52 protein-coding genes (1 of these 52 running past the window's edge) are annotated in these 57,671 nt (G+C 40.7%); 24 read left to right on the plus strand and 28 right to left on the minus strand.

Annotated elements, in window-relative coordinates:
* Nucleotides 1–657: 657 nt before the first annotated feature.
* Nucleotides 658–2,229: an alkaline phosphatase D family protein gene (locus U2718_RS23760; protein ID WP_341993381.1), complete on the minus strand. Its 1,572-nt coding sequence runs from the start codon at nt 2,227–2,229 to the stop codon at nt 658–660.
* Nucleotides 2,230–2,370: 141 nt separating this feature from the next.
* Nucleotides 2,371–3,783, minus strand: a complete 1,413-nt coding sequence (locus U2718_RS23765; RefSeq protein WP_341993383.1) for an alkaline phosphatase PhoX — start codon at nt 3,781–3,783, stop codon at nt 2,371–2,373.
* A 1,058-nt stretch (nt 3,784–4,841) separates the two neighbouring features.
* On the opposite strand from U2718_RS23765, the gene U2718_RS23770 reads away from it, so the two are divergent.
* The 9 genes from U2718_RS23770 (at nt 4,842) to U2718_RS23810 (ending at nt 14,258) form a co-directional block, all read left to right on the plus strand.
* Nucleotides 4,842–5,384: a hypothetical protein gene (locus U2718_RS23770; protein WP_341993492.1), complete on the plus strand. Its 543-nt coding sequence runs from the start codon at nt 4,842–4,844 to the stop codon at nt 5,382–5,384.
* A gap of 38 nt (nt 5,385–5,422) precedes the next feature.
* The gene (locus tag U2718_RS23775) at nt 5,423–5,794 is read left to right on the plus strand and encodes a hypothetical protein (RefSeq protein WP_289790057.1); all 372 of its coding nucleotides are present in this window, start codon (nt 5,423–5,425) and stop codon (nt 5,792–5,794) included.
* Nucleotides 5,748–8,492 carry a hypothetical protein gene (locus U2718_RS23780; protein WP_341993384.1) on the plus strand — a complete coding sequence of 915 codons (2,745 nt, stop codon included), beginning with the start codon at nt 5,748–5,750 and terminating at the stop codon, nt 8,490–8,492. The genes U2718_RS23775 and U2718_RS23780 overlap by 47 nt, the downstream gene beginning before the upstream one ends.
* 37 nt (nt 8,493–8,529) lie before the next feature.
* Complete coding sequence (locus tag U2718_RS23785) at nt 8,530–9,333, plus strand: hypothetical protein (RefSeq protein WP_341993385.1); 804 nt, start codon at nt 8,530–8,532, stop codon at nt 9,331–9,333.
* A gap of 68 nt (nt 9,334–9,401) precedes the next feature.
* A complete protein-coding gene (locus U2718_RS23790) occupies nt 9,402–10,451 on the plus strand; it encodes a hypothetical protein (RefSeq protein WP_341993386.1) in 1,050 nt (349 codons plus the stop codon).
* A gap of 23 nt (nt 10,452–10,474) precedes the next feature.
* On the plus strand, nt 10,475–11,299 hold the full coding sequence (locus U2718_RS23795) for a hypothetical protein (RefSeq protein ID WP_341993387.1): 825 nt from the start codon (nt 10,475–10,477) through the stop codon (nt 11,297–11,299).
* Nucleotides 11,300–11,345: 46 nt separating this feature from the next.
* On the plus strand, nt 11,346–12,020 hold the full coding sequence (locus U2718_RS23800; protein ID WP_341993388.1) for a hypothetical protein: 675 nt from the start codon (nt 11,346–11,348) through the stop codon (nt 12,018–12,020).
* Nucleotides 12,021–12,039: 19 nt separating this feature from the next.
* Nucleotides 12,040–13,659, plus strand: a complete 1,620-nt coding sequence (locus U2718_RS23805) for a TrbI/VirB10 family protein (protein ID WP_341993389.1) — start codon at nt 12,040–12,042, stop codon at nt 13,657–13,659.
* An 11-nt stretch (nt 13,660–13,670) separates the two neighbouring features.
* Nucleotides 13,671–14,258: a hypothetical protein gene (locus U2718_RS23810; RefSeq protein ID WP_341993390.1), complete on the plus strand. Its 588-nt coding sequence runs from the start codon at nt 13,671–13,673 to the stop codon at nt 14,256–14,258.
* A 1-nt stretch (nt 14,259) separates the two neighbouring features.
* On the opposite strand, the gene lnt is transcribed toward U2718_RS23810, so the two are convergent.
* The 4 genes from lnt to U2718_RS23830 all read right to left on the minus strand — a co-directional run bounded on the left by lnt (nt 14,260) and on the right by U2718_RS23830 (nt 19,580).
* The gene (gene lnt, locus U2718_RS23815; RefSeq protein WP_341993391.1) at nt 14,260–15,966 is read right to left on the minus strand and encodes an apolipoprotein N-acyltransferase; all 1,707 of its coding nucleotides are present in this window, start codon (nt 15,964–15,966) and stop codon (nt 14,260–14,262) included.
* 40 nt (nt 15,967–16,006) lie between these two features.
* The gene (gene gyrA, locus U2718_RS23820; protein ID WP_341993392.1) at nt 16,007–18,589 is read right to left on the minus strand and encodes a DNA topoisomerase (ATP-hydrolyzing) subunit A; all 2,583 of its coding nucleotides are present in this window, start codon (nt 18,587–18,589) and stop codon (nt 16,007–16,009) included.
* Between the two features lie 388 nt (nt 18,590–18,977).
* Nucleotides 18,978–19,295, minus strand: a complete 318-nt coding sequence (locus U2718_RS23825) for a hypothetical protein (RefSeq protein WP_411813359.1) — start codon at nt 19,293–19,295, stop codon at nt 18,978–18,980.
* A 12-nt stretch (nt 19,296–19,307) separates the two neighbouring features.
* Nucleotides 19,308–19,580, minus strand: coding sequence for a transglutaminase family protein (locus U2718_RS23830; RefSeq protein ID WP_341993394.1), 273 nt, complete (start codon nt 19,578–19,580; stop codon nt 19,308–19,310).
* A gap of 121 nt (nt 19,581–19,701) precedes the next feature.
* On the opposite strand from U2718_RS23830, the gene U2718_RS23835 reads away from it, so the two are divergent.
* The 3 genes from U2718_RS23835 (at nt 19,702) to U2718_RS23845 (ending at nt 24,433) form a co-directional block, all read left to right on the plus strand.
* A complete protein-coding gene (locus tag U2718_RS23835) occupies nt 19,702–19,920 on the plus strand; it encodes a hypothetical protein (RefSeq protein ID WP_341993395.1) in 219 nt (72 codons plus the stop codon).
* Between the two features lie 128 nt (nt 19,921–20,048).
* Nucleotides 20,049–21,020: a ribonuclease Z gene (locus tag U2718_RS23840; protein ID WP_341993396.1), complete on the plus strand. Its 972-nt coding sequence runs from the start codon at nt 20,049–20,051 to the stop codon at nt 21,018–21,020.
* A 1,073-nt stretch (nt 21,021–22,093) separates the two neighbouring features.
* Nucleotides 22,094–24,433 carry a GumC family protein gene (locus tag U2718_RS23845; RefSeq protein WP_341993397.1) on the plus strand — a complete coding sequence of 780 codons (2,340 nt, stop codon included), beginning with the start codon at nt 22,094–22,096 and terminating at the stop codon, nt 24,431–24,433.
* 1 nt (nt 24,434) lies between these two features.
* Here the strand turns inward: U2718_RS23845 and U2718_RS23850 are convergent, their stop codons facing one another.
* Nucleotides 24,435–25,163, minus strand: coding sequence for an ABC transporter ATP-binding protein (locus U2718_RS23850; protein WP_341993398.1), 729 nt, complete (start codon nt 25,161–25,163; stop codon nt 24,435–24,437).
* Between the two features lie 84 nt (nt 25,164–25,247).
* Nucleotides 25,248–25,475, minus strand: a complete 228-nt coding sequence (locus U2718_RS23855) for an indolepyruvate ferredoxin oxidoreductase subunit alpha (RefSeq protein WP_016874972.1) — start codon at nt 25,473–25,475, stop codon at nt 25,248–25,250.
* Nucleotides 25,476–25,965: 490 nt separating this feature from the next.
* Here U2718_RS23855 and uvrA point away from each other — a divergent pair, with 490 nt between their 5' ends.
* On the plus strand, nt 25,966–28,869 hold the full coding sequence (uvrA, locus tag U2718_RS23860) for an excinuclease ABC subunit UvrA (protein ID WP_341993399.1): 2,904 nt from the start codon (nt 25,966–25,968) through the stop codon (nt 28,867–28,869).
* Between the two features lie 229 nt (nt 28,870–29,098).
* Here uvrA and U2718_RS23865 read toward each other — a convergent pair whose 3' ends face one another.
* Both U2718_RS23865 and U2718_RS23870 read right to left on the minus strand, forming a co-directional pair.
* On the minus strand, nt 29,099–29,242 hold the full coding sequence (locus tag U2718_RS23865) for a hypothetical protein (RefSeq protein ID WP_341993400.1): 144 nt from the start codon (nt 29,240–29,242) through the stop codon (nt 29,099–29,101).
* Between the two features lie 551 nt (nt 29,243–29,793).
* Nucleotides 29,794–30,336 (minus strand): GNAT family N-acetyltransferase, encoded by a 543-nt coding sequence (locus U2718_RS23870; RefSeq protein WP_341993401.1) that lies wholly within the window; start codon nt 30,334–30,336, stop codon nt 29,794–29,796.
* A 748-nt stretch (nt 30,337–31,084) separates the two neighbouring features.
* On the opposite strand from U2718_RS23870, the gene U2718_RS23875 reads away from it, so the two are divergent.
* The gene (locus U2718_RS23875) at nt 31,085–31,300 is read left to right on the plus strand and encodes a hypothetical protein (protein ID WP_341993402.1); all 216 of its coding nucleotides are present in this window, start codon (nt 31,085–31,087) and stop codon (nt 31,298–31,300) included.
* An 83-nt stretch (nt 31,301–31,383) separates the two neighbouring features.
* On the opposite strand, the gene U2718_RS23880 is transcribed toward U2718_RS23875, so the two are convergent.
* The 6 genes from U2718_RS23880 to petC all read right to left on the minus strand — a co-directional run bounded on the left by U2718_RS23880 (nt 31,384) and on the right by petC (nt 35,397).
* Nucleotides 31,384–32,403, minus strand: coding sequence for an aldo/keto reductase (locus U2718_RS23880; RefSeq protein WP_341993403.1), 1,020 nt, complete (start codon nt 32,401–32,403; stop codon nt 31,384–31,386).
* Nucleotides 32,404–32,413: 10 nt separating this feature from the next.
* Nucleotides 32,414–32,749: a cytochrome c6 PetJ gene (gene petJ, locus U2718_RS23885; protein ID WP_341993404.1), complete on the minus strand. Its 336-nt coding sequence runs from the start codon at nt 32,747–32,749 to the stop codon at nt 32,414–32,416.
* 85 nt (nt 32,750–32,834) lie between these two features.
* Entirely contained in the window at nt 32,835–33,302 is a 468-nt protein-coding gene (locus U2718_RS23890; RefSeq protein WP_341993405.1) for a type II toxin-antitoxin system YhaV family toxin, read from the minus strand.
* Complete coding sequence (locus tag U2718_RS23895; protein ID WP_341993406.1) at nt 33,299–33,622, minus strand: hypothetical protein; 324 nt, start codon at nt 33,620–33,622, stop codon at nt 33,299–33,301. The genes U2718_RS23890 and U2718_RS23895 overlap by 4 nt, the downstream gene beginning before the upstream one ends.
* Nucleotides 33,623–33,742: 120 nt before the next feature.
* On the minus strand, nt 33,743–34,744 hold the full coding sequence (gene petA, locus U2718_RS23900; RefSeq protein WP_341993407.1) for a cytochrome f: 1,002 nt from the start codon (nt 34,742–34,744) through the stop codon (nt 33,743–33,745).
* Between the two features lie 113 nt (nt 34,745–34,857).
* Nucleotides 34,858–35,397: a cytochrome b6-f complex iron-sulfur subunit gene (gene petC / locus U2718_RS23905; protein WP_341993408.1), complete on the minus strand. Its 540-nt coding sequence runs from the start codon at nt 35,395–35,397 to the stop codon at nt 34,858–34,860.
* 235 nt (nt 35,398–35,632) lie between these two features.
* Between petC and U2718_RS23910 the strand changes: the two genes are divergently transcribed.
* The 7 genes from U2718_RS23910 (at nt 35,633) to U2718_RS23940 (ending at nt 41,747) form a co-directional block, all read left to right on the plus strand.
* Complete coding sequence (locus U2718_RS23910) at nt 35,633–35,941, plus strand: DUF3067 family protein (RefSeq protein ID WP_341993409.1); 309 nt, start codon at nt 35,633–35,635, stop codon at nt 35,939–35,941.
* Between the two features lie 713 nt (nt 35,942–36,654).
* Nucleotides 36,655–37,257 (plus strand): hypothetical protein, encoded by a 603-nt coding sequence (locus U2718_RS23915; protein WP_341993410.1) that lies wholly within the window; start codon nt 36,655–36,657, stop codon nt 37,255–37,257.
* Nucleotides 37,258–37,393: 136 nt separating this feature from the next.
* On the plus strand, nt 37,394–39,202 hold the full coding sequence (locus tag U2718_RS23920; protein WP_341993411.1) for an OmpA family protein: 1,809 nt from the start codon (nt 37,394–37,396) through the stop codon (nt 39,200–39,202).
* 13 nt (nt 39,203–39,215) lie between these two features.
* Nucleotides 39,216–39,713, plus strand: coding sequence for a Rab family GTPase (locus U2718_RS23925; protein ID WP_341993413.1), 498 nt, complete (start codon nt 39,216–39,218; stop codon nt 39,711–39,713).
* Nucleotides 39,714–40,115 carry a hypothetical protein gene (locus U2718_RS23930; protein ID WP_341993414.1) on the plus strand — a complete coding sequence of 134 codons (402 nt, stop codon included), beginning with the start codon at nt 39,714–39,716 and terminating at the stop codon, nt 40,113–40,115.
* A 39-nt stretch (nt 40,116–40,154) separates the two neighbouring features.
* Entirely contained in the window at nt 40,155–41,270 is a 1,116-nt protein-coding gene (locus U2718_RS23935; RefSeq protein ID WP_341993415.1) for a sensor histidine kinase, read from the plus strand.
* A 282-nt stretch (nt 41,271–41,552) separates the two neighbouring features.
* Complete coding sequence (locus U2718_RS23940) at nt 41,553–41,747, plus strand: heavy-metal-associated domain-containing protein (protein WP_341993416.1); 195 nt, start codon at nt 41,553–41,555, stop codon at nt 41,745–41,747.
* A 214-nt stretch (nt 41,748–41,961) separates the two neighbouring features.
* Here the strand turns inward: U2718_RS23940 and U2718_RS23945 are convergent, their stop codons facing one another.
* From U2718_RS23945 to U2718_RS23955, 3 genes are all read right to left on the minus strand, one after another.
* Nucleotides 41,962–42,174 (minus strand): chlorophyll a/b-binding protein, encoded by a 213-nt coding sequence (locus tag U2718_RS23945; RefSeq protein ID WP_341993417.1) that lies wholly within the window; start codon nt 42,172–42,174, stop codon nt 41,962–41,964.
* A 43-nt stretch (nt 42,175–42,217) separates the two neighbouring features.
* Entirely contained in the window at nt 42,218–42,430 is a 213-nt protein-coding gene (locus U2718_RS23950; protein ID WP_289790027.1) for a chlorophyll a/b-binding protein, read from the minus strand.
* A 108-nt stretch (nt 42,431–42,538) separates the two neighbouring features.
* A complete protein-coding gene (locus U2718_RS23955) occupies nt 42,539–42,742 on the minus strand; it encodes a chlorophyll a/b-binding protein (RefSeq protein WP_341993493.1) in 204 nt (67 codons plus the stop codon).
* A 504-nt stretch (nt 42,743–43,246) separates the two neighbouring features.
* Between U2718_RS23955 and U2718_RS23960 the strand changes: the two genes are divergently transcribed.
* Nucleotides 43,247–46,384, plus strand: a complete 3,138-nt coding sequence (locus U2718_RS23960) for an MFS transporter (protein WP_341993418.1) — start codon at nt 43,247–43,249, stop codon at nt 46,382–46,384.
* A gap of 88 nt (nt 46,385–46,472) precedes the next feature.
* Here U2718_RS23960 and U2718_RS23965 read toward each other — a convergent pair whose 3' ends face one another.
* From U2718_RS23965 to U2718_RS24000, 8 genes are all read right to left on the minus strand, one after another.
* Nucleotides 46,473–47,807, minus strand: coding sequence for a Rieske 2Fe-2S domain-containing protein (locus U2718_RS23965; protein ID WP_341993419.1), 1,335 nt, complete (start codon nt 47,805–47,807; stop codon nt 46,473–46,475).
* A 326-nt stretch (nt 47,808–48,133) separates the two neighbouring features.
* Nucleotides 48,134–49,009: a peptidase gene (locus tag U2718_RS23970; protein ID WP_341993420.1), complete on the minus strand. Its 876-nt coding sequence runs from the start codon at nt 49,007–49,009 to the stop codon at nt 48,134–48,136.
* 17 nt (nt 49,010–49,026) lie between these two features.
* Nucleotides 49,027–49,260 carry a preprotein translocase subunit SecG gene (secG, locus tag U2718_RS23975; protein ID WP_016875079.1) on the minus strand — a complete coding sequence of 78 codons (234 nt, stop codon included), beginning with the start codon at nt 49,258–49,260 and terminating at the stop codon, nt 49,027–49,029.
* An 89-nt stretch (nt 49,261–49,349) separates the two neighbouring features.
* Nucleotides 49,350–50,948, minus strand: a complete 1,599-nt coding sequence (gene gpmI / locus U2718_RS23980) for a 2,3-bisphosphoglycerate-independent phosphoglycerate mutase (protein WP_341993421.1) — start codon at nt 50,946–50,948, stop codon at nt 49,350–49,352.
* A 226-nt stretch (nt 50,949–51,174) separates the two neighbouring features.
* The gene (locus U2718_RS23985) at nt 51,175–52,869 is read right to left on the minus strand and encodes an ABC-F family ATP-binding cassette domain-containing protein (RefSeq protein WP_341993422.1); all 1,695 of its coding nucleotides are present in this window, start codon (nt 52,867–52,869) and stop codon (nt 51,175–51,177) included.
* 145 nt (nt 52,870–53,014) lie between these two features.
* Nucleotides 53,015–53,800: an Rpn family recombination-promoting nuclease/putative transposase gene (locus U2718_RS23990; protein WP_341993423.1), complete on the minus strand. Its 786-nt coding sequence runs from the start codon at nt 53,798–53,800 to the stop codon at nt 53,015–53,017.
* Between the two features lie 57 nt (nt 53,801–53,857).
* Complete coding sequence (locus U2718_RS23995) at nt 53,858–54,070, minus strand: DUF6887 family protein (RefSeq protein ID WP_411813360.1); 213 nt, start codon at nt 54,068–54,070, stop codon at nt 53,858–53,860.
* Complete coding sequence (locus U2718_RS24000; RefSeq protein WP_341993425.1) at nt 54,067–54,240, minus strand: DUF6888 family protein; 174 nt, start codon at nt 54,238–54,240, stop codon at nt 54,067–54,069. The genes U2718_RS23995 and U2718_RS24000 overlap by 4 nt, the downstream gene beginning before the upstream one ends.
* A gap of 108 nt (nt 54,241–54,348) precedes the next feature.
* On the opposite strand from U2718_RS24000, the gene U2718_RS24005 reads away from it, so the two are divergent.
* A complete protein-coding gene (locus tag U2718_RS24005) occupies nt 54,349–54,981 on the plus strand; it encodes a hypothetical protein (RefSeq protein ID WP_341993426.1) in 633 nt (210 codons plus the stop codon).
* Nucleotides 54,982–54,999: 18 nt separating this feature from the next.
* On the opposite strand, the gene U2718_RS24010 is transcribed toward U2718_RS24005, so the two are convergent.
* Nucleotides 55,000–55,794 carry a DUF2993 domain-containing protein gene (locus U2718_RS24010; protein ID WP_341993494.1) on the minus strand — a complete coding sequence of 265 codons (795 nt, stop codon included), beginning with the start codon at nt 55,792–55,794 and terminating at the stop codon, nt 55,000–55,002.
* Between the two features lie 472 nt (nt 55,795–56,266).
* Here U2718_RS24010 and U2718_RS24015 point away from each other — a divergent pair, with 472 nt between their 5' ends.
* Nucleotides 56,267–57,671, plus strand: the 5' portion of a protein-coding gene (locus U2718_RS24015) for an efflux RND transporter periplasmic adaptor subunit (RefSeq protein ID WP_341993427.1). It continues 140 nt past the right edge of the window; 1,405 of the gene's 1,545 nt are visible here — the first part of the coding sequence; it begins with the start codon at nt 56,267–56,269; its stop codon lies beyond the right edge, outside the window.

Here is a 57,671-nt window from a genome sequence, read left to right on the forward strand (position 1 = left end):
AAAATAATTACATCAGTAGTAGTAATAGTAAATAGAACTTATGTACAACTCATGGAAAAATAGAATCACAGAGGCACAGAGTGCACCGAGGAATAAGAGTTAGAGAGAAATAGCGATCGCCTAAAATCAACGGAACCGGAGATTAGTGACTGGGGATTGGGAAGAGGACACGGGAACGTGGAGAATTGTGATTCACGTTCTTGCCCCTTGTCTTCTTGTCTCTCCTCCCCCATGTCCTCTTCTTCGTTCCTAGTCCCTAGTGTACCCAGTTGAAAAATAAGAAAAACTGAGGGAGTCTATTCTTTCCCTCAGTTAGCAGGTAGAGGATTTTTTCTTTCTTAGTTAAGTAGAGACAATTCAACTTAAACTGCCAGTCTTTTCTCTTCTGCCCTCTGCCACGGCAGTTGACGCCACTTGACGCCAGTCGCTACAACGCGCTGGCTCCTTTATGCCGGGAAACCCTTACTTACAGAAGCCGCCTACTCTCCGAGAAGCCAGGCTACGCCAGTCGCCTGTGGAGGAGCCACTCCGTTGGGCGGCTAGTGCCGACTTGTAGGCGCCGAAGGCGACTTCCCGTAGGGTAGGATGTGGCGTTGGAAACCCTACCAAGAGCGCTGGCTCACCACCGCACTGCCTCCTCTGCCTTCTGCCTTCTGCTTACTTTTCTGGATTCAATACCTTCTTGTACAAAACCTTGCCAGTGATATCGTGAATGTAAACTGTTAATTCACCTTGAGCATTCACTGCCACGGAACCGAAAGAATGAATGTTTGGCGATGGCGAATTTTGAGGAAGCTTTGGTGTTTGCGTGCCTGGAGCTTGAATAAATTCATACTTGGGGCCAAAGCTAGGATCGAGATCGTTAGGGCCAAAAGCTCCAGCATGGATAGGCCCAATTACAAATTCCCAGAAAGGATGGAAGTCCTGAAAGAATGCTCTTGCTGGTTCATAAGAGATTGCTGCCGGATAGTGTACGTCTGCTGTAATGAAGACGACATTCTTGATACCCTGAGATTTGATAAATTGCAGCAATTGACTAAGTTGGACTTCACGACCTAAGACTTCTGGTAGTCCCTGGCTCCAAGCATCGCGATCGCTTTCTCCTCCTGTGACTATAGACAGGGGATCGTGCGATGAAATTACCTTCCAGGTAGCTTGGGAACTTTTCAGACTTTGTTTGAGCCACTCAAACTGTTCTTGGCCTAGCATTTCTAGACCATTGGGATTGCTATTATCAGGATTTGGCCCTCTATAGGATCGCTCATCTAGTAGAAACAGATCTATATGCTTACCGTATTGATATCGGCGATAAATCTTATCTCCCCGAATTGGATTATATTCAAATAATGCTTGCTTGGCTGTTGCTGCCAGAACATCAGCAGACAATCCATTGTAAGGTGCTTCTGTTAAAATCTCGCCTGGATACCAGTTATTGACCGCTTCATGATCGTCCCACTGAGAATAGATGGGAGTTTCTGCTAGAAAACGTCGGAACTTTTCGTCTCCCAAGTTATATTTCCAGTTTTCCCGAAATTCTTCTATAGTAACTGCTTTAAAATCTTTTGTTGGATTGTTTATCCACTTTCCACCACCTACTTCTGCTGGGATTTCTTTTTCAGATGGAATTTCATTATCAGCATAGATAATGTCTCCAGCAAAGATAGCAAAGTCAGGCTTGAATTTTCGCATTACATCGAAGATGACGTATCCTCCCTGAATAACATCACCATCATAGGCAGTAATCTCTAAATTAGGATTGCGGCCCCAGCCTTGTCCAGCTAAATCTGCTCCCCAAACAAAACGAACAGGACGTGCTTGTTCTGGAGCAGGTGCAGTGCGAAAACTACCAGTTCCACCTGAGCGAAGTCTAAACAAATTGTATTCCCAAAACACCTGGTAATAGTAGGTTTGATGCGGGCGCAGTCCTGTAATATTGACCTTGCCAGTGTAGTCTGTTGCTGTACTTACTACAGAACCCGTGATAATTTGCTCCGCTGTTTGGAAAGTAGGTGATTTAGAAATTTTAACCACAAGACGAGCATCCTTGTGGTCATCATTCCGCGCCCAGATGACAGCACTGGTGTCAGTCACATCTCCTGACTGAACTGGATCACTTTGCCCAGAAGAGAATCTAGCAAAAACTGGTTCAAGCCATTTAGATCCTAGAATGAAGCTGGCACTAATCGTACTCAGAGCCAAAAATAAACGCCTATTTAACCGAGTTTTCATATTCTTCCTCCAGATCATAAGGGTTCTAGATGACGAGAACTCTAGTAGTTAGCTATGAATTCATGCGATCGCATCAAAGCGTCTAAATTGTCTCTGAACTTTCGTTAGTATTCTCGCCAGCTTTCCGAAATTAAAAGTTATTCAACTAGAGCGATGACGTTCCCAAGGGCCCCAGATAGCACACGTGATACCGGGATTATAAATATTCACAAAAAACGTTCTACCATCTGGTGAGAAGCAGCCACCAGCAAACTCAGCATCAGAAATAACATTCTTTGCAAACTGATAGAGTTCACCCTTTTTGTTAACTCCTACAACATATTGAACACCGCCACCGTCTTCACACAAAAAGATGTCTCCAAAGGGAGTAACTGTAACATTGTCTGGTTCATCTAGCAGTTCTCCACTAGAATCTGCCTCGACATACAATGTCAGTTTTTCTTTGCGAGGATCGTAAATCCAAACCTGACCATTACCCCTACCATTAGTGGCATCAACAGCCGGAGTACCAGCTTGGGTAGCAACGAAGTAGATCACATCGTTACCATACCAAGCTCCTTCACCCCGGAAAAAAATTGCTGCTCCTTCAGACTGAGCTTCTTTGCGAACCGTATCAGTTTCTGGATCGGGCTGATCAATCTTGACCCACTCTACATCGAAAGTTTGACCAACCTTGATTTTTCCCACCTCGCCACCAAAGTTGGGGTTGTTGGTTGTATTTAAGGCGAAGTTCTCTGCACCCTTAATCTTTAAAGCCCACAGAGTACCACCTTCAGCCAATTTACCATTGACGTTAGGCACAAACCGATAGAAGCAGCTATCGGTACGGTCTTCTGTCTCATAGACATAGCCAGTTTTGGGGTCTACCGCAATGGCTTCATGACTAAAACGTCCCATATCTTTGAGGGGGACTGGAGTCACCAAACCGCTGTTAGCATTTGCAATCACTTCAAAGTTATAGCCATGCTTGGTGTCGTCTTTGAGAACGTTGGTACTGACAGAGAAAGTTTCTTCACAGCTAATCCAGCTACCCCAAGGAGTTGGCCCTCCTGCACAGTTACGAATTGTGCCGGCAAGAGAAGCAAAGTCCTTAATGACTTCGCGGTTAGATCCAATCACCAGCGTGGTGGTTCCACCTTGAGCACCTGCCGAATATCTTGGTGAGCCAGAAACTGGATATGGAGAAGAGGTACCTGCTTCATGGTTCCGAACCAAGATTGTTGTATTCCGAGATCCCGGAAATGCAGCCATACCATCGTGCCTTTCTGGAACGAGGGAGCCATCACTCATGGTTTGACCAGTAATAGAGAAAGCACGGTAGTTAAAGCCAGGAGGAAGCTCCAGCAGAGGTTTTTGGCTTAAATCACCCACATAGGTATTTGTGAGTTCATAGGCATTTAAAGGTAGTTTCGGTTCTAGTTGCCCAAAGCCACTACCCCTTGCGGCTTGACCGCGAGCAACTCTTGCGTAAAAGGCTTCTAGAGGAGAAACCATTGTGACACTAGCAGCGGAGACACCAGCTAGGGTTAAAAATTTACGTCGCGAAAAAGACACGTACTTTTATCCTATTCACTTCACTTAGTTCCACCAGAACCTATCAATCTACGGTTAACTTCAGGTGAAGAGGCAGTTAAATAAAAACTATTTCTTGAGATATTTATTTGTTTTCTCTGAGAATGACCTTTTTATAAAAAGATATCTATTTATATTTCTTAAAAACTAAATAATAAGCGTAATATCATCCCATTTATTCCATATTACTCATCATCTAATTGTCTATAACCCTTTTTGCTCTAAGTTCTTTATTGATAAATTTGTCAAACCCTTAATCTGATAAAATACGGCAGGACTAAGAAATCAGAAATTAAATTACAGAAATAAAATAGGTATAAAGATTCTGCTTTGAGATAAAGATTTGTACCTTAATCACTCAAAAACTATGTAAAACTAAGGATTATATGTAACATCACACTTGTACCAATGAGATGAAAAGTATTTAGTTTTAATTTTTACAATTCATAAATTACTTATTATTTAACTAAATTTGGTGCAGAGGTTCAGAATTCTGTTAAACTGTCATGAGCGATTCTTGATCTAGTCAAGAATGTAGCAGTAATATAGATTGCTTGATTGCAGTCTACATCCTTATAACTTGACTTTGGTTACATACTTGCTAGAAAATTTTCTTTGTAAACATAGAGTCAATAAAACCAATATATTGTCATCAATAGTGAAGTTTATGACCACTTGCAATTGAAATCTCAAAAAAATATTATTACATTTACACTCAATTGGTGTAAAAAAGTAGCGTTACAACAAATAATAGCTAGTGTGAAAATATATACAGTTTGTATAAAATAACAGTTTTATCAAAAACTTATTTAATAAAAAGCAATATCTCTTAGAGACTGAGCTAGATATGATATGTAATATGTTTTACTCTTAGTTCTATAAAATTAATTATTAACTTGTGTTAAATTATGATACATTAGCCAACTAAACTAAGTGGGAATAAACTATAAGGAATTTTACAAATGTCTCGGCGTTCTTCCTGTCAAACAAGCTTGTTATGGTCTATAACTAACAAGGTAACGAAAGTATCTTACAGCTTGATGAACATACTAGAGTATTTGTGGCGTAGCCTGTTAACAATGGCACCATTTTTAATTGCTTGTGCAGTATTTTTGGGTACTATCTGTTTGAAAAGCCCCATCCTGCTGTTTTGTTTGCTGTTTGGCAGCTTGATCGTAGTGGTGATGCAGCAAATCGGTCAGCAAGTGAATTTACCGAAGCGTCATCTAATCTTGTTACAAATATTCGCAGCAGCAACGATCTTGTGTGCATTCTGGTTAGATTATTTTGCAGATCCAGCACAAGCACAGTTTTTTAGGAAAGCTGAAGATTTTTTTAAAAATAATTTAACACAAGCAGCGACAGCAGATAGCAACACTCAAGCAGCAGTTAGTTTAATATTTAATGTTTTACGCGCTCTTTACTTACTTTATATAGCTGTTTCTCTAATTGGTGTGATTAACGCAGTTCGTAAAGATGAAGATTGGCAAAGTGTAGCTCGAACTCCCTTATTGGTAGTAGTCGCTGTCACCATTGCTGATGTACTCACAGGCTTTGTCATCGGTGATAGCAGCACTAATTGAACATCTTAATTAAAAGATGAAAAACCTGGATTTGTGTTATGTCTCAAGAGCCAGAAAAAGAATTTAGACCTGTAAATCAAATTTTAGGAACTCAACCTTCATTAGGGCCTATACCAGCCGACCAAGTTTTGCCTTGGACGATAATAGCTTTAACATCCTACTTTATCATCAATGGGGTTTTCGGCGGTTTTTTTACGGATGAGTTTAAAAAATGGCTTTGGACATTATTAATTGCTGCTTGGGGGATGGCAACTTGGTGGATATTAACAGGTGGTAGGAGTTGGCGCTTTTTAAGTAAATTTATTGGAGTACCCACTTGGACTAGAGGCTTTGCTCGTTATCAAAGCTTGCTGGAAGTTAACCATGAAACAAAAAATCGGAAAAAGAAGCGTCGGTATCGCCGGAAGTGAAACTAGATTAACACCGTTTGAAGATGCTTTACACTTAGCAACAATGCTACGTGTCTCGCTCAACGGGCGTGATGTTGGCGCTTACATTTTGACAAAAGGAACCCAAAAAGATAGGTTCTGCTTCGTTTTTGGATTTGACTGTCGAGGTATCCATACTACTTTAAGACCAGAACAAATCAACACTATTTTTAATAATATTGAAGCTGGTTTAAAAGATATTCCAAACGGCGAAAGAATGACGTTACATTTGGGGTCTTTTAGTTCAGATAGACAGCGACAAAAAGAGCTAGCTGCCTTAGTAAAAAATACAGGCTCACCAGATATAAAATATCTATTGATGTCAGAACGAGCAAGAGCACAAGAGTTAACTCGTTCTGGCGTTCGCAAGCCAAAATTTCTGCGGATTTATGTAACTTACACTATTGAACCAGACACCACAAACACAGATGATTGGATCGAGAAAATGTTGGCTAAAGGTGAACTGTGGTGGTCAAAATTTAAAGGTGATTTTGCAGAGGTTGAAAACCAACGAATCGAAACAATTGTTGCCAATGCATATAAAAATGGCTTTTGTCGTTGGGAGCAACTTTTATCTAACAAAATGGGATTGGATATTAAGCCTTTGGGTGCAGAAGAACTATGGGGGGAAGTCTGGAAGAGATTTAATGATACGCAGCCAATAGAAATCCCACAATTAATGACTTTAGATGAGAATGGGCTGCATGAACAAGTTTATTCAGATTTAGCCAGTACTAAGTTACTCGTAGAAAATATCCACAGTACGACTTTGTTAGTGGAGTCTAGTGTACCTCGTGCCGATCGCCGTTGGATCAACGTTAATGACAACTATGTTGGAGCGTTGACATTTTTGGAAAAGCCCGGTGGTTGGCTAAATAAATCTAGCCAGTTGCGCTATTTGTGGGAACTGTTAGCAAGAGAAAGTGTAGTAGATACAGAAATTTTTTGTCAGCTGACTGCGGCGAATCCAGCGATAGTGAAAACCACCTTGCAACGAGTACTGAAGCAGTCTAATGTCACAGCTTTGTTGGCGCAAGAGAAAAGTAAAACTATAGATGTTGGTGCTCAATTGAAGCTGAAAAAATCAGTAGCAGCACAAGAGCAAATATATGAGGGAGCAGTACCTATTTATGCGGGTATTGTCATTTTGGTACATCGCCCTACCGTAGAGAAATTAGATGAAGCGACAAGATATATTGAAAACTGTTTTCAACGCCCAGCAAGTGTAATTCGGGAAACAGAGTATGCCTGGAAAATTTGGTTGCAAACTCTGCCGATTGTTTGGGAAGGTTTGTTAGCAAAACCTTTCAACCGTCGCCAGTTGTATTTAACAAGTGAAGTGCCGGGATTAATGCCTTTGGTACTAACTAGAGAAGGCGATCGCCAAGGGTTTGAGTTAATTGCCGAAGAAGGCGGAACACCCATCCACCTGGATTTATTTAATCAGCATAAAAATTTAGCACTGTTTGCAACCACTCGTGCTGGTAAATCGGTATTGGTATCGGGGATTTTAACTCAGGCTTTGGCACATAAAATTCCTGTCGTGGCGTTGGACTTTCCTAAACCTGATGGCACATCTACCTTCACTGACTATACAGAGTTTATGGAAGGCAATGGAGCCTATTTTGATATTTCTAAACAATCGAATAACTTGTTTGAGCAGCCAGATTTGCGCTTTTTAAGTCCAGAACAACAGCGCGATCGGATGCTCGATTATGTCTCTTTCCTCGAATCTGCCTTGATGACAATGGTTTTAGGCTCATCGAGTCAAAATCAACTGCTCTCTCAAACCGTGCGATCGCTTCTCAATTTAGCTTTAGGAGCTTTCTTTACCAATGACAGCATCAAAGAGCGATATCGAGAAGCCATAACAGGAGGATTTGGTAGTCTCGCTTGGCAAAGAACTCCTACTTTACAAGATTTCCTTTATTTCTGCTCCTCAGAGCATTTGCAGTTGGAATCTATCGGAGGTAGAGTTGAGGATGCCTTAAATCAAATTCAGCTACGCTTGCGATTTTGGCTTTCTAGCCGAGTAGGTAAAGCTATTTCTGCTCCCTCAAGCTTTCCAACCGATGCCCAACTTTTAGTATTTGCTCTGCGCAACCTCTCAGATAACGAAGATGCTGCGGTGCTATCCTTAAGTGCTTATTCAGCAGCACTGCGACGCGCATTAAGCAGCCCAGCTTCCATATTCTTCATCGATGAAGCACCAATTTTATTTGAATTTGACCAAATTTCTGACTTAGTCGGTAGAATTTGTGCTAACGGTGCAAAAGCTGGAATTAGAGTCATATTATCAGCACAAGACCCTGATACAATCGCCAGATCTAAAGCAGCATCCAAAATTTTACAGAACTTAACTACACGTTTAATCGGCCGTATTCAACCAGTTGCAGTCGATAGTTTTGAAGAAATTTTAAAATATCCCCGCGAAATTATTGCTCGCAATGCTTCAGAAAGTTTTTTTCCCCGCAAAGAAGGGATTTACAGCCAATGGTTATTAGATGATAACGGTATTTACACATTCTGCCGCTATTATCCAGGTTATGAACAATTAGCAGTAGTTGCTAATAATCCCCAAGAACAAACTGCACGTCAAAAAGCCATGCTGCAATACAGCGATAAATATGAGGCAATTTCTAAGTTTGCACGTCAGTTAATTGCTTCGCTACGTGGTTAATGGAGAAAATTGTTTACCTCATGAAGGTAGAAATATTATGCGCAAAACAACTTTTCTAACTATTTCTTTCACATTTTTAGTCGTTTTACCAGCAACGGCACAACTGGGGGCAGTTTGGACTGATTTTCAATCTTACGCTGGAGATTTACAAAGCTATTTAACAAACAATCTTACAGACACATTAAAACCGATAGAACCAGAAGCTCAAAGTGCTATCAACAATGCCACAGGAGTATTAAATGTACCTAATCCGATCACGGCAGGAAAAAATGTTCGCGATGGCATGGTTTGGTACTATATTTCAGACAAGTTTGATAATAATGCGACTGTCAGAGCAAATTTAGCTAGTAATGAAGTGAATCGCTTAATTACTCGTGGTGCAGTAGCTAGCGTTATGGGTGAAGAAGGGCAAATCAGGTTAAAAACAAAATTAGAAGAAACAGAAAGAACTCTTAAAGAGATTGACGATTTTTCTGAGGAAACTGACAAAATAAGTGAAGACTTTCTCCAACAAGCAAGAAGTATTGCTACTTCTATTGCTAATACTAATCCTCTCGGTCAAATATCAGCGCTTCTTGGTCTCAATCAATCTACACTACAACAGCAAAGTATCAGAATTCAACGTGATCAATTAAAAATAACAGGTGAAAATCTAGGACAAACAATGCAGATGAATCAATTTTTGCAATACTCTAACTTAAACTTAGCTAATATTTCTCAACAAATGGAAGAAGCAAACCGTGCTCGCAGAGTAGACACATCCACAGAAGCAGCACGGCTGTTGCGAAATGCTTCTCAAGTCGATTTATTTGGGCGATCGCAAGAAAATGAAGCTCAATAAAATGTATGATTAACCATCAATTATAAAATTTTTTTGTCACCAGATACAATCAAGCCAGTGGATGAAAAATGCAGCTTGATAATTTAAGTTTTTTGGCCCAAGTTGGTATCAATGATATTCTCGATAATGGTGTTACTACTGCTCAAAGTATAACCGAGAGTTGGGATCAGCAATGGATTGATTTACTACAAAACAACAATGGTGAAAATTTGTATGCAGCGCTGACAAATTTAGGTATATTTTTTGCTGTAGGAACTCTACTGTTTTTTATGGTGCAATGGCTAAGAGATGTAATCCACGAGGATTATTCTCGTCCTATCTCGGCTTTGATTTGGCCTTTTATAGTAGTCATTCTATTAACCAATACAGGAAATGGCAGTGTATTGGCAAATCTAACACTGGGAGTGCGAAATTTCCTCAATACAGTCAATCAACAAGTTGTGACTACAGCAGATGCCAATCAAAATTACCAGCAAGCATTGAATATGGGTGTAGCCGAAGAAGTAGCTGGTTCTGCACTGCGTCCTTGCCAATCATTAACAGGTGAACAACAAAATCAATGCCTGATCAGAGCTAGGGAAAAAACTGAAATTCTTTGGCAGGAGTATAGAAATTTATATGGAGATAAAAATTGGATTAATAGATTAGAAAATAAGGTAAATCAGATTGCTTACGGTACGGGAAGTATATCAGAAAATACGTTTAATTCCTTACTGGGTTCTAACATCCAAACTAGTATCAAAAACTTTTTAGTTTCCTTACAATATGCATTTCAAAATTTAATTGAAGCTACGATGTTGCTAATAGCAGCTTTAGGGCCTTTGGCTGTAGGTGGTTCTTTATTACCGATTGCAGGAAAACCAATTTTTGCTTGGTTGACAGGGTTTTTGTCGCTGGCAATTGCCAAGATTTCATTTAACATCATTGCCGTACTAACAGCTACAGTGATTGTAAATGGGCCTGGAGAAAATGCGAGTGCTGATCCCGACTTAATGTGGTTCATGATTTTTATGGGAATTTTGGCACCAGTTTTATCTTTGCTTTTAGCTGGTGCGGGGGGATTTGCAGTATTTAATGCAGTCAGTAACACGACTTCCTGGACAAGGGAGAGGATATAAGTAGTAGCAGGAGAGATTGGTAGATGGTGCGTTTATTACAAAAACAACAACGAACAGTCAGTCTTTTGACAACCTTTGCGATCGCTACCTTCAGTTTGCATGCATTGGCTTTGTTTTTTTTGATCTGGCAAGGTTTAACCATTCGCCAACTCAGCTTGAGAAAATCCCCTTCCTTCGTACAATTAGTAGATGGTCAACCAGTAGCTGCGGTAGATGATACCGAAAGAGATCCAGAAGCAATTCGCCAATTTATCAGTAGGACGATTACATCTATGTTCAACTGGTCGGGAACACTTCCAGTACAAAATATAGAAGACGTAACAAAACCCAAACCAGATTTGGGAATACTAATTAAAACATCACAAGGCAACAGTCAAAGAGTTACCACCAGTAGTTGGATAGCCAGTTTTGCTCTCTCAGAAGATTTTCGCAAAGGTTTTTTAAGCGAAATAGCAGCGATGACACCACCAGAAGTCTTTGCCAGGAATTCTCAGCAAGCCATGTCCGCACAGATAAATATTAAACGGGTTTATCCTCCCCAAAAAATAGCGGATGGAAAATGGCGAGTTGGGATAGTCGCCGATCTAATTCAACAAAAAAGAGCAGATAATAGAAAAATCATCACTCCATTTAATAAAGATTTACTTGTTCGTGCAGTAGATTATTTTGCTTATCCCCTGGACAGTAATAGCAGTGTTCTCCAAAAAGCAATTTATGGCGTGCGTACTGAGAGGCTAGAGATTTATGAAATGCGAAACTTATGTTTGCTGGACGACTATAGCAATCTTACTTCCGAACAATCACAGGCATGTGTAAATAACCAAAATACAGAAAACTTTACAAGATAACATTTCGGTTAATTGAATCTATATAAATTTATCGAGTTATTTATTAATGCAGTTACTAAAACGAGAAAATAACCAGAAAAGTATTTTGCCACTGTTTGCTGTTGGAACTTTTGGTTTACATATTTTGACCTTACTATTACTCATGTTCCACGGCTCGCTGTTGCAGCAGTTAAGTCGGCGCTTAACACCTCAAAGCTTAGTACAACTTGCCGACGGACAAGCAATTACAGTCGATCCAAATCAAAATTTAGAGCGTTATTCAGAAACAATTCGGCGCTTTGTAGGTCAAAGCATGACCTTAATGTTAACCTGGTCAAAGCAACAACCACCAGAAACAGTATGGGAAATTAGTTCTGAATTATTAGCTGCTGATGCCAAACAAAAAATTCAGTCAGAAATTGTCAATTTAAATTCAGGTAACCAATTTGAAAATAGAGGTGCTGAGAGTGTACTGATTGTGCAACGAATTTCTCAACCAACTAAAATTGCTGATGGAAAATGGAAAGTAGAGATGTTAGCGAATCAAGTAATTTTTAGTAATTCTGACAGACTAGGAAAATCAATTCCCTTTAATAAGCAAATTTTAGTCCAATCAACAGAAACGCAAACCACTTCGCTCCCAGATTTACCACTTCCTTGGCACCTAGCAACTTATCGTCTTGGCGAAGCTAGACTAGAAATTTACAATGTCTGTGACATCAAAGCTCAAAATTGTTCTTGAATCCAAGTGCACTTGACTTATGACTCGATATTCAATCCCCTCAGACACTCACTCAGAAAATCTCGTTACTTCCAACACCGAAAATTATCAATCAGAAATAGATTTGTCTGATTGGGAATTACGCATGGCAAGATTGGTTGGTTTTGAAGAAGAACTTCCTGCTCGCGATCGCGAACAATTAGAAGATTCAGTTAACCTACAGCCAAATCCTCCTACTCCCGTCAAACCAGCACAAGCCGCTCCTACCGAGCAACCCATCTCATCCAATCCTTTTGCTAAGTTGGCCTTAGTAGGAACTGCTACCTTTGTTTTAGTGCTATTTGCTGGTATATTCTTAACCCAGCTAATGAATGGTAGTACTAAAAAACCAATCAAAAATAATATTGTTGCCCCCCAAACGCGATCGCTACCCACAACAGAATCTCGCCTACAACAACTAGAAGGAGAAGTAGATACTCTCAAAACCAAATTAGCCCTTGCCGAACAAGCACAGGCAGTCAAGTTAGCACAACAACAACTCAGAAATGCCAAACCAGCATCAGCAACACCAGTAGCAGCTCAACCAACTCCCAGAGCTAGACAGAGCACAGCATTGCAAAGAACCCCAACACCCGAACGAACAGTTTACGTCACTAGGGTAGTAGAACGCCCTGTTCCAATACCGCAAACCCCACAACAACCAGTGATTCCCCAATTACCACCATCCCCACCCCCAGTGGTGAATACGCAAGCCACCCCAACACCTACACCAGATCCGCTTCAAGAATGGGCAAGGTTAGCAAAATTAGGTAGCTACGGTCAAGTGTTAGTTGCTGCTAAACCGAATAGCTTTAATACTAATACTGTTCAAGATGATACTCCAGAACCTGTAGCAAATACTAGAAGACAGCAGCCGAGAATAAATCCCAGAACCGAGCCAACAGAAGAACCAGAAACTAGAGAAGAACCAAAAACTCCTGTAGTAAATCAAGCCTCATCGGGAAGCTCGAAATCTATTCCAGTAGGAACTAGTGCGAAAGCCGTTTTAGCAACAGGTGTATTTGGAGAAACTTCCAGATCGGCAAATAACAGCAGGAACCAAAGCAGAAAAAACGTATTTGTAGTGCGTTTGAAAGAGCCATTAAAAGCAGCCGATGGTTCTGTTGTATTGCCTGCAAAAACTGAGTTATTAACTGAAATTCGTTCTCTTTCTGATCAAGGATTGTTGCAGCTAAATGTAGTTAAAGCAATTATTCAAAATAATGGCAACCTCACAGAGAGAAGCTTACCAGAAAGTGCCATGCTGATTAATGGTTCTCAAGGTAAACCTCTAGTTGCTAATCAATTCTCCAAAAAAGGATCTCTTATGGGCAGGGATGCCGGACAATTTGTTTTGGGAGGCATTGGTAAAGCGGCAGAATTATTTAATCGTACAGAATCAGAAGTGATCACAACTCCCACAGGCACAGTTGTTTCTAACAGAAATCCCCGCCGTAACCTTTGGGCTGGAGTCTTAGAAGGCGGTGTGAGAACAGTAGTTCCCCAAATTACCCAGCGCAATCAACAGGCAATATCCCAAATGATGCAACGTACTAATGTTTGGTTTTTACCCGCCGGCACAGAAGTTGAAGTTTACATCAATCAAACCATGCAGCTATAAAATCTGCCGCCATGAAATATAAGATCAACTTCATAGCTCGTATTCCAGGTAGCTCTTACTTTCTACATTTAGCTTCCCTGAGTTTCTCGGCAGCAATCTTACTACTGGCAAGTCGTGCTTTAGCTAATAACGCCGTTCTGCGTTCTATGTTTTCCTGTCAAGCACAGGGTTTAGGAGGAGCAGTGCCTACAATCACTGTTTCCTATCAGCAAGGAACAAATTTAAGCTTTATTCCTGCTAGAGAAGTAATTAAAAAAGTTTGGTTAAACGACCCAACACAAGTAATTATGGATTTTGATGGGCCGATGTGTATGCAGTTTGGTTCGCAACCCAACGCTAATATAGGAGACTGCAAGAATTCAGGAGCAAATGTCATTCAACTCAGACGCATTAAAAAACTAAAAATTCCTGGTATCCCTAGCGCTGAAAATACACTTTTAACAGTAGTTACTGAACAGCAAGGGCAAAATAAATTATATACTTTCAGGATTCTTTACAGTGACGGTGTTCCTGAATATCACACTTTAGCAATTTACCCTGATTCTGGTGGCCCTACTTCTTGTGTGAGAGATCCAAAACAATCTACAGCTAATGATTAACTCAAATTAGCAAATTGACTAACCAAATTCCTCCAGCCAATACCAATAGTAATGGCGTTAGCCAGTCACCCCAACGCACGTACAAAGTTTGTGTTTGTCGTCGGTAAATTGTTTCGGCATGAATTTCATAGGTATTATGTCCAGATATCCACAAAGTTCTGCCGTGGGGATCTACAAAAGCCGAATATCCTGTATTTGTCGCTCGAACTGCCCATTTATCAGTTTCAATTGCCCGCATGATATCTTGAGCATGATGTTGGGCTGGCATGGAGGCGCTGTAATGAGCATCATTAGAAGGACTGAGTATGAATTGTCCACCCGCAGCAGCCTGACGACGGAATAAATCAGAAAAAGCAGATTCGTAACAAATGCCAACGATCGCTCTACCAAAAGGAGTGTCAAATACTTGATTTGATGAACCTGGAACTTGATGTTCATCTAAGGGTGATAATCGACTAATTATACCGCCTAAGAATTCCTCAAAGGGAACATACTCGCCAATTGGGACTAATTTAGACTTGTCATAACGGCTAAAAATATTACCATCACCTGTGACAGTAAACAAGCTATTTGTATAGCTGCGTCCCCGTTCTCCAAAGCCACCAATCCAAGCTACAACACCTTTTTCTCTTACTGCTGCTACCAAAGAGCCACGCATAATCTCACGCTGAAAAAAAGGCAAAGCTCCTTCTGGTGTTAGTACTGCATCTATACCTTGATCTGCTAGAGTCAGATATCCGCTAGTGTATCCTGCGATCGCGCGACGCAATCCTTCTGGGTAAAGCTTGATTTGGTTGGGAATATTCCCTTGAATAATCCCTACTTGCAATGCTGCTTGTGGTGATTGAACCAAAGGACGAGTGTATAAGCTAAAACCAATGAGGTGTAAGGTAATTAGTATTCCTGTGGCAATGAATAGATATCTATTAACGAACTGCATTAGACACGTAGACGCGGTAGACGCGAAGCGGCTTCCGAAGGTACGGCTTCCGAAGGTAGTGGCTTCCCGTACGCCGGAGGCGTTCCCGCAGGGTAGGGTAGGCGCAAAGAACGCGAAGCGAATTTTCTTCGTGTCCTTCGCGTCTTGGCGGTTTATCCAAGCCTCTGCAATCAAACCATTTACTGCTACTATTGCTGCTGTGACAGCAATAGGCCCAGAAAGTTGACCAAGATGTAAAATTACAAGATTATGCGGACTTTGAGTGTAAGAAAGAGAACTCCACCACAACGGGCCAACACTCCAAAGCGCTTCTAAACTGCACCACAGAGCTGTACCAATGAGAACGCGCATGAGAGGGGAATTCAAAATCTTCTTTCTACCTTCTCTGCCTTGTTGCGACGCAATCCATGATAAACAAGTAGCCCATATCGCAACTAATACTGCTCCCCAGAGAGTAATAAATATCCAGCAGAAAAGGGCAATTCCTAAGCTTGCTAACCAAGGAACCCCCATCCACGTCATTGGGTGAATACCCGTAATCCAAGCTAAGGCTATGCCGTGATAACCAATACCCCAAGCGAGGGAGAAGAGTGGGAGGAGGGAAGATTGATTTTTTGTTTGTGCGGAATTGACAATTAACACCCAGAGGGGAGCAAGGGCAAACCAAGCTAGAAACCAGGCGTTTACAGGCGCAACGGTAAGCCCCATCAAAATACCGCTTCCTAAGGCAATCATGGCACAAAGAAAGAAGTCTTTGCGTCTCCCCATCTGCGCGTCCCCGCGTCCTCTTATTTCCCCCTGTCCTTTTTTACTCTGCTTCTGCCGCATCACCAGAATCAGGAGGAACTATTGCAACTCCTGTAATCACGTCATCTTCATCTAAACGCTGTACGCGTACCCCAGTCGCAGAACGCGATTGGACAGAAATGGCATTAACTGCCTGCCGAATGATGATACCGCGACTAGTGACCATCATAATTTCATCATCGTTGTTGACGATATGTAATGTAGCTAGTTGGTCTTTGATTTTCCTGTTTTTGAACTTGGTTGCCATTAAACCTTGACCGGCACGATTTTGCAAGCGGAACTGAGCTACTGGTACACGCTTACCGTATCCTCCCATTGTAATTACTAGCACCCAGGGGCCGTGATGTCCGTTGCCCGGTACTTCTAGAGACTCCTCATTTTCGATTTCTTCGGTTTCGATTTCTTCGATTTCCGCTTCTGAAATTGGGGTCAAATTATCAAGAACAGCAGCAGGGAGAATATCCATACCTACTAGTTCATCGCCAGCCCGCAGTTTCATGGATTTTACACCACGGGTAGCGCGACCTAAAGGACGCAGCTGTTCGTGAGTACAGCGAAAGTGAATTGCCATACCTTGGCGCGAACCAATGATCACACTATCTTCTACTCTTGCCCGCCTTACCCAGCGCAGTTGATCACCTTCTTCTAAAGAAATGGCAATTAAGCCATTAGCACGAATATGACTAAACGCTGTTAAGTCAGTTTTCTTGATGTTACCGCCTTTGGTGAGCATGACTAAATATTCATCGCTAGTAAACTCACTTACTGGTACTATCGAGGTGATTTTTTCCTCTTTAGGAATGGGTAGCATCTGTACAATTGGCGTTCCGCGACTGGTACGGGAACCAATGGGAAGTTGATAAGCTTTCAGACAGTAGACAACGCCACGTTCGCTAAAAAATAGTAGGCTGTCGTGATCGCAGCAAGTTAAGAAATGCTCAACACCATCATCCTCTTTTACCTTGGCTGCGGCTTTACCTCTAGTCGCACGGCTTTGTGCCTCAAAGGTGTTAACTGGCATACGCTTAATATAACCTTGCTCAGTCAACAAAATTACAGCTTTTTCATTGGCAATTAAATCTGTGTCTTCTAACTCTCCTTCGCCGTGCATAATTACCGTGCGGCGAGGAGTAGTGTGTTTTTCTCTAATTTGTCTGACTTCGGTTTCGATAATATGCAGCACCCGTTCCCGCCGTGCCAAAATATCGTTTAAGTCAGCAATCTGCGCTTGTAATTCTTCGTGTTCGTGACGAATTTTATCGGCTTCTAGAGCAGTTAACCGTCGCAGTTGCATCTGTAAAATGGCATCAGCTTGTGCTTCCGACAGTCCATAAGTCGTGATTAACTCTCCCTTTGCCGAGGGTGTATCGGCGGCATGACGAATGAGGGCAATAATTGCATCAAGATGAGCAAGGGCAATCAATAATCCTTGCAAAATATGATCGCGTTCCTCAGCTTTACGCAACTCATACTGAGTGCGTCTGGTAATCGATTCGATCCGAAAATCCAGAAACACTTGTAAAAAGTTTTTCAGCGTTAGTATTTGGGGTTCGCCATTTACCAACGCCAGCATATTAGCCCCAAAGTTGGCTTGTAGTGGTGTTTGTTTATAAAGATTATTGAGCACTACTTTGGGATAGGCATCGCGCTTGAGTTCAATGACTATTCGCATCCCATCGCGATCGCTTTCATCCCGAATATCAGCTATTCCTTCGATTCTCTTTTCATTAACCAACTCGGCAATTTTCTCAATTAATGCTGCCTTGTTAGTTTGGTAGGGTAATTCGGTAATGACGATCGCTTCTCGTTCCGGGCGTCCTCGCTGTTGGATAGTTTCAATATTTGCCACACCACGCATGGTAATAGAACCACGCCCTGTGGTGAAGGCTTCTCTGATTGCCGCAGTACCCAGAATTTGACCCCCAGTCGGAAAATCTGGCCCGTGGACATACTGCATTAACTGGGTATCGGTAATTTCTGGATTTCCAATCAGTGCTACCAACCCATCTATCAATTCGCCTAAATTGTGGGGTGGAATGTTAGTTGCCATCCCCACAGCAATTCCAGAAGAACCGTTTAACAGTAACTGCGGAACCCTTGCTGGCAAAACAGTTGGTTCTTGCTGGGAACCGTCGAAGTTACTAACAAAGTCTACGGTTTCCGATTCGATATCTTGCAGAAGAGCGTCGCTAGTCAAAGCTTCCAAGCGGCATTCGGTGTAACGCATTGCCGCAGGTGGATCATTATCTACGGAGCCAAAGTTGCCATGCCCTGCAATCAAGGGCGATCGCATGGAAAAATTCTGCGCCATCCGCACCAAGGCGTCATACACAGCCGTGTCGCCGTGAGGATGATATTTACCAAGAACTTCCCCGACTACACGCGCGCATTTACGGAAGGGGCGGTCTGAGGTCAACCCCAACTCGTGCATAGCGTAGAGAATCCGCCTATGTACAGGTTTCAGACCATCCCTGGCATCTGGCAGCGCCCGACCCACAATTACGCTCATCGCGTATTCCAGGTAAGACCTGGACATTTCGTTCCGTAGATCCGTGGGGATAATCCTCTCCTGAGAGGTTGCCATAACCTAAAATACTCCAAGAACGATTAGTTTCAGCAATTAAAGCGAAAACAAGCAAAATTATTCCCAAATAATCCTGAATAATTGCCATAATTTGTTACGATTTTAGCACATCTTGTCTTTTTCTGGGTGATAATGAAAAGCCTAAAACTTTATCAAGTACCTGAAAAATAATAACTAATAAGTCTCTTCAAAAAAGTTATTTTTTAAGAGGATATAAATAACTATAAAAATTAAGTTAATAAAAACAAATTGATTTAATTGAATAACTTAGAATAGAACATTTAATTAGTGATCATAAAATATCGAATAAATATCTAAAGTTATTATTGTAAAGCGAGTGTAACTCTCAAATAGATAGCTTAATAAAAATATTTCTTAAATTACGAAACTAAACCATAGCTTCAAACAACTCCAAAGAAATATCTAGAAGATTGAATAACAAACCGTCCCACGTTATGGAAGCTTTACAAGCTTCTATAACTAGTGGTAATGGCTCTGATAAAATATTTTTAAATTCAATCTCTCCTGGCAATTTAATTTTATAAGCTAACTGTTCTTTGGGAGGAGTAAATTGAGCATCAATACCACTACGATTTCCCCTAGCATCAACTCGATACCAACCTATTTCAGGTAAATAAACTGCATTAAAACCATGTAAACAATAGGGTTCACCATGAGCATATACACTCAATCTTTGATAGCACAAGCCTGTTGGGATTTAATTTGCTCTGAGTAGTGCCGCTAACAAATGACTTTTTGCATAACAATAACCTGTTTTATATTTGAGTACATCTGAGGCTCGACAAGTAACAGGATTCATTTGGTAGTCGTAGCTATGATAAATTTCATCTCGCACCCACTCAAAACAAGCTTTGGCGATCGCTTCCAATCTTTGATGTTTGAATGCAATTTTTTTCGCAAGTTCCAAAACAGTAGGATGTTGCCAATCAATCACTTCAGTTGCTTGTAGATATTCTTCCATGTTGTTCATTCTCAGTAGTGTGCCACCAGTTGGTCTGTCTTCTGCCTTTGTATGATTATCTCAGCCCTAAGATAGTGTGTAGCAAAGAATAGTATTTCTTAAGCTTGGCTTGTTAGTTGGAGAAATAGCCATGAACAAAGAAACTGTTCCCAATCAAGCCGAAAAGACTAACCCCCAGGGCGATGAAACTCAACTTAGTCCTGAAATGCGGGACAAAATTAAGCATCCTCCAAAAATGGACGATGTATTACGGGATTTGCCGCCAGATGAACTTAAAAATAATCAGGCTGTAGTACCAGAAATGCTTGATGAACCGAGTGATGAAATCGTTGGTTTTACTAAAGATTAGTGAAAATAACTGTCCTCTGTTCCCTGTTCCCCCAACACCGTTCGCCGAGAGAGTATTTTTCTAGCTTCCGTGCCACTATATAAAGTAGAGCGCAATTTTTTCAGTAAGACGGAGGCAAACTTAACGCTGTGCAGATAACATTCTTAGGGACGAGTTCCGGTGTACCAACGCGATCGCGCAATGTTTCTAGTGTCGCCCTGAGATTACCACAACGAGCAGAGGTGTGGTTATTTGACTGTGGCGAAGGTACTCAGCACCAGCTTTTACGAAGCGATCTTAAAAGTAGCCAACTCTCCCGAATTTTTATCACCCATATGCATGGCGATCACATTTTTGGCTTGATGGGTTTGCTTGCTAGTTGCGGCTTGGCAGGTAATGTGGAACGTATTGATATTTATGGGCCGCCTGGACTAAACGAATATCTACAGTCAGCTCTACGTTATTCTCACACTCACTTCTCCTACCCTGTGAAAGTTCACGCTATTCGTCCAGGGGTAATCTACGAAGACGATGAATTTACTGTTACCTGCGCTCCTTTACATCACCGCGTTACTACCTTCGGTTATCGCGTAGTCGAAAAGGATCGTCCGGGACGCTTTGATATCGAAAAAGCCAAGGAAATGCAAATTCCACCAGGCCGCGTTTACGGACAACTCAAACGTGGTGAAACGGTAACACTACCTGATGGGCGGGTTTTTCATGGTGCTCAATTTTGTGGCCCTACCGAAAATGGACGTAAAATCGCTTATTGCACAGACACAATTTATTGTGAGAATGCAGTGGAATTAGCGCAGGATGCAGATGTATTGATTCACGAAGCAACTTTTTCTCATCAAGATGCAGAACTAGCTTTTCAACGTCTACACTCTACATCTACAATGGCTGCGCAAACTGCTTTAGCTGCCGGAGCGCGTCATTTGCTCATGACTCATTTTAGCCCCCGCTATGCTCCTGGAAATCCTATTGAGTTAGGGAATCTACTTCAGGAAGCCCGTGCTATCTTTCCCAACACAAATATGGCTTACGATTTCATGAGTTATGAAATACCTAGACGACGTGATGTAGAGTTAAATGAAATGACTTTATCAAAATCAGGTTGAGCGGGAACTTAGAACTTTGAATTGCTTACTGAGTGCTTAATGTTCAGTAAGGTGTGTTACGGCTATGCAAAGATTTGAGAGTTAAAGAGAATGAAAATTAGCCGTAACGCACCGCATGATTTTGGTGTTACGCCCTGCTTTAACGCACCTGACTAGACTGGCAATAGACAATTTAGTTGTAAAATTAAACCGATTTGCGATCACTAAAATATCACTGACTTTACCAAATCTTTAATTGAAAATAATAAATCAAGTAAAATTTTTAAGTAATAATATCTAAACTTTTTGAAAAAATTACACATATATGACACGTTTTAATGTAGGGTACTCAGATTTTTATGAATTTGCTAGTAGCTATCTATACAAATAATTTTTACTAGTAAGTAGTAAGTTTAAGACGATCCTAAAAACTGTACTGATTTACTCTTGACTAACTAATTTTGTTTAAATTTTGCTAATATGCCCATAATATTGAACAGTTGGCTATTACATTAAAATCCAACTAAATTTATTCTAAATATAGTTATTTTATATACATAAAGATTTCAGTATAAATAGACACTTATTACTATTAACTATAATAATTACTGAGTAAAAATTACACAAAAGTTGTACAAAATCATAATGTATAAAAACCTAAATATTTAACTTTTAGGTCTATTAATTTTTATTGGTAAGAAAACTTAAAGATTAACACAGAGCATTGACATTTACAAATTGGCACTTTAGCTTTGTATGAACAAATTTATCCTGATGATATAGTTGAAAAACTAAGCTAAACGTATATCTGTGTATACATCAAAAACTGCTAGCAAATATCAACTTACTTGTTGCATAAGAGTTGATTGATAAGTTGATATTTGGTAAATACTAAAATATGCGATTACATCAGAGCCATTTAGCTATGAATTATTAGTTGTTTTATAAAATTTAGATTTAGATATGGTGATTTGATGTAGTAACGATTAAGTATGGCGTTTTGCCTATTTTTCAATAAAAACAATATTAATATAACCAAATTAATTGAATTTTTCTAGTAAAGAAATAGTGTTTCGATTTAGAGGATTGTAATAGTGATTAACACTGAACTTGAACAAGGAAAGCTGATGATTACCTCTCAAAAAGATGTTGTTAATTTTAGAAATATTTCTAAAGCCTCTACAATCTCTTCAATTTTGTGGCAACGCCGCTTTTTGATTTTGAGTGTTTCCTGCGTAGTCATGTCGGCTGCGAGTTTCATGGCTTTCAGTGCAAAACCTGTTTATCGAAGCTCTATGCAGTTATTAGTAAATTCCAGCTTTGATGAAAGAGAACTGCTAACTAATACTCAAGAAAGTGTACTGAAAAATTTAATTGAACCTAAATTAGAAGCTTTTGACTACACTCCTCAAATGAGGTTAATAGTCAGTTCCAAAATTATCCAAAAAGCGATAAATTCACTTCGTGCTGAATATCCAAATCTTACTGTAGAAGAGATAAAAGGTAAAAATCCTTATCGAAAACCTTTAGTTGTAAAGGAAGTAGAGCAAGACACAGGAACTGATCCTACTTACGATCATGTATTTGAGCTTTCCTTTGAAAGTAGCGATCCAGTGAAAGCCCAAAAAGTATTACAAGCTCTGCAAAAAGCATTTAGAGACTATAATACTGAGCAACAAAAATACAGAGTTAGTAAGGTACTGACTTTAGTTAATGATCGTCTACCGACGATGAAACGGCAATTGCAAGTATCTGAGGAAAAGTTAGAAAAGTTTCGCAAAACATACAATGTATTCGATCCTGAGATCCAAGGTAAGTTTCTGCTAGAATCGCTGGCAGATATTAAAAAACAGCTACAATCTACTCGCGCTCAACTGCAAGATTTACAAGCTCGCCATAAAAACATTGAGAACGAGCTAGCGTCTTCTTCTCAAAACGCAGGATTTTCTTATCCCCTGAATCAATCCCTACGTTCTCAAGAGCTAATTGATGACATTCAAAAAACTGAACTAGCTTTAACACAGGAGCGCCAACGCTATACAGATGACTTTCCTGCTGTACAGAAACTGATTGAACAGCGCCAGAGTCAAGTTGAATTATTGAGAAACGAGATTCAGCAATCACTCCCAATATTAAATAAAAACATACAAGCTTCCCTACTGCGAGCTATTGACAGAACAAATGCCAAAGTAGGGCAGTCAGTTAACTGGGAAGCACTCAAGCGATCGCTTGCAGAAAATGTACCTGTGCCAGAAAGTGCAAGACAACCATTATTGACAAAAGAGCAATTAAAAGAAGTTGAACTGAGGTTAGCGCAACAATTAATTGAAGTAGAAACAACTACCAAGGGGCTGCGTGCCAATGAAAAGAGTTTAGTTGAGTCAGAACAAAAAATCTCCTCGGAGTTGAGTAAATATCCAAAACTAATATCAGAGTATAATCGCTTGCTGCCAGAGGTAGAAACTAAGCGCAAGCAAGTTGAGCAAATTACCCAGGCGCAACAATCTTTGGGGCTGAAAATGTCTCAAACAAACTTTGACTTGCAAGTTTTAGAAGAACCCCAACGGGGAATCGATGTGGGTAGCAACAGATTGTTATTTCTTGTGGGAGGAGCGATCGCTGCACCGATTTTAGGTTTTGCCGCTGCCTTGATGGGAGGATTATCTAATAAAGTTATTTATTCTTCCCAAGAATTAAAAAAACTAACCAATTTACGAATACTAGCTACAGTTCCAAAATTAAAACCATTCTCTTACTACAGGCAGGGATGGCACTTGCCTTGGAAGTGGGGGCGAACCAAAGCTGAATTCAAAGCAGCAGAGATTTTTGACGAAAAGCCTTTCCAGCAAACTCTGGATATGGCATATCAAAATATCCAAATCATCAAGTCTCCTCTTTCCTTCAAGTCTCTAATGGTGACTTCGGCAGTACCTGGAGAAGGCAAAACAACCTTAGCTTTGGAATTGGCGGTGAGTGCTGCTCGGATGCATCGACGGGTACTGTTAGTTGATGCTAACTTACACCAACCAAGTCTGCACAAAACCCTAGAACTTTCTAATGATTGGGGACTATCCCTGTTATTAGTCGATGAAGCAAATACCTCCTTTGAGGATTATATCCAGCCCATTCACCCCTCTATAGATGTTTTGACTGCTGGATCTACCACCGAAAATACGGTAAAGTTACTTAGTTCTCGACGAATGAAAGAATTGGTAGAGTTGTTTGAGCAAACCTACGATCTTGTGTTGATAGATGCTCCTGCTATTCTGACTATGGTCGATGCCAGAATTTTAGCAACCTTCTGTAATAGCATCGTGATGGTGGCACGTATTGGTAAAGTAACTCAAACTCAGTTGATTCAAGCTACAGACATTTTGAGTAACTTGAATTTGATTGGTATCATTGCTAATTCATCTGGCAGTTCTCATGCTTAAGTTAACGCGCCTTTCCAGCTCCTAAATATAATTCGCCCACTTTGGGATCGTTCAACAATTCTAAACCAGGGCCTTGGATTGCATCTCGTCCCGACTCTAGTACATAACCCCGGTGTGCCATTTCTAAAGCTTTACGAGCATTTTGCTCTACCAAGACGATCGCCGTACCTTCCCGGTTAATTTCTTTAATTTGCTCAAATACTTGAGTGACTAAAATCGGAGACAAAGCAGCCGAAGGTTCATCCAAAAGCAATAAGCTGGGTTCTAACATCAAAGCTTTACCCATTGCCAGCATCTGCCGTTCTCCTCCAGAAAGAGTACCAGCACGTTGACGACGGCGATCGGCAAGCCTGGGGAACATGGTAAATATTTTATCTTTCAGTGGTTTTAAATTGACATTACGGACAAAAGCACCCATTTCTAAGTTTTCTTCAACACTCAGTGAAGAGAAAACATTAGAAATTTGTGGTACATAGCACATCCCCTTTTGAACAATATAATTTGATTTTAACCCGGTGATATCCTCTCCTTTAAAGGTAATCGTGCCTTTATGGGGTGTTAACAGTCCAAAAATTGTTTTTGCTAGGGTTGATTTACCAGCGCCATTGGGGCCAATTACTGTCACCAATTCTCCGGGTTGAACGCAAAAATTTATACCTTGCAAAATATCTACATCTTTGATGTATCCAGCATGAACATTGTGAACTTCTAGTAAATAGTCATTAGTCATTGGTTAGTGGTTAGTAGGTAGTGGTTAGTAGGGGGGGCTGCGCTTTAGGCGGGTTCCCCTCCCCTTTTCTTTATCTCCAATACACTATGATGGCGTTTTTTGCAAATCAGGTCTTTCTTCTGGGACGATCGCTCCTTCTACTGGGCAAACTTGGAGACATATGCCACAGTCAATACAGGTGGCAAAGTCAATCCAGAACCAATCGGTTCCCTTGACATTTTTACCTGGCCCTGGGTGAATACAAGCAACGGGACAAGCGTCTACACAATCTGCAACGCCTTCACAAACCTCTGTAACAATAGTGTGTGGCATAGATTTCCCCTCTTTTTTAGATCGCAATTGCTGTACTTAGCCAGCTATTTCTAGCCTAACAATAATGGTTTGGTCATTAGTCAATAGTCAAGCCAGACTCTCAATAATTAAGGCAGAGGGCAGGGGGCAGTAGACGCGGTAGACGCGTTCGCCGTAAGGCGTTGCGTTAGCTAGCGGCTTCCGTTCAGCGAAGCTGTTCCCGTTCCCCGAAAGGGGTTCCCGCAGGGTAGGGTAGGTACGGCTACTTGCACCAAGTCGCTGCGCGCAAGAGCGTAGGTAGGCAGAAGGAAAGAAAACAAAAGACTTTACTTTCTGTCTTTGGGCGCTCAGATTTTACACCTCGCCTAATAGAAAATGAGTGAAACAAACGGCGATCGCTCTATAAATAGGAGTGAAATTAACACCTATAACAGTACTGTTGTTCTACCATCACAACGGTAGTATTATTAAGGACTGTTACGTGCTGCCTTATATTGATTAGCCTGCCGATATGTCAGAAACTCAATTAGCTGCATCTATAAATGGGCATCTTCCCTATCCCCATCAAAATCACCAAAACACTATCCGCATTCGGGGTGCTAGGCAGCATAACCTGAAAAATATTGACTTGGACTTACCGCGCGATCGCTTGATCGTCTTTACAGGTGTTTCTGGTTCGGGCAAATCTTCTTTAGCTTTTGACACTATCTTTGCCGAGGGACAGCGCCGCTATGTCGAATCCCTCAGTGCTTATGCACGCCAATTTTTAGGTCAGATGGACAAGCCCGATGTAGAGTCAATTGAAGGATTAAGTCCGGCGATTTCCATCGACCAAAAGTCTACTTCCCATAACCCCCGTTCTACAGTGGGGACGGTAACAGAGATTTACGACTATTTGCGCTTACTGTTTGGGCGGGCGGGTGAACCTCATTGTCCAATATGCGATCGCTGTATTGCCCCACAAACTATTGATGAAATGGTTGATCGAATTATGGAATTAGGCGATCGTACCCGCTTTCAAATTCTTGCGCCTGTCGTGCGGGGTAAAAAAGGCACTCATAAAAAGTTGTTATCGAGTTTGGCATCTGGTGGCTTTGTCCGCGTGCGTATTGATGGTGAGGTGCGGGAATTATCAGACTCAATTGAGTTAGACAAAAATACTACTCATACTATTGAAGTAGTAATTGACCGTTTAGTGAAAAAAGACGGTATTCAAGAGCGTTTAGTCGATTCACTTACTACTTGTTTGAAATTATCAGAAGGGATAGCAGTAATTTTATTTACACCTACTTCGGATAGCAGCCAATCATCCACCAACGAACAAGAATTAATATTTTCAGAGAATTTTGCTTGCCCAGAACACGGCGCGGTAATGGAAGAGTTATCGCCGCGATTGTTCTCGTTTAATTCTCCCTATGGTGCTTGTCCTAATTGTCATGGTATTGGTAGTTTAAGAAGATTTTCTATGGAATTGGTAGTACCCGATCCAGAAGCACCAGTATATGCAGCGATCGCACCTTGGTCAGAAAAAGATAATTCTTATTACTTAGAATTGCTTTATAGTTTGGCACAAGCTTATGGATTTGAATTGCAGACATCCTGGAATAAGCTGACACAGGAGCAGCGACAGATAATTTTGCATGGAGAAGAAATCACCTCAGAAACGCAAAAAAAACAGGTTTTTCGAGGAGTAATTCCAATTTTGCAAAGGCAATATGAGGGTGGTTCAGAGCTAGTTAAGCAAAAATTAGAACAGTATTTGATTGATCAACCATGTCCGGTGTGTAATGGCAAACGACTGAAACCAGAAGCCTTGGCAGTACGATTGGGACAGTATCGAATTTTAGATTTGACAGGGGTATCGATCGCCCAGTGTCGGGAGAGGATTGATAATTTAAAGTTAAGCGATCGTGCCTATCGCATTGCCGATTTGGTATTGAGGGAGATTAGAGCTAGGTTGCAGTTTCTCTTAGATGTGGGATTGAATTATTTGACATTAGATCGTCCGGCAATGACGCTTTCAGGTGGTGAGGCGCAGCGCATTCGCTTGGCAACTCAGATTGGCTCTGGCTTGACTGGAGTTTTGTATGTTTTAGATGAACCAAGTATTGGCTTGCATCAACGAGATAATGGGCGCTTGCTGCGAACTTTAACCAAATTGCGCGATTTGGGCAATACCTTAATTGTGGTGGAGCATGATGAAGAAACAATTCGTGCTGCCGATTATATAGTTGATATTGGCCCTGGTGCAGGCATTCGTGGTGGAAATATTATTGCCCAAGGTGATTTGAAGGCGTTGCTTGAAGCTGAAGCATCATTGACAGGTGCATATTTATCGGGGCGGCAGGTAATTCAAACACCTGCTCAAAGAAGAGAAGGAAATGGACTAAGTTTAGTTATTAAAAATGCCCATCGCAATAATTTAAGAAATATCGATGTAGAAATACCACTGGGCAAACTCGTCACTGTCACTGGTGTTTCTGGTTCTGGTAAATCTACTCTAATTAACGAATTACTTTATCCAGCACTGCAACATCACCTTTTCCGCAGAGTACCCTTTCCTAAAGAAATGGATGGAATTAGGGGATTAAATACTATTGATAAAGCAATTGTCATTGATCAATCTCCCATTGGTAGAACACCCCGTTCTAACCCCGCAACTTACACAGGCGTTTTTGATGTGATTCGCGATGTGTTTTCTGCAACCATTGAAGCGAAAGCTAGGGGTTATAAACCGGGACAGTTTTCTTTCAATGTCAAAGGTGGGCGTTGTGAAGCTTGTAGCGGGCAAGGTGTAAACGTCATTGAAATGAATTTTCTGCCTGATGTTTATGTGCAGTGCGAAGTTTGCAAAGGTGCGAGATATAACCGCGAAACTTTGCAGGTGAAGTATAAAGATAAATCTATTGCTGACGTTCTCAATATGACTGTTGAAGAAGCTTTGGAATTTTTCCAAAACATTCCCAAAGCTGTCACTCGTTTGCAAACTTTAGTAGATGTCGGATTGGGTTACATTCACTTAGGACAACCCGCAACTACTTTATCTGGTGGAGAAGCGCAGCGAGTGAAATTAGCAACAGAATTATCACGCCGCGCCACAGGAAAAACACTTTATTTAATTGATGAACCAACAACAGGTTTATCTTTTTATGATGTCCACAAATTATTAGATGTGTTGCAAAGATTGGTAGATAAAGGTAATTCAATTTTGGTAATTGAACATAATTTAGATGTGATTCGTTGTGCCGACTGGGTGATAGATTTGGGGCCAGAAGGTGGCGATAAAGGTGGAGAAGTAATTGCCATCGGTACGCCAGAAGAAGTGGCAGCAAATTCTCAGTCTTATACTGGGCAGTATTTGAAGCAAGTGTTGCAGCATTATCCGCCAGTAGTGTCGGCAAATGGAAGTAAGTAGAAGGCAGTCCCAATGAAACAAGTTTCACCGCCAGGTATGAAAATAGGCATTGGGCATTGGGCATTGGTATAAAAAATTTTTCCCCTACACCCCACACCCTTACACCCTTACACCCTCTTTCAAGTCAGAGGGCAGACGGCAGAAGGTAAAAAGCTGTTTCCATCTACTTTCTAAAAGTTGCTATTTTACATTTAATCAACTCCCCTAGTTGATACTGGCAACAAGACTATTAATCTGCTGGTGCATTTGGCGATCGCAGATTGAAAAAGTCACAAAAATCAAAGGTATCTATTCGATGACTTAAACAGGTTTCTACAGCTATGTGGATATCGCCTTTTTCGTGCTGAACACGCTCCGCTCCAAGTATCTCCATACAGAATAGTCTAGCCAGCGATAACTATATGCGGGGCGGTTCTTGGAGCAACAATCCTGCTAACTGCCGTTGTGGGTTTCGCGACTACAACAAACGCGCCAACTCCTGCACCGGCGACGGTTTTCGTGTAGTCTGTGGAGTTCCGAGGATTATTCAGTAGCCCTTTATACTTTCATCACTGAATACTTTTGCATAAAAACTACGGTAGATGTGATGTTTGAAAAAGGATGAATCATCCTCAACAACCCAGTGAATTTATACAGTATCAAGAATTATGTAACTGGGTGAAGGGTAACTACGAAATGTGAAGCACGAATTAATGTGTTAGTAGTTCATTACAATATCTTCGCCAATTTAAGAAGGGTTGACACTGATTACGAATGGGTAAAAGTGACAAATGCAAAATATTTTAACTGCTTGTTCATCTCTCATAACCTCACCCTAACTACGACGGGAAACCGATCGCCTAATGTGAAATAAACAAGCTCGCCTCAACATAAAAAAATTTCCCAAATCTTCAGCTTGTTTTTGAGAAGTTAGCTAGATGCTGATTACTTAGCGTTTTTATTCTTGCTTGCATCCAGTGCTTTTTTGATTGTTGCAAGAGGAATAAATAGCGATAGAGGTGCATCTTGGAACTCTAGAAAGCCAAATTTTCTTTTGTAATATTCTTTTATTTGTTCATTTTTTGCGTCAACTCTAACAGCATATACCCCAGTTTTCTGAGAAATATCAATTGCACATTCAAAAGCGTGTCTTAAAAGCCTCTTTCCAATACCTTTTCCTTGCATTGATTGTTCTACTGCTATCCTACCAATTAACAAAGCAGGAGTTTCTTTTGGAAAACTTCCCCTTAATTCGTCAGGTATAGTTTGTGTTGAAATCACACTGGCACTGGAAGTATAGTAGCCCAATATCACTTGACTGTTTTTTGGAACAGCTAAAAATACCTTTGCTACTCCATTTCTATCATTGATTAGTGCGTACTTTTTCAGGTATTCATTTAATTCTTGATTACCACAATCAAATGAAATTTTCTTGAGGCTACTACGACTAAAACCTGCAGAATCTATGGAGCAAATATCCAAATCCACAAGAGAGTATACTCCAGCACACATATTTCTGTACTGAAGTATAAGCTTACTCGAAGAGTGAAAGCAAGCCGTCAGAAGGTTCAGGAGGGTTTTGCATTACTGAAATAAAATACTTACTGTCACGCTCTGACAACGGCAACACTAATTTGTGATTGTCAGAGAATTGATTTGTCTTTCTTCTCGAAGTAACTGCCTTAAAATCTCGTAACTCAAACACAAAAGCACGAACACGAACAAAATTTCTTACTGACGGAGCACGTTTAACACTTACAATCCGATGCAACCTATTATGAACAGATTTCACTTGATGCTTATAACCTTGCGTTGTCTTTCTTATAAGCCTTGGCATAGGATTACCTGGATTTTTTACTTACTGTTTAAGTTTAAAAATTATAATAATATCCACATCATAGCACGAGCTAAAGTGTATCCTGGTCTGGTCTCCATTAAACTATAAACATCCCATTAGTCAATAGGTTCAACACGATCGCCCAGGATCCGATCGCCGTGACTGGGAGGCTGAGAAATCACCATTGCTGTTGTTACCCCATACATAATACTCGGCAGTTTCTTTGCTACTCATAGTAAAGAAAAATTAACTTGGGAAGATTACCAAGGATAACAAAAATTGGTGTAGTAGACTACATAGTGAACTCTTTCTATATCTGAAAATGAGATAATTAGCCGAATAATAGCTCATTTCACCCAACTAGGTTGGTAAAAACTCTATAGCCATTGGGGAAAAAAAATGCATAATAGCTCTGATATTAAAGAATTGTACGAAGAACAGGCACAACTTGCAGCAGCACAACTATATTTTGGACTGCCCTTAACCACTTGTGAAGCAGAAGTAAGAGATGGAATTAACTCATGCTTTCAACCTTTTCCTAAAGGAAGAAAAACAGATGAGCTAGAAAATTCAGTTTACCAATTCAACAAAATTTTAGATAGTTTAGGTGCCTAAACACTAAGTTTCTGATGATGGAGACTTAAGCTAATCAACCCAGAGATGCGATCGCTCCTCCTGGGAGGGTGAGCAATCATCTGTCATCGACGATATTCATCACCACAGTCGCCGATTAACTGATACAAATCCCGTGATTGGCTAGATACACTATCTATCAACTGCAAATCTTCAGTATCTAGAGTCAAATCAAATACTTTGGCGTTATCTTCTAGATGTTCAGATATGCCAAGTCTGGCACCAATAATTACACCACCTACAGCAGGTTTATCTAAAATGTAACCCACTGCAACATTGGATATACTGACTCCATATTTATCTGCTATTTGTTTGAGGGTAGAAAGCAACTGTTGAAATAATCCCCAACCACCCCAAGCATCAATCATATTCTTATATTTTCTCAGACTCACGGTAGCCAAATCAAAGCCTCGTGGTTCGGGTTTGCCCAAGTACTTTTCTGACAAAAAACCGCCGCATAGGGTACCGTAAGTAAAAAGCTTGATATTGTGTTGCTGACAAAACTGAATCATGTTAACTTCTGGACGGCGATCAACCAGAGAAAATTGCACTTGGTTAGAAACTATATTAATACCTGCTTTAATAATAATTTCCAAATGTTCGGTATCGAAATTTGTCAAAGCTAAATGCTTGATTTTACCCTCTGATTGGAGTTCTGCCATATATTTGAGGGCATCTAAGTAGTTGTTATCTCGATATTCCCACCAGTGAAATTGCATTAAATCTAAGGATTCAACATCCATTCTTCTCAGAGAGATATTGATATTTTCCTCGACAATTTTTCTAGTCATTTTACCGGGACGAGGCACCCATTTTGTGAAGGCTTGAATGTTAGATAAAGCTTCTTCGCCACGGGTGGCAAAAAGTTGACGGCGAAATTCACCAATCAAATCTTCGGCGGAACCATAATGATCTGCTAAATCCCAAGTAGTAAAACCTGCATCAACATATTTGAACATAGACTGAATTGCGGCTTTAGGATCTATGCGCCCATGTCCGCCAGAAACCTGCCACATTCCGTTTAATATCCGGCAAATGTTTAAATCAGGAGTGAATTGTAGGTAACTTGTTGTCGGTAAAACCATTTTTAATTGTTTAGTGCCAGCCTTTTTGGGCTTGTTCTAAAACGTAAGTAGAAACATCTTGAATTTCTTGTGCAGTCAGACGGTCTTTGTAAGCTGACATATTATTTTTACCATGAGTAACGATGGATGCGATCGCTTCAATTGAATCCATACCATTTTTCTTAAGTGCTTTTGCTTTTAATGTCTTACCCCTTCTGATGATGTTACCGCCATTGATATGACAACCAACACAATGAATACTAAAAATTTGTGCGCCATTCGCTGTATCTGCGGCACTAGCACTTGGGGCAACAATACTTGTTAACAGCAAGAATATGATTAATATGAATATTAATAGTTTTTGCATTTAAATTCTCCTGATAAAAATTTTAATTTTGACAGAATAAAATCAGATTTATAAATAATTTTATAGCAATTAACATTCACTCTAGTTAATCTTGTTTTTCTTCATCATAATCTTCTACTTCACATTCAGCAATCAGTTCATCTAAACTTTCAGGGAAATCACCATTAGTAACTCTTTTATAAAAAACTTGATAACAATCGCTTTTATCTCCTTCTTTTCTAGGAAATCCTAACCAAAGAATAATAATAACTTTTTTTTGTATGAATGCTCTAAACAAAAGCCGATAACGCTCAGGTAGTTTCATTTTTTTAAGACGACCATACTTTTGTAAAGGCTTTTGTAAAACAAAGTGAGAAGCAAAAGGATCTTGAGGAATTTTTTCTTTTATTCCTATATCCAATGCCTTTAATAACTTAACATCTGGATGTTTAATAAATTCTTCTTTAGCTAGCTTTGTTTTTAAAATATAAACACGATTAGATAATTCTACCCATTGCTTATTGAACAATGGATAGAAAAAGATTGTCCATTCATTGCAAGTAAATGAACTCATGAATCCAAATCTACATCAGCTAGTAAATTATCCATTTCATCGCTCATTTCCTGTGTATAAGGAACTAGCTTAGAAGGATTTTGAATTGCATCCTTCATTAAAAAGTCAAGGAATAAACTCATCATTAGCGATTCAGCTTCATCTGCGTCCTCAGTCTCTTCCGTATTTAACCGAACTAAGAACGTATTGTCAGATAATACTTCAATGTAACCAGACTGATTAACTAAATGAGGGTAGTCTTTAGAAAATGCCCTCGGTAAGCGAAAGCCGTCTTGAGTACCTATCTTGGCATGAGCTATTGGATAAATTTTGCCAGCCATATAAATTATTCCTGACAGTTTGGCATGCTATTATAATATAAGTTATAACACTAAGTCCAATAATAAAAAAAGACAGGCAATATACCTGTCGCAAAATTAGTTAATAATTCTGACGAAAATTTAGAAATTCATCTCGGCTTCTTGGACTTTCTCGACTTGCTTCTTCTTCAGAATCAGCATCACTTGAGCTAACATCACTAAACAGACGAATGCGATCATCCATACAACTCTGTTAGGATCTTGTAGCACAATTTCCGTATCATCTTGACCAAACCCACCAACATTGGGGTTGTTAGTCAATGCGTCGCCAGCCTTAACTGCTTGTCCTTCAGAAACAATCAACTCTGGGCCAGCTGGAATTGTATCAACAACTGTTTCCCCGGAGTCACTTTGGATACTGACTTGATATTTGGCGTTACCGTATTCGTCTTCTTCTTTGGCAATCTTAGTAATTGTGCCAGCAGCAGAAGCGGTAAAAACACCGTTGTTGCTCTTCTCACCAGTAGGATAAACTTGTCCGCGTCCCCGGTTCGCACCTAAGTGAACAGCATATTTGCCGAAGTGAATGTTCTTGTCGGTGGCGGGGCTGGGAGAAAGAACTGGGAAGACTATTTCTTGATACTGCTCACCAGGAATAGGCCCTACAAGCAGGACGTTGTCTTGTCCTTCTTTGTAGGGTTGGAAATAAACATCACCAACCTCTTCCTTGAGTTCCTCAGGAATGCGATCCTCAGGAGCAATCTTGAAGCCTTCTGGCAGCATTAACACAGCACCAACATTCAAGCCAACTTTGGAGCCATCAGCACCTACTTGCTGCACTTTGGTATCGTAGGGAATTTTTACCACGGCTTTAAATACCGTGTCAGGCAAAACTGATTGAGGAACTTCTACCTCAGCAGGCTTTGCTGCTAGGTGACAGTTAGCACACACAATCCTTCCAGTCGGTTCGCGGGGTGTTTCTGGATAGGTTTGCTGCGCCCAAAACGGATAAGCTGCCGCAGACTGGGGAAGGGCTACATCGCTAGTGAAGAAAAATGTCATCGTAGCGATCGCTACGAGCAATGTTTTTACAATTGCTCTAGCAGTGCGATTTAATCTCGCTGTTGTAGAAGAATTTCTCATCTCTTAAGGACTAAAAATCTAGGAGCAACGTCAAATAATATTAGAGAGTTGTTAACAGTTATCAGTTACCAGTTATCAATTTTTTCACTGTTCACTGTTCACTGTTCACTGATTTAAGCCCACCAGGGTTCTTCACCAGTACGGAAGTCGGTTTCAGTCCAAGGGGTGAGGACAATATTGTCGTCTTGTGTTGTTGCGTGAGACAAAGCTAAAGAAAGCGGCGCTGGGCCTCTAACTACTTTACCTGTCTCATCGTATTGGGAGCCATGACAGGGGCATTTAAACTTATTCTCAGCAGCGTTCCAAGGTACAACACAACCTAAGTGGGTGCAAACAGCGTTAATACCGTAATCGCGAATCGCCTCTTTGCTGTCTACCACAATATAGGTAGGATCGCCCTTAAGTCCCTGAACCAGAACGCGATCGCCCACATTATGGCTGTCTAAAAACTTGCTGACGCTAACATTGTTACCCAGTTCGTCTTTTGCAGTTGTACCACCACCGACTCCACCAGCAGAAGGAGGAATGAAATATTTGACAACAGGATACAACGCCCCCAGGGCTACTCCGGTGACAGTCCCAAAAGTGAGAAGATTCATGAACTGACGACGCCCCATATCGGGTACGTCCATTGATTCCGAAAATTGAGCCATAATCTACGCGTTCTTGGGTATTTTGTTAACTTTTTTTGACTTGAGTTCTAGTATCTGAGAAACTCTTGTCTGAGGCGAGATGCCCATGCCTCTGTTGAAGATGCCAGATTATCTCTTCAAAGAAATGTCTCGCATCTTTACATCTATATAGCATTACATTTCTTTATATTCCTATCATACTTGAGTTACCGAACTTAACATCATCACCAAATGTAAAATATAATTGAGAACAGCTATGACCGGACAGGAATTACGCCAGTTGCTGCTTGAAAAGTGGGGACGCTCTTATGATGTCCAGCTACGCCGGACACAGGGCAAAATATTTGTACAAATTATGTGGAAATACTTGGAGCAAGCTTCTTTTCCCCTCAGTGAGGCAGAATACCAAGAACATCTAGATAGTATCGCCAATTATCTAAATTACTTGGGCGGAACAACTCAAGTACAAAAATCTATTAGGGAAACACGAGAGCGCCCACGCCTTGGTAAGGCTGTTAGTATTCCTCTAGATTTGGGCGAAAGGGCAGCAGAATGGATTCTATAGCTCAATAATTTACAGTCAGCAAAGTGTGGCAAAATTCAAACTAACTGTAATTATTGGACTGCAACTTGTTCAGTATGCCCTTCATTCGTCAAGTCTATACATTTAGCAGTTGTCATTAGAAAATATCAATATTTTTAAGTTCCTCAAGTCCTGTTTCGTAAATCCTCGACACTGCATTAGTCTTTCATGAAACGCGCTCACAATTTCAATCACTTCACAAAGGATGCATTCTCGATTTAATATGCTTCTATCCTGTGATTGATGGATAAATTTGGTACTTGCTGCCATTTCTCCCATCACGAACAAAATATGTTTATATCTCAGAAAATCTCGATTACATAGAGGCGAGCTCAAACAATAGACTTTGCGCAGACACCTTGCTTATTTTTGCTTCTATTACAGACGAGCACCTTTTGAAACGCAATCAATCCGTCGAACTCACTTTTTTGCAGTGCCGGAATAATTTTCATTTTTTAAATGTATTTCTATCTTATGATAGATACAATTTACTATTTGATTCAATAATTCTACCAAGAGAGTGATAAACCGATAGATCTAAAGTGCTAGGATTCGATACTATTTAAGAAGAAAATCACAAATTAGTAAGAGTATTATCTTAACTAAAGTTCCAAACCTACCGCTTTACACTCAACCTTGCTAATAAATAACAAAAAATACATAAAATCAATTTAAGTTTACCAAGGATTAAATTTATGAATTTGCCAGAAGAAGAACATCATAATAACTTTACAGACACCTCCTCAGGACTATCAGCACAGGAAAAATATCCAACAACATTTAGTAATAATCATTTTGGTGAAAGCACCAGTTTAGATAAAGTTAGATCTATTCTTTTTGGTAACCAAATACAAGAATTTGAAAAAAGATTTACGCGTATAGAAGACCGACTTGTTAAAGAATGTGGAAACTTGCGAGATGAAACAAAAAAACGGTTAGACTCCCTGGAGAACTATATTAAAACAGAAATTGAAGCATTAGCAGAACAACTAACAGGCGAGCAAGTAAAACGTGATGAAGCACTGAACGCATTAAGTGAAGAACAAAAAAATCTCACTGCTTCTGTAGACAAAAAACTAGCTCAATTTGAGGAACAAACTACCACAAGAGCGCGGGAGTTACGTCAACAAATTCTTAATCAATCTCAAACATTACACGATGACATCCGACAAAAGTACGAAGAAATATTGGCACTCCTACAACGGGAAGCCCAAGAAATTCGTGCAGAAAAAACCGATCGCTCTGCTCTTGCAGCTATGTTTACAGAACTAGCAATGCGGCTAAACTCCAAAGCATAAATTTTGAAAAGTTATTGGAAAAGGACGAGAGTGGCGAAGAAGACGCAAAGAGAAATGAGAACAAGGAGAAGAGCCAGCGGCGTGCGTGGATCTCCCCTTGTCCCTGTGTCCTCTTCATTCTGGGGGATTATTAGTAATGACTGACTATTCTAAAAACGAATTTGCACCAAAGTCTCCCGAATTCTCTAATGGTGGGAGTAGTCACCAGAACTTTGCAAATAACTATGATGACATATCTAGTGATGAACTAAGCGAACTCCGCAGTTTGCTTTTAGGCGTAGAGCCAACACAATTACAAAAACTATACGAGCGATTAAATAACCCACAAATTCAGGCAGAAGATATCAGTAGCTTACTCCCAGAAGCTGTGATATTACGAACAATAAAAGATAAACTGCTGGCGGAAGCAATGGTGCCTACAGTTGAGCAAGCTATTCAATCTTCAGTAAAAAAAGACTTAAATGTTCTTTCTGAAGCATTTTTCCCTATTATAGGGCCAGCTACTCGTAAGGCGATCGCCACAGCTTTAGATGAGATGATTCAATCTTTGAATCAAACTCTAGAACATAGTTTGTCACCACAAAGTTTTAAATGGAGATTAGAAGCGCGACAAACAGGTAAATCATTCGCTGAAGTTGTACTGCTACGCACGCTGATTTATCGAGTAGAACAGGTTTTTTTAATCCACAAAAAAACTGGATTGCTACTGCAACATACCATTGCACCATTGGTAATGGCTCAAGATCCAGATTTAATTTCCGCAATGTTAACAGCTATCCAAGATTTTATCAAAGATTCTTTTAATGTAAAAAAAAGTGAAACTTTGCAAAGTTTAGAGTTTGGAGAACTATTTATTTGGGTTGAAGAAGGGCCACAAGCTATGTTAGCAGGAATTATTCGGGGAAATGCTCCTCAAGAATTAAGATTAGTTTTTCAAGAAGTACTAGAAAAAATTCATTTTAGGTTAAGCAAAGAACTTAATACTTTTGAAGGGGAGACTGAGCCATTTGCAGCTAGCAAACCTTATCTTCAAGTTTGCTTGTCATCTCGATATAAATCTCCAGTCAAAAAAAATTATACTTATGTATGGAGTGTGTTGGCTACAAGTGTGATCGCCCTGGGAATTTTGGGTTTTTTTACAATTAGAGAACAACTACGTTGGAATGCATATTTGCAAAAACTCAACTCTCAGCCAGGAATAGTCGTGATCAAAGCACAGAAGCGACATGGAAAATATTTCATCACTGGAATGCGCGATCCATTAGCAGCAGATCCCCAAATGTTGATGAAACAAGTAAAACTGAACCCGAAACAAGCGATCGCTAAATGGGAACCTTATCTTTCCTTTGAAGCTCCATTTATCAAAAAAAGAGCTGAAGAATTTCTGCAAGTACCAAAAACCGTTTCTTTAAACTTAGATGCAAATGGCATTCTTTATGCCACTGGAACTGCACCCCGCAACTGGATTATCTCAACAAGAAAATTGTGGCGCTTTATTCCAGGTGTTACCCAATATGTAGATAAAAATTTAGTTGAGTTAGAACTCAGTGATTTGGAATCACAAAAAAAGCAGATTGAACAAAAAATGCTCTTTTTTGTAGAAGGTGCTATAGAATTTATACCAGGTGAAAATAATAAACTTACAAACTTAGTCAAAGAAATACAAAAACTTTTAGATACTGCTAAATATTTAGGTAAGAGTGTACGTATTGAAATTATAGGACACGCCAACACTACTGGCATAGAATCAAGAAATATAATACTTAGTCAAGACAGAGCTAATAAAATATTATCTTATCTGATCTCGCAAGGAATAAATACAAGCAATTTGACTGCTGTAGGTGTGGGTTCTAGTCAACCTTTTAAACAAGGATTTACACAACAGGATAAACAAGTTCGACCCAGGGTATCATTTAATATAATCTTGGCTGATACTCGTAAATGAAGGTTTATCCACTATGCTCCAGAAAAAAATTTGCATGGTAGGTGCATTTGCTACAGGTAAAACTAGTTTAGTATCAAGGTTTGTTCACAGTATTTTTTCAGAAAAATATCAAACTACTGTTGGTGTAAAAATTGATAAAAAACTCATAAATATTCAAGATAAAAATATAAACTTTATTTTATGGGATTTATATGGAGAAGATGAATTTCAAAAGGTAAAAATATCATACTTACGGGGTTCATCTGGCTATTTATTAGTAGTAGATGGAACTAGAAAAAATACCTTAGAAAAAGCTTTCGATTTGCAAAAAAGAGTAGAAGATGCTATCGGAAAAGTGCCTTTTATTCTTGTACTTAATAAATGGGATTTAACAAATGAATGGGAAATTACAGATACCGAAATTGAAAAAATATTCCAACAAGGTTGGAATGTAATTAAAACTAGTGCCAAAACGGGTTTAGGTGTAGAAGAAGTTTTTCAAAATCTTGCTCATAAAATATTGGAGGGATAAATGCAAGATGTCCCTGCATCTGTCAATGATTATCTTATTAATTTAATGATAGAGACTCGTTCTCTTGCTTATCTTTTAGTAAAAAAAGATGGTTGTTTATCCTCATGGGGTGGAAAGCTATCAGCATACGGTATCTTTAACCTTCAAAAAGGTGAAGATATTGGACAACAGATTTTTTTTCTAGAAGGGCTGCTCCCACTTGATGATTTTCCGTTATTTTTACCACGTATGAAAACTGAAGATGGAATTTGTGCAGATGTACATATTTTCCCTTCAGAAGAAGGAGATTGGGTTTTACTTTTAGATGCAACTTTGGATGAAATGCAGCTCTCGATTATTCAACAACAAGTCAATGATTTCGTTTTAAATCAAGAAAAAGTAACGAGAGTACTAAATCAATAATTTTTAGTATGGACTAAAGTATTACGGTGCTGAGAAATTATGAGTGACTTGATCGCATCAAATCTTTTTGCTACTTTAAACATTCTGGTATTAGAGCAGATACATCCTGGGCGTTTTAAACTTACTGGAACTCCCCCAGAATGGTTGCAACAATTTTGTCGTCGTCCTGTTCATCCAGAAATGGAAGTACTAATACCCCAAGAAGATTTTCCTTTTTTAGAAAATTTTTTAATTGATGCTGAAGAAGTATGGGTAAAAAATAATAATAAAAAATTAAAATCAGGTATATGGCATCAGCAAGATTTATTTAATCAAGAGTATCATTTTGAAGCCACTGCACTTTCTGTAACTAACCAAAAAATACTTTTGATTGAGTTATTAGATGAAGAATACGAAGAGAAACAAAATCTTATTCAAAAAGCTAGAGAAAACACATTAGATTATCAATATTTATTAAAAGAAAATCAAAAAAAAGAAATTTTAATTCACTGTATTATACATGATATAGCTGGACAATTAAGTGCAATAAACTGCTGTCTAGCACTATTAGATTTTGAAAACTTAACTTCAAAAGGAAGAGAACATTTAGAAATTGGTAGAATACAGACTGTTAAACAAGAAATGCTAATTCGGGAAATATTGGATGCATTTTCTGCTGAGGTAGATTCACTAGATTCTTTTACAGTTGATGCCGAGCAAGCGCCAGATGTACTCACCTGTACCCAAGAGGTTATTCAACTATTAACTCCCACTTTTGCTCTTCATAAAATGCAGTTGCGACTTGCTCCTAATATTGATCAAACAGCAGATTGGAGAGTTGTTGGTGACAAATCACGTCTGGACAGAGTAATTGCTAATTTAGTAGAAAATGCCTTTCGCTATAGTCCCCCAGAATCTGTAGTCATTATTGATTTACAACAAGATGGTGAGTATATTCTCGTGAGAGTAGATGATGAAGGAAGCGGTGTACCTCCACAAATGGTTGAGACTTTATTTGAAAAGTTTTCCCAAGGTAAAAGTAAATCAGGTAGGATTGGTCTTGGACTTTATTTTTGCCGCATTACTTTAGAACGCTGGGGTGGCGAAATTCATTATTCACCACGTCCGCAAGGGGGTTCCTCCTTTTGGTTCCGTCTACAAAAACCAAAAGTGTAGAGGCTTTGCACCCTGTAAAATCCTCGACTTTTTAGAAAATTTGGGGATCTGTGTTTTTAGTTGATTGATGTTGACTTACTTAAAAATCGCATCTCTTTCCAGTAGGTGTGTTAGCGAAGCGTAACACCTTCAAAATACTTTGGTGCGTTCCGGACTTTGTCTTAAGTACCCTACTAAAATTATGAATTTGTCCTTGACTCTCCAGTTAAGTGGATATTTTATGATTATTTTAAAACTACAATGCTAAAAATTAAATCTGCAACAGATAAATTATTTCAGCTTATGACACTACAACTAAAAGTACCTGACCTAGCTTGTTCTGCTTGTGCTGACACTATTACTAAAGTGGTTCAAACTATAGATATTAGCGCTACTGTACAAGCAGACACTAAAACCAAAATCGTGTTAATAGAAACTAATGTACCAGAAACAGTAATCAAGGATGCGATCGCCAACGCTGGATATACGATTGCTTAATCTAAATAGAAGGCAGGAGGTAGACGGCAGTAGGGAAAAGTTTCTGGCGATAAATATTTTATGTTCAGTTATGCCCACCTACTTAAAGAACTATAAAAAGTGAGAAGGAGTTCCTCTTTTCCTCGTTATTAAGTTGAACCTGGTAACGAAAGTGAGGAGTGGCGAGTCAATATTTTGATATCTAACTCGCCACTCCTCACTTGTTATTTAAGAATTAATACCCAACTAAGTGCAATACGTCACGCAAAACACTGTAACCAGCTAAATCCCATAGCAAATAAGCTAGAAAGCCAATCATTGCTAAACGCCCGTTCCATAACTCGGCTTGGGGATTAAAGCCAAAGATAAACGCATTACGATCAACACCGTTATATGCTTTTGCTACTGGTGGTATATCAGTAGAAGGACGAGTCTCGTTAGATTGCATTGTTTTTCTCCTTCAAAATCAACTGTTTTACATTCACTGAGGGTTAGTAACCAACAATGTGCAATACGTCCCGCAGAACGCTATAACCAGCTAAATCCCACAGTAAATAAGCCAGAAAACCAATCATTGCTAAACGGCCATTCCACAACTCAGCTTGAGGATTCAAGCCAAACAGAAAAGCATTGCGGTCAACCCCGTTGTAAGCTTGAGCAACTGGTGGTATATCAGTAGAAGGACGAGTTTCTTTAGATTGCATTCTTTTGTCTCCAGAATCTAGTTCGTATTGATCAACCCAAGCACAATTAATTGTGTATGTATGTGAGTTAAGAGTGTAATTTCCTCACGCTTAACCGAAAAAAGCTATTTAATAACCAATTAGGTGCAAAACATCACGCAGGACGCTGTAACCAGACAAATCCCACAGCAAATAAGCAAGAAAACCAATCATTGCTAAACGGCCATTCCACAACTCAGCTTGAGGATTCCAGCCGAACAGAAAAGCATTGCGATCTTTGCCGTTATATTCTGTAGCAATGGGTGGCAAATTAGTAGAAGGACGAGATTCCATTGTTCCCCCAAAAATAACTTCACTGACTATTTTTTTAGTCACTATTAGTTATTAGTCAGCTTTAGTTTGCTAATAACTAAACCTTAATTATTTGAACTGCTCTTTACATAACTTAAATTTAGCTACCCATAACTGTGTTGCCGTATTCCTATGGGTACAAACTATAGGCACTTCCAATGGCCGATTCTCAAAGCACTTTTTGAATTGCTTAATATACCTTAAGATAGTGATAAAAAATAACATACTCAACAAATATTAATTTTAACTTTTTATTAAGTAAATTTACTTAAATAATACAGCAGATACAAAGCTAATACATTAGCGAGAAAAACTTATATCCAATGCCGGATGCAGGTATCAGACCTACGATGGATGCTTTAGGAGCCCAATTTCCACGATTCTGAGCTAAAGAGTTGGGTATAGCTACAGATAAAGAGGTAAAAGTTGATTGGCAAGGTTAGTAATTTTTTATACCTAGCATAAGGTTTAGAGGAAGGAAATAAAATGTTTCAGAGTATGGAAATAACGCTAGGACTTAATAAACCACTATTTTGGCTAGCACAAGTTATAGTAGACCCGCCAGCACCAGTATCGCCAGCACAAACATCTGTTCTGACTGCGGGGCCACGCTTTTTTACCGCTTTACTCTCTGGTGTGATCCTGGCTTTTGCGATCCAGTTAGTATTAACCAACCTTTCCGTTGCAGCAGGTATTTCTTACTTAGGACGTCCATCAAGTTCGGATTCAAACAGCGCAGAAGTTGATAGTTTTGGTGGAACGATCCGTAAAATAGGCACTGCTGTGGGACTTTGGACATTAGTCACGGTGACTATTGCTTTAGCGATCGCTTGTTTTTTAGCCGTCAAGCTTAGTTTAGTGATTTTCAGTCCAGGACTAGGAGCAATCCTGGGTTTGGTGATTTGGGGTGCCTACTTTTTGTTGTTAGTGTGGGTAAGTTCCACGACGGTAGGTTCTTTCCTTGGTAACATTATTAACACTGCGACTTCTGGCTTGCAGGCAATTATGGGTACAGCCACTGCTGCATTAGGTGCAAAAGCAGTGAACCAGCAAGTTGTGGCAACTGCTGAAGCCGCTGCTGCTGCTGTACGCCGAGAGCTAGGTAGCGCGATCGATCCTGGTAGTGTGCGCGATCAAATAGAAGATTACCTAGAAATGGTGCGCCCTCCAGAGCTAGATTTTTCAAAAATTCGCAAAGACTTTGAAAATTTACTTAGTGATCCTCAAGTTAGGGAAATAGCTGCTAGCAGCGACCTTCGCAACATTGATCGCGAAACATTTGTTAATCTAGTTAGCAGCCGTACCGACCTTTCCAAGCGAGAAGTGAAGCGGATTGCTGATACCTTATATAGTGTTTGGCAACAGACGGTAGCAGGACAGGCTCGCCCCCAAGACAGGATGGGTGAATTGATTGACTATGTTAAGTCTCTTCAGCCAGGACAGACAAATATAGACGAACTTAACCGTAAGGTTGATTTGTTGATGGCGGAAATGCGTTCTGCAAAGCAAGCAGATGAAAGAGCAGCTCAGGAGGCAACCCCAGGGCCGATCCAACGGACATTACAGCAGGGGATAACTGCTTTGACTGGTATTGTTTTGGGACGCACTGATTTGTCGGATTTAGATGTGGAAAAAATCTTAGGTATTTTGACCACAGCTAAAGACAAAGCCACCGAACAAGCAGATAAGCTAGGGTTGCCTACACCAAAGCAACCCTATAGTCCTATCCGTACAGATGTAGAAAACTATCTGCTCAACACCTATGCTTGGCAGTTGAGCCAAGACAGAATAGGTCAAGAATTTCGCGATGTTATCTACGATCCTGCTGCCGATCCAGGAACAGTACGACGGGAGTTAGAAAAGCTTTCTCGCAGCGATTTCGTTAATATTCTGCAACAACGTGGCCTATTAACTCAAGCCGAAATCCAGCGAATTGCTGATAATTTAGAAGTTGTTCGCCAATCGGTATTAGTAACAGTTACCGCCGAGGAAGAAAGAGAGATAACACAAGACTTGCAACGCCGCGTCGAGAGCTATCTACTCGTCACCCCAAAATCAGAATTAACTCCAGAAGGTATTCCACAGGGTTTCAAACCTTTATTGGAAGATTCCAATGCAGATTATGAAACAATCTCTCGACGCTTATCAGCATTTGATCGGCAAAAAATGCGGGAGATACTGCTTTCACGCAATGATATTCAGCCAGAGGAAGCAGATGCTATTCTAGACGAATTGGAAAGACAGCGCGATCGCGTCTTAGTAGAATCGAAAGGGCTAGCAGATCAAGCAAAATATCAAGCAGAATCGCTGTGGTTAAATCTAGAGTCATATCTGCGCAATACTGGCAAAGATGAGCTAAATCCCAACGCCATTAGAGCCGAATTAAAGAGACTTCTGGAAGATCCGCAAGCCGGAATGGCGGCAATTCGGGCGCGTTTATCTCGGTTTGATCGCGATACTTTAGTAAAATTGCTCAGTCAGCGACAAGATTTGAGCGAAGACCAAGTAAATCAAATTATTAATTCAGTTGAGGAATCGTGGCATAGTGTTCGCCAGGCACCGCAAGTAGCATTAGATAAAGCCAAAGAACAGTATGATTCTGTCACAACCATAATTGCAGATTATCTGCGCAATACTGGCAAACAAGAACTCAATCCAGAAGGCATTCAACGGGATTTGAATCGATTGTTTGAAAATCCTAAAGAAGGAGCGATCGCTCTACGGCAACGCTTATCACAAGTGGATCGAGATACCCTAGTAAAATTGCTCAGTCAGCGAAAAGATTTGAATGAAGAGCAAGTTAATCAAGTCATCGATTCCGTACAAAACTCGATCCGCAACATTGTACGAGCACCGCGCCGTTTAGCCAGCCGGACACAGCAAAGAGTACAGAATTTTCAGGATTATCTGGAAGAATATCTCCGGCGGACTGGTAAGGATGAACTTAATCCAGAAGGTATCAAACGTGATTTGTCCTTATTGTTACACGATCCGCGCGTGGGTATGGAAAGTTTAGGCGATCGCCTTTCCCACTTTGATCGCGACACGATTATCGCCCTGTTAAAACTGCGGGAAGACCTCAGTGACGAAGAAGCAGCCCGGATTGCAGATACAATCGTGTCGTTACGCGATAACTTTGTCGAACAAGTGCGGGGTATTCAGCGACGTATTCAAGATGCAATTGACGGAATTTTTGCCCGTATTCGCTACTATCTCAACTCCTTAGAGCGTCCGGAACTTAACTATGATGGGATCAAGCGGGATGTGCGCAAGGTGTTTGACGATCCACAAGCAGGATTTGAAGCATTACGCGATCGCTTATCTGCTTTTAACCGCGAGACATATGTTGCAATCTTGAGTTCTCGTGATGATATTTCTGAGGAAGATGCTAACCGCATTGTTGATCAAATTGAACGAGCACGTAATAGCGTCTTACAAAGAGCAGAACGCATCCAACAAGAAGCCCAGCGACGCTTAGAAGAAGTCAAGCGTCAAGCACAGCGCCAAGCTGAAGAAACCCGCAAAGCCGCAGCATCGGCAGCTTGGTGGTTATTTGCTACAGCGATCGTCTCTGGAGTATTCTCCGCACTGGCAGGGGCGCTTGCAGTCGCTTTTGTGCTGTAAATAGCTGTCAAAATTTTAGTTGTCTCCGCTGAATCTAGTTCTAGCCTCTCGCTCTGAGAGGCTTTTTTTATCTGTTCCCCTTTCCCCTTTATTTGCGTTCCGCGTGTACGTAATCAACAAAATAAAACTTAGGCATCAGCCATAATTTCAGCCAACTATAAACAGCCAAACCTAATAGTGCGATCGCAACAAGAGGTAAACCAAACTTCAATCGCAGAGCATCAGGAAGTATGGCAACTCCAGAAACAGTAACAAAAAAGTATGCCAAAAGAAAAGCTTGCAAGCGCTGTATAACTTTCAACGCACCTCGACAACTACTGCAATGCTGGGTGTGTTGTCTGTAGCGATCCAAGACTACCTCGCGGCTTTCATTGATATTCGAGCTTTCTGGAACACTAATTCCGACTTCGCTCCACGGTAAACTACCATAACAATATTTATCAAACCAATTTCTAAACTCAATTACTAAGCGATCTGCACTTGTCGGCAACTTATAAGCAGCTTTCCAGCTTGCAACTGATTGTTTTTGTTGGAGCAAATACTCTTGTTGACGTAAAAGAATCATATCTCCGTCAATAACCATATTGCGGTTATGAATGTGATCCCACCAGCGCGGAGTGAGATGATGGAGTGTTTTAGCAAAGTTACGGGAGAACTGAGCGATGATTCTAGACTTACCTGGAGATACTGGAATGCAGTAAGTAATTAATCCGATCTGCTTTCCCCCATCTCCAAAACCAATAGCATATTCTAAACGGCAAGGTGGCTCAAACGTAATTGTGGTTTGAAAGCGCCCAGAGGTAGCCCCCACAATCAAATCTGCTGTTGATTTCTCAATTTCAATGGGAATCGGTTTTGCTTTGTTGCGATCGCCCTGCACTCCATGATGAGCAAAAGGAACATGACTTGGATCAGCCACATTCTCAACCAGTGTTTGCCAATCATACTCCAAATCACGTACAAAAGAAGACCATACAAAACCTTTGCTTGCGTCTATTTGAGGTGACAAAGGCAATGGTGTAGTGTCTGCCTGTTTTGCAGATTGGGGATCAAGCCAAACCCATAGCAAGTCATTTTGTTGACGACAAGGTAAAGTCACTGCACACAAATTTTGTTGATTTTTAGTCACCAGTTCTGGATTTTCTGCTTGGGGAATGTGGGTGCATATTCCTTGAGCATCAAATTGCCAGCCATGATAGCTACACATTAGATTACCCGTCTTTTCGTCAACACGCCCTTCACTTAAAGGAGCCAGACGGTGAGGACATTGATCTAAAAAAACTCGATAAGTCTCAGATGATTTGGGTTTCCAGATTGCGAGGTTAATTCCCAAAATAGTTGCAGCAGTTGGCAGATGGGGATCGATATCTTCAATAGGTAAGATAGGATACCAATGCTGTAAAAAGTTGAATTCAGATTGCATTTTTCTTCTCAAAAATTGATTCACGTTTACTCGCCTTATCTCCTTGTTCCCCAGTCCTCTTTCTTTGCGTCCCCGCGTCCTAATTCCCTTCTGCCACGGCAGTTGCTACAACGGAGGAGCCACTGCCGTGGATGGTGAGTGCAGCCGCGTGCGGGGGTCTCCCCCCAACCCCACTGCGTGGAGGCCCCAAAGCCCCCCGTTGAGCGGACTGCCGTAGGGCGAAGCCCTTCTCGCAGAGTACCCGAAGGGGTTTCCCGGCATAAAGGAGCCAGTGCGGTGGACGGGTTCCCCGGCATAAAGCACCTGGCGTCAAGTGGCGTGGAACCTCAACGGACAATTTGCTCAAGTCGGGGAACCCGCCCACGTAACTCCGCAACGCACTGCCTCCTCTGCCCTTCTGCCTTCGACAAAGCCCATCCCAAACTTGTTGGCTGTTCATACACCCGCTTCAGCGTATTTACATCTCTAGGAGAAATTGGCGGTGGATTGCGAACTTGAGAAAAATATAAAGCATCACTTTCTATTTGACTGTGTCCCCAGATCCCTAGTGCGTGTCCTAATTCGTGGCGTACTGCTGCTAAAAGATATTTACCTGTTTGACTGGGATGCAACAAGATGGTAAAGCGATGGTATAAAAATCTTTCATTTGTATATAAAACGTAAGTAGTTAATGCAGAACGTGCGCGAGGAAATTTATTGCCTGGGGAAATCTGAAGTGGAGGAGTTTTTCGCAAAATTGTAATATCAGCCACCTCCGGTGTTTCTATTACTTTTAGAGGTAAATAAGGATTCCACTCTTGCACAGCTTGTAAAACTTCATTTACCCAAGTTTCAGCCTGCTTGGTGCTGATTACTGTTGGCGTTTCTATGTAAACCGTAACAGGAAATTGCGACCAGACTAAATAGCCTACTGGTGTCGGTGCAACTTGGGAAAAGTAATCTCCACTGTTAGTGCGATCTTGCCACTGGGTTAGCGTGGGTGGTAGAGGATGGGGTTTTGGGGAAGGAATTTTAGTAACTTTTGGATATTGTGGTGTTTTGGTTACAATATCGCGCACGTGTGGAAACATAGCAAAAGACTGCACGTTAAGGAAGATAACGAGCAGTCCGGTGAGCATAGCTAATCCTAAAAATGCCAGTAAACGCCGCCAAATAAAAATTTTTGGAGTGTTGGGTATCGGGTGTTGGGTTTTTCTTCCCATTTCCCTATCCCCTACCCTTATTTAGGGAGCCAACCAGCACTTAAAACCACGGTTAAACCGAGAAAAATAACTGTCAAAGCCCAAGTAACTCGGTTTAAAGTATTTTCTGCACTCTTAGTGCTGCTAAACAACTGGGCTTGACCACCGATCGCTCCAATACCATCACCTTTGGGGCTATGTAGTAATACAAGAACAACCAAAGCAATGGCAGAAAAAACCCAGATACCTTGTACGACGTTACTAACGGTCATGGTAGCAATGTAAATGTAATGGATAATTATGAATTATAAATTATGAATTTTATTCAATTCTCATTAATAATTCATAACTCATTATTCTTCTATAGCCCAACCTGCACAGGAGTGCGAGGCAATTGCACATCATACTCGGCAGAATCTACCAGCGATCGCCCTGTCATTTCTTGTGGTTGAGGAATCTGTAAAATCTCCAGAATAGTAGGGGCAATGTCGGCTAACTTGCCATCGTTTCGCAAGGCAACATTTCCGCCATGTCCGGGGATTTTTGCTTTTTCTCCTTCCACGACAATTAAAGGAACTGGGTTGGTAGTGTGAGCTGTCCAGGGATTACCTCCCTCATCTATCATATATTCTGCGTTACCGTGGTCGGCAGTAATAATTGCTGTACCTCCGACTTTATTCACGCTTGCTAGTAAGCGACCTAAACAGTTATCCACAGTTTCAATGGCTTTTATTGTTGCCTCGATTTGACCTGTGTGTCCTACCATGTCTGGGTTAGCGTAGTTAATCACAACAAGGGAGTAAATTTCCTTTTCAATTGCTGCTACTGCTACCTTTGTGACTGCTTCGGCTGACATTGTCGGTGCTTTGTCATACGTAGCAACCATTGGACTATTGACTAGTTCCCTATCTTCTCCTGAAAAAGGTTCCTCTAGTCCACCGTTGAAGAAATAGGTGACATGAGCGTATTTTTCAGTTTCAGCAGTACGAAATTGCTTGAGCTCGTGTTGAGAAATCACTTCGCCCAAAATATTGCTGAGGTTCTGTGGTTCAAAAGCGACTGCAACTGATAACTCCGGATCGTACTGCGTAAAAGTGGCAAATTCCAATGGGGTAATTTGCTGTCTTTCAAAACCCTTAAATTCCGGACTAACAAACGCTTGAGTTAATTGTCTGGCGCGATCCGGACGGAAATTGAAAAATATTACCCCATCTCCTGCTTGTACAGCTCCAGGTGCAATTCTGACTGGAGCGACAAATTCGTCTGTTACACCTTCTGCATAAGATGCTTGCAGAATTTCTAAAGCTGAACGGCCATTGCCGGGACTGTCTTGTGTCATGACGTCATAGGCGCGCTTAACACGATCCCAACGGCGATCACGATCCATTGCATAATACCGCCCGCTGAGGGTAACTATGCGTCCTACCCCAATGCGCTCGATGTAATTTTGGATCAGCGCTATTGCATTCACACCCTCTATTGGAGCGGTATCACGACCATCAGTAATGGCATGTATGCAAATTTCTGATATTCCTTGAGCTTTAGCTAGATCAAGTAGTCCGAACAGATGGCTGACGTGCGAATGTACCCCACCCTCAGAACAAAGCCCGACTAAGTGCAATTTGCCATTGTGACTTTTCACTTGTTGGCAAATGTTGACAAGTGCTGGATTTTGCAGGATGGAACCATCTTCGACTGCATCAGAAATGCGTACCAATTCTTGGGGTACAACCCTCCCAGCACCAATGTTCAAATGACCAACTTCAGAGTTGCCCATTTGGCCTTCTGGCAACCCCACGGCTTTTCCTGATGTGCGGATAAGGGTGTGCGGATATGCTGCCCATAAGCTGTCCATTACCGGAGTGTTAGCAGCGGCAATAGCATTTCCTTGTATCTCCTCGCAGTAGCCCCATCCGTCTAAAATGACTAGCACCACGGGAGCAACAGGTGCTTTGGTCATAATAAAATCGCCCTTTACTTTTTGTAATACCCGAATGATACCACTGCTAACCCCAGCCGCAAGTGAATTTCTGCTTACTAACTTCTTTGATGACGATTTTCCGATTTTTTAGACATTTCTTAAACTTTCGTAAACATTTTCTCATTTATGCGGTAAAAGTCGGTGGTGAGTAGTTAGTGGTTAGTAGGTAACAACTAACTACTCACCACTATCTACTAACATTTTCTCACTTCTTCTTCCCCGCAGCTTTAGCAGCTTTAGCAGCTTTCTTGGCAGCTTTTTCGGCAGCGATCGCCGCTAGTCTAGCTTGTTCTTTTTCTTCAGCAATTTTTTCTAGATAGTAGTGATAATCACCTAAATATACTCGGAATTCCCCATCCCGGATTTCTACGATTTTATTTGCTACTTGAGAAATAAAATACCTATCGTGGGAGACAACAATCGCAGTTCCTTCGTAATTTTGCAGTGCTTCTTCCAGCATTTCTTTTGCTGGAATATCCAAATGGTTTGTTGGTTCATCTAATATTAGTAAATTTGCCGGGCGCAAGAGCATTTTTGCCAACGCCAGACGTGCCTTTTCTCCACCGCTAAGAGCGACAACTTTTTTAAACACCGTGTCACCAGTGAATAAAAAGCGTCCTAGTAACGTGCGGACTTCTTCATTTTTCCAATCAGGGACTTCATCATGGATAGTTTCCATGACAGTTCTTTGTAAATCTAAAGCTTCTGCTTGGTTTTGCTCAAAATAACCGGGGATCACGTTATGCTCGCCTAAGCTAACGTTACCTTCTGTGGGTTCTTCTATACCCATTATTAAGCGTAATAACGTAGATTTACCAGCACCGTTGGGAGCGAGAAAAGCAATGCGATCGCCTCTTTCAATTAAGAGATTTGCTCCCAAAAATAAAATTTTATCGTCGTAGATGTGAGTTAAATCTTTGATTTTTATCACTTCTCGTCCGCTACGAGGTGCAGGCGGAAAACGGAAGTGCAATGTTTTGACATCGGAAGTGGGTGCTTCGATGCGCTCGATTTTTTCTAGCTGCTTTTCCCGGCTTTTTGCTTGGGTGCTGCGATTAGCACTAGCACGGAACCTATCAACAAACGCCTGCTGTTTCTCTAGTTCTTTTTGCTGGCGTTCATAAGCAGATAATTGCGCTACTTGGTTTTCTGATTTTTGTTGCAAGTATGCCGAGTAATTGCCAAGGTAGGTGGTGGAAACACCACGTTCAGTTTCCACAATTTGGGTACATAAACGGTCAAGAAACTCCCGGTCATGGGAGACTATTACCATCGGTGTGGTTAATCCTTTCAGGTAATTTTCTAGCCATTCAATAGTTTCTAAATCTAGGTGGTTTGTTGGCTCGTCTAATAGCAGCAAATCTGGTTGTTGCAGCAAAATTTTACCTAAGTTCATCCGCATCTGCCAGCCACCACTAAAGGCGCTGACAAGGCGATCGCCGTCCTCTGGCTCAAATCCCATTTCTGGCAATATTTTGCCAATGCGTGCTTCTAAACCGTAACCATCCAAAGCTTCAAACTGCCGCTGGAGACGATCTAATTTATTAATCAGTTTTTCCAATTCCTCTGGGGAAGCAGTTTGCATTTGGTGCTGCACTTGCACTAAAGACTGATTTACCTGGTTTGCCTCCTTAAAGACTGTCCAAAATTCTTCTCTGACTGTGCGAGAGGGATCAACATCAAATTCTTGGTTGAGATAAGCTATGTGTAAGCTAGCAGGACGAATAATTTCACCAGAAGACGGTTCAACCTCGCCAGTAATAATTTTGAGTTGTGTTGATTTTCCGGCACCATTGACCCCAACTAAGCCAATGCGATCGCCAGATTTGACTTCCCAGTTGATATCCTTGAGGACTTCACCAGTCGGATAAATTTTACTGATATGTTCTAGTCGCAACATTGGGTGTCTCCAAGGTAGGCAATTAGCAGCGAAGGCAGACTCACGTCGAGTCCAATCTTAACAAAATTTAATTACAAGTTTGGCACAATCAATTCCTTGAAGACGGAGAAATATTTTGGCTAGCAATAGGCTGATAGTTGCTGTATCAACTGGAGGATTGATTTTGTGAGGCTTCCCTGACTTGTGCGACTTCTAAACCTAACGCCTCTGCTATCTGTTCTACAGTTAATCCCAAAGCCAATAGCCGAGGTACTGCTTCTTGTTTGCCTTCTTGTTTGCCTTCTTGAAATGCGTCTTGATAAAATCGTGTCTGCTTTAACTCGCTTAAGCCAAACATAGTTTCTATCTCCTCCCTGCTCATCTTTGGGAACTTATAAACCAAAATCGTCTCTATTAATTCTAATAACTGCCGCTGTTTCGGTTCAGAGCTTATCTCTTGTTTAGTTCTATCTATTAGTTGCCTTGCTTGGGAAATAGCTATATCTTCATCTTCAATCACTAATTTAATAGTCGCAATGCTAATAGGTAGTGAAGTCACTTCACCTAACTCATCAAGATAAATACGTAGGACTCGCTGGCTTGTAAAGAATTCTCGATAATGTTGTATATTCGACGTGTCTACACTACTGCTGGGATATATGAGCACACCACGCCAGTCATTTTGTGGTGAGTTTTGCCGTAGGTATAGAAAGATTTCTGCAAACAATCGAGCGTAAATATTTGCATCAGTTTGAAACTGCACTTCAACAAAGTAAATAGGGCTTTCTTCGTGTGTGGGAAGAAATACACCATCAATTCTGAATGCAGTTTGTTTGATTTCCACTGATGAAAATTGATAGGTGTTAACCTCTTCTGTTGCTTCACCTATGAGTTCAAAAAAGATATCAGGAAATTCTTGAAAGAGACGATAAAAAATACTGTCAGTTTTCACGAAGTTGAAAATAAAAAGATTTGTATATTATGGCTATTTTACTAAAGTAATCCCTCTTTAGTCACGTTGATGTTTTCTGTCTTGGTACTGTCTGTGTAGCTCTGGGTAATGCTCTAGATGTTCTACAGATTCAGGTGCGGGGAAAACTGTAGCCTCAAGATCTTGAAATCGATCAATATATACTTGTAGTGCTTCTTGATCTTCTCTGTGGGCTAGGATGTAGCGCCTTAATTCTGCACGATTCATTGTTGTAAAATTGGGTTTGATCATACATACCGCCACTTTCTATTTGGATAAATGACAATTTCGGTTTCTTCACCTGCAAGAATGACTACGTGTTTTGTTCGCTGGTCAATTGTCACCAAATAAATTGGTAAGTACATTCTAGTATTTTGATAGCTGAGAATAAAGCAAGTGCGTAGCTGTTCGTAGGTTGGCATTTTCTTTCTGATGATTTTTCTGCAATTTACCATCACACACTTTTAGCAAAATGATGCGATCGCCCTAAACTCTGAAGAGTAACAATATGTACTTGGGGAGTATATGCTATGACACAACGAACACCACGTCCCCCGATTCTTAAACCAAATGAGACGTACACTTTCCGCAGTTACTTTCTAATGAAATTTGCTCCGGCAGATATTCTCAAAGAATTAGGAGCGGACTTGGTTAAGGGTGCTATTAATTTACCAATTGCTGATTCAAGTCAATTTACTAGACTCCAAGACTTACAACAGCGGTTAGAAGAAGGAATTGCTCGTGTTAGCTTAACTAGTGAAGCAGCGCGACGTGAAGTCTTAATTGCTCCCATCCTCTTAGAAGTAGCACACATCACAGAGGCTACAGTAAACATTGAATACCCAATCGAGGTCGATCAGTATCTTAGAGGAGATTTGGACTATTATCTGCAAGCAAAACACAGTGTACTCGTTGTGGAAGCAAAGCAAGCAGATTTAACACGGGGATTTACTCAGCTAGCAACTGAGTTGATTGCTCTTGATAGTTGGGTGGAGACAGAAGACTCGACTCTTTATGGTGCTGTGACAACAGGCGATATCTGGCAATTTGGTAGTTTTCATCGCTCCTCGCGGGTGGTAACTCAGGATTTGATGCTGTATAGAGTTCCCACCGATTTAGAAGTATTGATGCAGATTTTAGTGGGGATTTTGACGCAGGATTAGAAAGAGCGATCGCAACAATTAACCGCTACGAGGTATGCGTTCAATCTCCGCATAACCACTAAAAATTAACTGTTTTCCCTCGGTTTCCAAACGATTAAGCCGCATTTTTACTCCATCCAAATCAAAGCGATCTAAATCAACCATATTATCCAAAATTTCCGCTAGCGCCAGACTTAAGGTTTTAGACATTTCTCGCTGTGCTTCTGGCACTTGCTCAAGTTCAACTTCCGGATTTTGAAAAGAAACGCGTCTGCGCCTTTCTACAGCTATGGTGACAGTCATATTCAACGGCACGAGTTCGCCGTTGTTTAAATCTGCTTTTGCCCAAAGTTTGAGGCGATTTTGGGGTAACAACTGCACCTTGATTTCGCTAAAAGAGACTGGTTTGCCACCAGATAATGCTGTCAAAGCAGGTAAGGATAGGTTAACTAAACGATTTCTTACCAGTTCTGCCTGAAAAGACTGGTTGATACCGTCTTCTGACAATACGACTTGGGCGATCGCTTGTGTTGGTTGCTTCAAATTCAATTTGCCACTTAAAACAGAACCAAAATCAATCGCAACAGCATCGGTTTCAAAAGACATTTCCTCAACTGCAAAATCTTTGCGAATCACTAAGCCACGACCACTCATTTTAAAACTGTCAATACTGCCTTGTAAAAGTTTGCTGGAGGGATAACAGCGGACAAAGACTTCTATTGACTCGCTTTTGGTGAATAGGTGACGAATCGTTTGACTAGCAACGGTGTTGAGCATCCGCTCTCCCCAGTCGGTGCCTTTGGGATCTGTTAAACCTGTAAGTCCGCCGAACATTTGAGTTGATGCCTCTAGAAGTTCTTTGTATTTTTGTAACAAATTGTGAAGGATGCAGCAAGTCTTTGGCGATTGATTGTGCTGATAGATTAGTCAAGATATCCAATTAGATCTCAGCAAAATTTGTGACTTAGGTCATGTATAAAATTGGGACTTTTGCATCATACACTTGCGCCAGAGCGAATTATACGATGTTAGTTGCAGCCATGGTAAGTCGTCACAATGAGCAAATCTAAGCCAGCATTCGTCAAAGTTTAGATAAAATCCGATCGAGATATTGTTTCTTCTGGAGAATTACAAGACTTAAGTATATGGTGACATCAAACTTCCCAACGGAAACATTCTAGAAATAGATAATTGAAATAACACAGATTAAAAAAATTACAACTTTAGGGCTACCACAATCCAGTGACCTTGAATTCTTGCAGCAGTACCTCTGTAGTAGCCATTACTCCTAAACACAAAAGGTTAAATGAAAATTGATACCTCACACTCCTTAGATACATCAAATTTCTTTCCAGAAGCAAAGAAAAAGAAAAGAACTATTTGGCTATCTTGGCTACTCATTCTTTTGCTTTTAGGTGGAGTTGGTTTTACTGTATATCGTCAACTGGTTATTGTTCCTACTCGAAATGCAAGACAAAGGGTTTTAACTGCTCCTGTACAAAGGCAAAGCTTACCAATTGCAGTTTCAGCCAATGGTACAGTTAAGCCTGAACGGTCGATTAACGTTAGCCCTAAAGAATCAGGCGTACTCAAAGCATTGTTAGTCAAAGAAGGAGATACAGTCAAACAAGGGCAAATACTTGCTCAGATGGATGATTCTGATTTGCAAGGGCAACTCACCCAAGCAAGAGGACAACTAGCACAAGCACAAGCGAACCTACAAAAGGCGATCGCAGGCAATCGTCCTCAAGATATTGCTCAAGCACAGGCACAATTAGACGAAACGAAAGCAAACTTACAAAAGGCGATCGCAGGTAACCGCCCCCAAGATATTGGACAAGCTGAAGCGCGTTTAAAAAATGCTCAAGCCACCTTGACAAAGGCAGAAGATAATTTCCGCCGCAACCAGCAGCTGTACAATGCAGGAGCGATTTCCCTTCAGACTTTAAACCAAGCACGTGCAGATCGTGACAGCGTACAAGCCCAAGTAAATGAAGCACAGCAAGCACTGGCATTGCAAAAAGCAGGATCGCGTTCAGAAGATATTGAGCAATTGCGGGCGGTAGTAAGGCAAAGAGAACAAGCCCTAGCACTCCTCAAAGCTGGAACGCGCCAAGAAGATATTGACGCAGCCCAAGCTCAGGTGACTTCTGCTCGCGGTTCGTTGCAAACGATCCAAACGAAAATCAATGACACTGTACTGAGAGCGCCTTTTGATGGTGTTGTGACTCAAAAGTACGCCGATCCAGGGGCTTTTGTGACGCCAACAACCTCAGGCAGTGACGTTTCCTCAGCCACCTCTTCTTCGATATTTTCCTTAGCTTCTACAAATCAGGTTGTCGCAAATTTAGCTGAGACAAATATTTCCAAGATACGTCTGGAGCAAAAAGTCAAGATTAGAGCAGATGCCTTCCCAGGCAAAACTTTTGAGGGCAAAGTCAGTCAAATTGCTGCCCAAGCGACAGTAGAACAAAATGTTACTAGTTTTCAAGTCAAAATTTCACTTGGCTCTGACTCTCAAAATTTACTGCGATCAGGAATGAATGTGGAAGCAGATTTTCAAGTTGGTCAATTGCAAAATGCTATTGTTGTGCCTACAGCAGCAGTTGTGCGTCGGCAAGGAAGCACAGGTGTATTTGTTACAGGAGTAGGTAACGAACCAGTATTTACCCCTGTTAAAACTGGTGCCACAGCCAACAACTTTACAGAGG

Origin of the sequence: Chlorogloeopsis sp. ULAP02 (genome assembly GCF_038404745.2) — a bacterium.
Classification (GTDB): domain Bacteria; phylum Cyanobacteriota; class Cyanobacteriia; order Cyanobacteriales; family Nostocaceae; genus Chlorogloeopsis.

What these genes read in the sequence shown, in the direction of transcription:
- U2718_RS23760 (WP_341993381.1), bottom strand. Translation starts at nt 2,229, where the DNA reads ATGAAAACTCGGTTAAATAGGCGTTTATTTTTGGCTCTGAGTACGATT.
- U2718_RS23770 (WP_341993492.1), top strand. Translation starts at nt 4,842, where the DNA reads ATGAACATACTAGAGTATTTGTGGCGTAGCCTGTTAACAATGGCACCA.
- U2718_RS23775 (WP_289790057.1), top strand. Translation starts at nt 5,423, where the DNA reads ATGTCTCAAGAGCCAGAAAAAGAATTTAGACCTGTAAATCAAATTTTA.
- U2718_RS23780 (WP_341993384.1), top strand. Translation starts at nt 5,748, where the DNA reads ATGAAACAAAAAATCGGAAAAAGAAGCGTCGGTATCGCCGGAAGTGAA.
- U2718_RS23785 (WP_341993385.1), top strand. Translation starts at nt 8,530, where the DNA reads ATGCGCAAAACAACTTTTCTAACTATTTCTTTCACATTTTTAGTCGTT.
- U2718_RS23790 (WP_341993386.1), top strand. Translation starts at nt 9,402, where the DNA reads ATGCAGCTTGATAATTTAAGTTTTTTGGCCCAAGTTGGTATCAATGAT.
- U2718_RS23795 (WP_341993387.1), top strand. Translation starts at nt 10,475, where the DNA reads ATGGTGCGTTTATTACAAAAACAACAACGAACAGTCAGTCTTTTGACA.
- U2718_RS23800 (WP_341993388.1), top strand. Translation starts at nt 11,346, where the DNA reads ATGCAGTTACTAAAACGAGAAAATAACCAGAAAAGTATTTTGCCACTG.
- U2718_RS23805 (WP_341993389.1), top strand. Translation starts at nt 12,040, where the DNA reads ATGACTCGATATTCAATCCCCTCAGACACTCACTCAGAAAATCTCGTT.
- U2718_RS23810 (WP_341993390.1), top strand. Translation starts at nt 13,671, where the DNA reads ATGAAATATAAGATCAACTTCATAGCTCGTATTCCAGGTAGCTCTTAC.
- lnt (WP_341993391.1), bottom strand. Translation starts at nt 15,966, where the DNA reads ATGGGGAGACGCAAAGACTTCTTTCTTTGTGCCATGATTGCCTTAGGA.
- gyrA (WP_341993392.1), bottom strand. Translation starts at nt 18,589, where the DNA reads ATGGCAACCTCTCAGGAGAGGATTATCCCCACGGATCTACGGAACGAA.
- U2718_RS23830 (WP_341993394.1), bottom strand. Translation starts at nt 19,580, where the DNA reads ATGAACAACATGGAAGAATATCTACAAGCAACTGAAGTGATTGATTGG.
- U2718_RS23835 (WP_341993395.1), top strand. Translation starts at nt 19,702, where the DNA reads ATGAACAAAGAAACTGTTCCCAATCAAGCCGAAAAGACTAACCCCCAG.
- U2718_RS23850 (WP_341993398.1), bottom strand. Translation starts at nt 25,163, where the DNA reads ATGACTAATGACTATTTACTAGAAGTTCACAATGTTCATGCTGGATAC.
- U2718_RS23855 (WP_016874972.1), bottom strand. Translation starts at nt 25,475, where the DNA reads ATGCCACACACTATTGTTACAGAGGTTTGTGAAGGCGTTGCAGATTGT.
- uvrA (WP_341993399.1), top strand. Translation starts at nt 25,966, where the DNA reads ATGTCAGAAACTCAATTAGCTGCATCTATAAATGGGCATCTTCCCTAT.
- U2718_RS23865 (WP_341993400.1), bottom strand. Translation starts at nt 29,242, where the DNA reads ATGGAGATACTTGGAGCGGAGCGTGTTCAGCACGAAAAAGGCGATATC.
- U2718_RS23875 (WP_341993402.1), top strand. Translation starts at nt 31,085, where the DNA reads ATGCATAATAGCTCTGATATTAAAGAATTGTACGAAGAACAGGCACAA.
- U2718_RS23880 (WP_341993403.1), bottom strand. Translation starts at nt 32,403, where the DNA reads ATGGTTTTACCGACAACAAGTTACCTACAATTCACTCCTGATTTAAAC.
- petJ (WP_341993404.1), bottom strand. Translation starts at nt 32,749, where the DNA reads ATGCAAAAACTATTAATATTCATATTAATCATATTCTTGCTGTTAACA.
- U2718_RS23890 (WP_341993405.1), bottom strand. Translation starts at nt 33,302, where the DNA reads ATGAGTTCATTTACTTGCAATGAATGGACAATCTTTTTCTATCCATTG.
- U2718_RS23895 (WP_341993406.1), bottom strand. Translation starts at nt 33,622, where the DNA reads ATGGCTGGCAAAATTTATCCAATAGCTCATGCCAAGATAGGTACTCAA.
- petA (WP_341993407.1), bottom strand. Translation starts at nt 34,744, where the DNA reads ATGAGAAATTCTTCTACAACAGCGAGATTAAATCGCACTGCTAGAGCA.
- petC (WP_341993408.1), bottom strand. Translation starts at nt 35,397, where the DNA reads ATGGCTCAATTTTCGGAATCAATGGACGTACCCGATATGGGGCGTCGT.
- U2718_RS23910 (WP_341993409.1), top strand. Translation starts at nt 35,633, where the DNA reads ATGACCGGACAGGAATTACGCCAGTTGCTGCTTGAAAAGTGGGGACGC.
- U2718_RS23915 (WP_341993410.1), top strand. Translation starts at nt 36,655, where the DNA reads ATGAATTTGCCAGAAGAAGAACATCATAATAACTTTACAGACACCTCC.
- U2718_RS23920 (WP_341993411.1), top strand. Translation starts at nt 37,394, where the DNA reads ATGACTGACTATTCTAAAAACGAATTTGCACCAAAGTCTCCCGAATTC.
- U2718_RS23925 (WP_341993413.1), top strand. Translation starts at nt 39,216, where the DNA reads ATGCTCCAGAAAAAAATTTGCATGGTAGGTGCATTTGCTACAGGTAAA.
- U2718_RS23930 (WP_341993414.1), top strand. Translation starts at nt 39,714, where the DNA reads ATGCAAGATGTCCCTGCATCTGTCAATGATTATCTTATTAATTTAATG.
- U2718_RS23935 (WP_341993415.1), top strand. Translation starts at nt 40,155, where the DNA reads ATGAGTGACTTGATCGCATCAAATCTTTTTGCTACTTTAAACATTCTG.
- U2718_RS23940 (WP_341993416.1), top strand. Translation starts at nt 41,553, where the DNA reads ATGACACTACAACTAAAAGTACCTGACCTAGCTTGTTCTGCTTGTGCT.
- U2718_RS23945 (WP_341993417.1), bottom strand. Translation starts at nt 42,174, where the DNA reads ATGCAATCTAACGAGACTCGTCCTTCTACTGATATACCACCAGTAGCA.
- U2718_RS23950 (WP_289790027.1), bottom strand. Translation starts at nt 42,430, where the DNA reads ATGCAATCTAAAGAAACTCGTCCTTCTACTGATATACCACCAGTTGCT.
- U2718_RS23955 (WP_341993493.1), bottom strand. Translation starts at nt 42,742, where the DNA reads ATGGAATCTCGTCCTTCTACTAATTTGCCACCCATTGCTACAGAATAT.
- U2718_RS23960 (WP_341993418.1), top strand. Translation starts at nt 43,247, where the DNA reads ATGTTTCAGAGTATGGAAATAACGCTAGGACTTAATAAACCACTATTT.
- U2718_RS23965 (WP_341993419.1), bottom strand. Translation starts at nt 47,807, where the DNA reads ATGCAATCTGAATTCAACTTTTTACAGCATTGGTATCCTATCTTACCT.
- U2718_RS23970 (WP_341993420.1), bottom strand. Translation starts at nt 49,009, where the DNA reads ATGGGAAGAAAAACCCAACACCCGATACCCAACACTCCAAAAATTTTT.
- secG (WP_016875079.1), bottom strand. Translation starts at nt 49,260, where the DNA reads ATGACCGTTAGTAACGTCGTACAAGGTATCTGGGTTTTTTCTGCCATT.
- gpmI (WP_341993421.1), bottom strand. Translation starts at nt 50,948, where the DNA reads ATGACCAAAGCACCTGTTGCTCCCGTGGTGCTAGTCATTTTAGACGGA.
- U2718_RS23985 (WP_341993422.1), bottom strand. Translation starts at nt 52,869, where the DNA reads ATGTTGCGACTAGAACATATCAGTAAAATTTATCCGACTGGTGAAGTC.
- U2718_RS23995 (WP_411813360.1), bottom strand. Translation starts at nt 54,070, where the DNA reads ATGATCAAACCCAATTTTACAACAATGAATCGTGCAGAATTAAGGCGC.
- U2718_RS24000 (WP_341993425.1), bottom strand. Translation starts at nt 54,240, where the DNA reads ATGCCAACCTACGAACAGCTACGCACTTGCTTTATTCTCAGCTATCAA.
- U2718_RS24005 (WP_341993426.1), top strand. Translation starts at nt 54,349, where the DNA reads ATGACACAACGAACACCACGTCCCCCGATTCTTAAACCAAATGAGACG.
- U2718_RS24010 (WP_341993494.1), bottom strand. Translation starts at nt 55,794, where the DNA reads ATGTTCGGCGGACTTACAGGTTTAACAGATCCCAAAGGCACCGACTGG.